Source organism: Microbacterium sp. C23T (assembly GCF_053345975.1).
Window position 1 is genome coordinate 1 of sequence record NZ_JBKFBD010000043.1, and the last position, 41,124, is coordinate 41,124.

General features: G+C 70.0%; 18 protein-coding genes. All 18 read right to left on the reverse strand.

Annotated features, from left to right (window positions below; translation table 11 throughout):
• Positions 1-202 precede the first annotated feature (202 nt).
• Positions 203-2,056 carry a hypothetical protein gene (locus tag ACLBXX_RS18965; RefSeq protein ID WP_447659308.1) on the reverse strand — a complete coding sequence of 618 codons (1,854 nt, stop codon included), beginning with the start codon at positions 2,054-2,056 and terminating at the stop codon, positions 203-205.
• Between the two features lie 646 nt (positions 2,057-2,702).
• The gene (locus tag ACLBXX_RS18970) at positions 2,703-8,690 is read right to left on the reverse strand and encodes a SpaA isopeptide-forming pilin-related protein (RefSeq protein ID WP_447659309.1); all 5,988 of its coding nucleotides are present in this window, start codon (positions 8,688-8,690) and stop codon (positions 2,703-2,705) included.
• Between the two features lie 265 nt (positions 8,691-8,955).
• Positions 8,956-19,008, reverse strand: coding sequence for a VWA domain-containing protein (locus ACLBXX_RS18975; protein WP_447659310.1), 10,053 nt, complete (start codon positions 19,006-19,008; stop codon positions 8,956-8,958).
• A 331-nt stretch (positions 19,009-19,339) separates the two neighbouring features.
• The gene (locus tag ACLBXX_RS18980) at positions 19,340-19,558 is read right to left on the reverse strand and encodes an Rv0909 family putative TA system antitoxin (RefSeq protein ID WP_310288339.1); all 219 of its coding nucleotides are present in this window, start codon (positions 19,556-19,558) and stop codon (positions 19,340-19,342) included.
• Between the two features lie 202 nt (positions 19,559-19,760).
• Positions 19,761-20,954 carry an elongation factor Tu gene (tuf, locus tag ACLBXX_RS18985; protein WP_387144693.1) on the reverse strand — a complete coding sequence of 398 codons (1,194 nt, stop codon included), beginning with the start codon at positions 20,952-20,954 and terminating at the stop codon, positions 19,761-19,763.
• 158 nt (positions 20,955-21,112) lie between these two features.
• Complete coding sequence (gene fusA / locus ACLBXX_RS18990) at positions 21,113-23,227, reverse strand: elongation factor G (RefSeq protein ID WP_310288337.1); 2,115 nt, start codon at positions 23,225-23,227, stop codon at positions 21,113-21,115.
• A 74-nt stretch (positions 23,228-23,301) separates the two neighbouring features.
• Positions 23,302-23,772: a 30S ribosomal protein S7 gene (gene rpsG, locus ACLBXX_RS18995; protein WP_056117669.1), complete on the reverse strand. Its 471-nt coding sequence runs from the start codon at positions 23,770-23,772 to the stop codon at positions 23,302-23,304.
• 5 nt (positions 23,773-23,777) lie between these two features.
• A complete protein-coding gene (rpsL, locus tag ACLBXX_RS19000) occupies positions 23,778-24,146 on the reverse strand; it encodes a 30S ribosomal protein S12 (protein WP_018171438.1) in 369 nt (122 codons plus the stop codon).
• A 349-nt stretch (positions 24,147-24,495) separates the two neighbouring features.
• Entirely contained in the window at positions 24,496-25,077 is a 582-nt protein-coding gene (locus ACLBXX_RS19005) for a hypothetical protein (RefSeq protein ID WP_447659311.1), read from the reverse strand.
• Between the two features lie 56 nt (positions 25,078-25,133).
• Positions 25,134-26,711: a DUF5684 domain-containing protein gene (locus ACLBXX_RS19010; RefSeq protein WP_447659312.1), complete on the reverse strand. Its 1,578-nt coding sequence runs from the start codon at positions 26,709-26,711 to the stop codon at positions 25,134-25,136.
• The gene (locus ACLBXX_RS19015; RefSeq protein ID WP_447659313.1) at positions 26,708-29,269 is read right to left on the reverse strand and encodes a transglutaminaseTgpA domain-containing protein; all 2,562 of its coding nucleotides are present in this window, start codon (positions 29,267-29,269) and stop codon (positions 26,708-26,710) included. The genes ACLBXX_RS19010 and ACLBXX_RS19015 overlap by 4 nt, the downstream gene beginning before the upstream one ends.
• The gene (locus ACLBXX_RS19020; RefSeq protein WP_447659314.1) at positions 29,266-30,675 is read right to left on the reverse strand and encodes a DUF58 domain-containing protein; all 1,410 of its coding nucleotides are present in this window, start codon (positions 30,673-30,675) and stop codon (positions 29,266-29,268) included. The genes ACLBXX_RS19015 and ACLBXX_RS19020 overlap by 4 nt, the downstream gene beginning before the upstream one ends.
• Positions 30,672-31,637: an AAA family ATPase gene (locus ACLBXX_RS19025; RefSeq protein ID WP_447659315.1), complete on the reverse strand. Its 966-nt coding sequence runs from the start codon at positions 31,635-31,637 to the stop codon at positions 30,672-30,674. The genes ACLBXX_RS19020 and ACLBXX_RS19025 overlap by 4 nt, the downstream gene beginning before the upstream one ends.
• Before the next feature lie 55 nt (positions 31,638-31,692).
• Positions 31,693-37,662 carry an Ig-like domain-containing protein gene (locus ACLBXX_RS19030; protein WP_447659316.1) on the reverse strand — a complete coding sequence of 1,990 codons (5,970 nt, stop codon included), beginning with the start codon at positions 37,660-37,662 and terminating at the stop codon, positions 31,693-31,695.
• Positions 37,662-38,801: a serine/threonine-protein kinase gene (locus ACLBXX_RS19035; protein ID WP_387144720.1), complete on the reverse strand. Its 1,140-nt coding sequence runs from the start codon at positions 38,799-38,801 to the stop codon at positions 37,662-37,664. Before ACLBXX_RS19035 ends, ACLBXX_RS19030 begins: the two co-directional genes overlap by 1 nt.
• Before the next feature lie 175 nt (positions 38,802-38,976).
• Positions 38,977-39,645 carry a spermidine/putrescine ABC transporter substrate-binding protein gene (locus tag ACLBXX_RS19040; protein WP_310288320.1) on the reverse strand — a complete coding sequence of 223 codons (669 nt, stop codon included), beginning with the start codon at positions 39,643-39,645 and terminating at the stop codon, positions 38,977-38,979.
• Positions 39,646-39,717: 72 nt separating this feature from the next.
• Positions 39,718-40,308 (reverse strand): hypothetical protein, encoded by a 591-nt coding sequence (locus ACLBXX_RS19045; RefSeq protein WP_447659317.1) that lies wholly within the window; start codon positions 40,306-40,308, stop codon positions 39,718-39,720.
• Positions 40,309-40,349: 41 nt separating this feature from the next.
• Positions 40,350-41,124 (reverse strand): ABC transporter (locus ACLBXX_RS19050; protein WP_447659318.1); only part of this gene is annotated, 775 nt, incomplete at its 5' end.

The following is a 41,124-nucleotide window of genomic DNA, read 5'->3' on the forward strand; positions in this document are numbered from 1 at the left end:
ACACCGTGTAGACAGGGTCGTTGGAGCCGTTGTACGGCGGCGCGACCTCGCCATCCGCAAGCTGAGCGGGGAGGCTCGGCAGCGCGAACGATCCGGTGGTGGGTCCGGTCCAGGACGCGCCCGTGTAGGAGACGCCGTCGGCCGGGGGGGGGGGCGCGGCCGCCCCCGCCCCCCCCCCCCTTTCTACCTATCTATTGCGGTGTCACTCCGCGCTCGCGTGGCGGCGGCGGTAGGCCGCGAATGCGACCGCCGCGATGCCGGCGAGGAGGACAGCACCACCCGCGACAGCGAACATCGGGCTGATGCCGCCACCCGTGACCGCGAGGGCCTCGGGGTCGGTCGACGCCGGCGTGCCGGTCGGGTCGTCCCCGCCGCCGACGGGCGGGTTGGCGCACTCGGCGGAGGCCTCCGGGTAGAAGACCTCGGTCGAGTACGACGGGTTCACCTCGAAGCGCACCGTGACGCCCTTGCGGGTCCAGTCGTAGTTGCCGTCGGTCTTCACATACTCGCCGTTCACGAGCTCCCAGCCGGGCCACATCTTCGGCGCGAGGTTCGAGGCGCCGGGCCACAGCAGCACGCCGCTGAGCGGCTGATTCTCCGCCACGAAGTCCTCGCCACCGGTGGTGTTCACGAAGGTGATCGTGACGGGGTTCTCGTCGTCGGTCTCGAAGCCCTCGGGCAGCGCGACGTCGTAACCGAGGAACGGCACATCGCCGACGCACGTCGCCTCGATCTCACCGGGGACGAGGTCGCAGACCTCGCCGATCTCGTCGGACTCGAGCTCGCGCGTCTGCGTCTCGGCGGTCTTCGTGACCGTCGGGATCACATCGCCCTGCTCGCCGTATGCGTACGTCGTCGTGGTGACCTCGCGCGTCTGCGTGACCGTGGTGTCACCGCAGTCCCAGGCGCCGTCGACCCACGGAGTCTTCTCCTCGCCGGTGGTCGGCAGCGGGCACTCCTTGAGCTCAGCTGCAGTCATCGGACGCTCCTCGCTCGAGGTCGAGACGACAGGCGTTCCGAGCACCCACGCCTGGCCGTTCCACACGTACTCCGTGGTGGTGGTGGTGGTCGTGGTGGTGACGAACTTGCTCGTGCAGTCCTTGCGGTCCTCGGGGACGCTGGTCACCTTCGGCTCCGGCTTGTCGGGGCGGCACGCGTCGCTGTCGAGCGGGAGCTTCGCCAGGTTCGGCACCTCCCAGACGGTCTTCGCACCTTCGGCGAACACGGTGCCGGGCTTGGGCGCGGCAGTCCACGTGGTCGAGCCGTCGGAGTTGCTCGCCGACGTCCAAGTGACGTTGTCGCTCTTCGTGAACGACCCCGGCGTGGTGCAGGTCGGCAGCGTGATCTGCAGCGACGGCGTCACCACGGTGGGCTCTTCCTCGTTCTCGCACTTGAGGTCGGGCCAGGTGTCAGTCTCGTTGGTCTGAACGAACTTGACGGTGTACTTGCCCGTCGGGATGAGCGCCGAGTAGGTCCAGTCGATGACGCCGGACTTCACCTCCGCCTCGGTGAGCGGCTTGGTCGAGCCGTCGGAGAAGCGCAGCCCGAGGCCGTTCCAGCCGCCGGTGACGTTGAGGTCGACGTACGCGTTGACCTGCTTGGTCTTACCGTCCTTCTTGTACTCGATGTTGATGTGGTCGCCGCTCTTGAGCGCCCGGTTGTAGTCAACGATGATCGACGTGCAATCGAGATCCTGCTTCGGCGGCTTCGGCTGCTCACCCTCGGGAGTCTTGCCCTTGCAGACGATCCAGTGCGAGACGTCGGCCTGGTTGTTCCCGTTCGACGGCGACGCATAAGCGACCCCCGCCTTGGGGTGCTCGATGACGTTGTTCCAGAGGCTGCCGCCCTTGATGACGAGCAGCTCCCAGTGATCGTACGGCGTCCAGGACGAGCTGAACGGCTTGAGAGTGACAGTCTTGCCGCTGTCGGTGACCTTGCCGTGGGCGGTGCTGTCGTCGGCGTCGTACGAGTAGCACTTCGCGCCGTGCGATGCGTACTGCTTCTCCCAGTACGAGGTCTTGTTGGTGTCCGAGCTCCACGGCTGCAGAACCCCCACCTCGCCCTTCAACTGTGGCTCAGTGGCCGATGCCCCGGCGGTCACCAGAGGTGCCACCACGAGCGCGGCGGCGACCAGCGCCCCCGCCAATGCTTTCCATGTTCGCTTGCGCAATGCAGGCACAGCGTTCCTCCCCTTACCGGCGCCGAAGCGCCGTCCCAGCGGTGCACCGAGGCACACCGTTCATCCCAGCGGCACGCCGGAGCGCGCCGTACTTCCCAGCGACGCGCAGAGCGCGCCGTACATCCCAGCGACGTGCGGGGGGCACGTCGGTACTTCTGCGGCACGGGGGCACCGCGTTCCTTCGGTGCACGGGGGCGCACCATTCACCCGTCGGGGGAACGGGTGTCAGACCTCACGCGGTTCGGGCCGAATGGGATCCGGATTCCGCGCCCTTCCCGAAGGTTGCGGAACAGGCGGAGAACCGCCGTTCGTGCAGGCTATCGCGACACGCCCGGATGAGCGAAATCGACGCGCGGGACGGATGCTGGGGGCCGAGGGGTCCATTCCTCTTATATACGTGCCGTCGCGCGAACGAGCCCCTCGCCTTTGGGGTGCGAGGGGCTCGAACGTCCGGCACAAGAGGCGGGCCGGAGTCGGGTGAGAGAGCGGGCCTTGGGGCGGTCCCGCTCTCTCACACGGTCGGTCAGATGGTGGCCTTGGCCTCTCCACGACGGCGGCGGGTGACGATCAGCATCGCCGTGCCTCCGAGCAGAGCGAGCAGGCCGAGGATCACCAGGAGCGGCGGCAGCTCGCCACCCGTCGCCGGGAGTGCCGAGAGGAGGACGACAGCGTCGTCCGAGTCACGGCCCGGGTCGTCCGGGTCACCGAACGTGTGGTAGTCCACGACCGCCACGTTGGTGATCGAACTGCTCTTGGACGCCGGGTTGACCGTCGCCGCGAGCGTGATCGTCGGAGCTGCGGACGGCGACTCGTTCGCACCCTGCGGCTGCAGGGGTCCGAAGAGCACGCAGGTCAGCGTTCCGCCGTAGCCGGAGCCGTCCTGGCCCGCCACCGCACACGACTCCCAGTTCGGGAACGTGTTCGCGTCGCCCTTGCCCGGCCAGGTCACGTCCGTGATCTTGATGTCGGCGGGGATGGTGTCAGTGACCACCACGCCCTCGGCGGCCGAGTCGTCGCTCATGTTCTCCACAGCCAGGCTGTAGGTGAACGACTTGCCGGGCTCGGTCTTCTCGACGCTCGCCGTCTTCTCGATCTGGACGTCGGAATGACGTGCCACGAAGCACTCGGGGCTCGCCGGCGGGTACTCCACCGAGAACTCCAGCGTCGGGTTGACCGAGAAGGTCACCGTCGACTGCAGACGCCACGAGTAGTCGAGCTCGCTCGGGTCGAGGATCAACCTGTTGAAGACGAAGTCCCCTGCATCCGCCGGCGCGTACTCCTGTCCGTCCTGCGGGTTGATGAACCCGCCGTTGGGACCGTAGTCGGACGCCACGAGCGGGCGCCATCCCGGGTAGTCGATCGAGACACCCGACGGCGTGAACGCGGTGCCGGGCCAGTCGATCAGGTCACTCCAGGTCGACGTTCCGCCGGGCTGGGTGATCGCGATCTCCTGCGGGTCGGTCGTCGGCTCGAGGGAGTTCGGCGCCCACACGAAGTCGATCGGGTCGTCCAGCAGCGTGCCCGACTTGGAGATCATCCAGCCCAGGAGCGGGGCGTCGCCCACGCACGTGGTGTAGACGACCGCCGTGATCTCATGCACCGGGATCTCGTTCTCGGAGCAGTCGTTCGTCGGGTCCTGGTCGAGAGGCGCCTCGACGCAGGCCTCGTTCACGAGCGAGTCGATCGGCGTCGGCGGCTCCTCCGCACCCTCCGGATAGTCCGGCGGCAGGAACTCGACGGTCACGGTGATGTCCACCGATTCGCCGGCTCCGAGCGTCGTGTCCGGCCCCATCCTGACCGAGATCATGTTGCCGGGACCCACGAGGGCGACGCCGTAGTCATTCAGCCAGCCGTCCGGAAGGTCGACTGCGCTCACCTGGAGCCGCGCGGGCACCGGGTCGGTGACCACGAGGCCCTTGGCGTCGCGGGTGCCGTTGTTGGTGACGGTGAGCACGTAGTCGAACGTGTCGCCCACCTCGGCCCAGGGCTCCTCACCCTCGGGCGGCTCGGGCAGGTTGGTCGCCGTCTTCAGGATCGAGACGTCGTCATAGTGGACCGTGCCACACGCGCTGTCATCCTCCGTGACCTCGCCGACCGTGAGGTACGCCGTGTTGACGATGCCGATACCCTCGGTCACCTCGGCGTCACAGGGGTTTGGGTCCTCCGGGATCGCACTGACCTCGACATTCACCGACACCGTGTAGACAGGGTCGTTGGAGCCGTTGTACGGCGGCGCGACCTCGCCATCCGCAAGCTGAGCGGTGAGGCTCGGCAGCGCGAACGATCCGGTGGTGGGTCCGGTCCAGGACGCGCCCGTGTAGGAGACGCCGTCGGCCGGAGCGTCGAGCGTGTCCGACAGATCGTACGTGATCGGCACGACGGCGCTGTTGTTGTGGACCCGGACGTCGTAGGTCACGGTCCAGCTCCCGTCCTCGTGCTGGGTCGACCCTGTCGCCGTCTTCTCAACCGTGAAGCCCTGATCGACGTGCGAGTTGACGATCGTGCAGACCACGTTCTCGCCCTTGTCGAGGCCACGCAGGTCTGCCTTCCCCGCCGTGCTGTCCGTCAGGGTGACCTGTCCGTCCTCGTTGAGGCAGGACCACAGCCCGGCCGCGAACTCGTCCGAGCCCGGGAAGTCGCCGATCAGGTCCTCCGAGAGGACGAAGGGCACCCCCGCCACGACGTTCGTCTTGACGACGTCGCCGCCGGCCAGGTTCGTCACCGCGGGCCCGATCTGGGGTGCGGCGATCAGCTGCCAGTTCGTGTCTTCGACCCCGGGAGCGCCCGAGACGATCTTGACCAGCGCGATCGACGGCAGTTCCGCCGTGTTCGTGAACGTGCAGGTCACCGGCGCGCCGGGCATCGTGAACGAGCCCTCGCGAGCACTGCCGGTGAAGACCACCGTCTCTCCGCTGGTGCAGACCAGCGTCGACGTGTAGTCGGAGGCGTCACCGTGCTCGACGCTCACGATCTCCTTGACGTTCACCGTCTGACCGATCGTCGCCTCGGCGCTGATCGTGTGGTCGAGGTCGGTGAATGTGCCACCGTCGGTGTTCGATGTCGCCGCACCGGTCGCGCCGCCGGTGACCGACAGGGCGGCACTGTCGCCGTCCTGGCTGTTCACCCAGCTCTTGACGACCGTGAGGTGCGCCGTCTGCGAGACGTTGATGAAGCGGCAGATCGCGGCGCCGGTCACCTTCAGGGTGAACGCGCGACCGTCGACGCCGACCGCCGTGGTCTCACCTGCGGAGCAGGAGAAGGTCGAGGCGTACGTGCCGTTCGCCGTGAGAACCTCCTTCATCGGCAGCACCGCACCGATGCGGACCTGGAGCCCGACGACGTTGATGTCGTCGAGGAAGTCCTTCGGCGAGTTCGCCAGCATCGTCGAGAGCGCCGTCGCGATCGGACCCGACTCCGGCGTCACCGAGAGCGAGGTCTTGTCACCGGTGAGGGCGTCGATCCAGTTCTTCTTGAGCAGGACGCCGACCTTCACGGCGGTGTTGGTGAACGTGCAGCTGACGTTCGCCGATGAGGCCTCGAACTCCGGGATCGTGGTGCCCTGCCCCGATGCCTCCGTACCGGTGCAGACGTAGCTCGACGTGTACGAGCCACGGTTGCCTGCGGTGTTCAGCGTCTCGGCGATGTTCACCGGGTCACCGACGCGGACCGTCTCGGTCACGACAGGGGCGTCGGTCTCGTTGACGATGAGCTGACCGGCGGTGCCGGCCGTCGAGGTCTCGGTCGTGCCGTTGACCCCGAGCTGGGCGGTGTCGCCGCCGAAGGCGTCTGCCCAGGTCTTGTTCACCGTGACCTGGATGGCCTTCGCGGTGTTGACGATCGTGCACACGACCGACTTGGTGACAGTGATCTGACCGATGGTGCCACCGGTGCCGCTCGTGCCGTCGTCGCACGACCAGGTCGAGGTGTACTCACCCTGGTTGTCGTCGTCCAGCGTCTCCCCCAGGACCGCCTTCTCGCCGATCCGCACCTGCAGGGTCGCGATCTGCGGCGAGGTCCCGTCGCCCTCGGGCGCCACCGCTTCGATGACGGAGACCGCGGGAGGGGCCGAGATGCCGAGATTCGCGGCATCGCCCTGGAATGCGTTCACCCACTGCTTCTTCAGCGTGACGGTCGCCTTCTGAGCTGTGTTGGTGAAGGTGCAGACGACGTCGGCGTTCGGCATCCGGTCCAGCGTGTACGCCTTGTCGGAGCCGGTGACGGCCACGGTCGGCGTGCACGAGAACGTGGTGCCGTATGTCGCGCCGCTCGGCGCCGTGAGCGCCTCGCCGAAGTTCACCGTCTCGCCGACGCGAACCGTGGCGGTGGCGACGTTCACGCCGTCGAGCTGGGATCCGACCGCGCCCGTCGCCGTGCTCTTCGCGCCGTCGGCGTCACCGGTCAGGGACAGCTGAGCGGAGTCGCCCTGGAAGGCGTCGACCCACTGCTTCTGCAGCCTGACGTCGCGGGTCTTCGCGGTGTTCGTGAACGTGCACTGCACGCCGTTCGCCGACGCGGGGTAGGCGGGCACCGTGATGGATCCGGTCAAACCGGTGTTGTCCGACACCGACGCACCGACGCACGAGAGAACGGAGGCGTACAGGCCCCTGTTCTGCGCGTTCAGCACCTCGGACAGATTCAGGCTCGACCCCGGCGCGACACTCACAGAGATCACGGGGCCATCGGTCGGAGCCGTCGACGTGCCCGTCGCGGTGGTGGCGCCACCGATCGCCAGGTCGGCCTTGTCACCGTCGAACGAGTTGACCCAGTCCTTGGTGAGGGTGACGGTGGCGTACGGGATGTTCACGAAAGGCGTCGAGATCGTCGCGTTCGGCGCGGCCTGCGTGACCGCGAAGGTCTTCGCCGACGGATCGAGCACGTAGCCGGCGGGCGCCGCCGTCTCGGTCACCGAGTAGGTGCCGATCGGGAGGTTCACGACCTTGATCTGGCCGGCCACCGGGTCGGCGTCGTTGGCGCCGTTGTCGACGACCGTCTTCGGGAAGGTCGCCGCCCAGGGCGCAGCGGCCGCGGGACCGCCGGTCGCGGCGAGCGAGAAGGTGGCGCCGCCCAGCAGCGCACCGTTCGCATCACCAGCCCGCTTCGTCCACGCACCAGATCCGAGCGGATCCTTGAACGTGAGGGTCTTCGACTCGGCCGTGTCACCGAAGGTCACCTGCTGCGGAGTCGAGTCAAGGAGGTAACCCGCGGGGGCCTCCGTCTCGGTCACCGTGTAGGTACCGGGCTGCACGTTCCCGTTGAACACGATCTTGCCGCCGGCATCCGTCGTCCCCGTCGTCGAGCCCGTCCCGGTCGCCGGGTTGGGCGAGATGGAGAACTTGGCGCCGGCAAGCGGCGTGCCTGCCATGTCGGTCTTGAGGATCGTCAGGGTCGAGCAGGTCGACGGGACGTTCGCGGCGACCGGCTTGATCCAGTCGGCCAGCGATGACGTGTCCTCGGGCGAGGAGCTGGAGCGGACGTTGAGCACGCCGTAGTTGCCGCTGCAGCCGGCGTTGCCGAAGAGGACCGTCAGGTCGATGCCCATCTCCGCGAACTCACCCGGCTCGAGGACCTCGCCCGCGAGGTTCTCGATCTGGCCCTGGTTGACCTGTCCGACGAAGCCGGAGAGGGTGCCCAGCGAGACCCATGCGGTTCCGTTCCACCGATCGGCGCCGACGAGGGAGATCGTGTTGTTGCCGTTCTGCTCGATCGTCAGCCGGAGGTCGTTGACCGACCGGTCCGGTGTCGGGCCCGACGTGTTCGGCTTCTGGTTCAGCTCGACGTGGTAGGACACCGAGCCGTTGTTCACCTCGCGTTCGAACCCGAGGTACGCGAAGACGTGGCCTCCGACGGTCTGCGTGTACGCGTAGACGTTGCCGATGTCGGTCTTGCCGGGCGCGACCCCGTTTCCACCGATCTGTCCGGCGCTCCACGGCCAGTTGCTCTCCTTGGAGCCTTGCGTGAACTGGGTCGCGTCGCCGTAACCGTCGTTCGCGACGGGCTGGCTGCCCACCGTCGCCCAGTCCTTGGAGCCGGCGCCGTCGAGACACAGGTTTCCGTCGATCTCGAACCCGCCCAGCGGAGACCCGGCGACGGGCCATCCGGCGCACGCCAACGCCAGGGCAGAGATCTCGGGCTCGGCCAGCGGCGCAGCGAGGGCTGCCGGCGGCGCCGTCTCATCGGGCGCGGTCGCCTCAGGCGCTGCGGGCGGCTGGTCGGCCGGCGTCTCGGCCGCCGGCGGCGTGCTCGCATCCGCAGGCGGCGGAGGCGCAGCATCCGTCGATGTCGTGTCGGTCGTCGTCGCCTCTGTGGTGGCGGCGGGGTCGGGGGTGGTCACCTCCTCCGCCGATGCCGGGGACATCCCCGAGAACACAAGAGAACTCGCCACGATCGCGGCGAGTCCTCCCACGTACCAGCGGTTCTGGAGCGCGATACGTCGCTCCTCAGTCCGCTCCTGACGCATGCGGCGGCGCGGACCCTCAGACTTCGAGGCGCGCACGAAAGTACGACTGAACATCAACTTCACCCTTGGTCGAATCGACACAGGGTGCCCCAAGTAGAGGCCCCTCCCAGCACGTGACGACTCGCTGCGAGTTGATGAACCCAAGAACCGAGGGATCCCAAGTCCCCAAGGTTCGGCTATCTCCCCAAACACGAGCCGAAACGTGTTCCCGCTGGCAAAGGTATGCCCGGCATCCACCCGCGTCAAGTAACGGGTTGAAAACGGATGCCGGGTGGCTGGAGAGGACGGGCCCTTGGGGGATGCCCGCCCTCTCCAGGGATCACAGCGTCGGCTTGACCTCTCCGCGTCGGCGGCGCGAGACCGCGACCACGGCAGCGCCCGTGAGCATCACGACCAGGCCGAGCAGGATGAGCGGCAGCATCGTGCTCCCACCGGTCGCCGGCAGTGTCGAGAGCAGCACGGTGGCGTCGTCCGAGTCACGGCCCGGGTCATCCGGGTCGCCGAACGTGTGGTAGTCAACCACCGCGACGTTCGTGATCGTGTTCGTCTTCGACGACGGGTTCACCATCGCGGAGAGCGTGATCCTCGGAGCGACGGACGAACCGCCGTTGTCGGAGTTGATCGGCTGCAGCGGTCCGAAGAGCACGCATGTGAGCGTGCCGCCGTAGCCGGAGCCGTTCTGGCCCGTCACCTCGCAGGACTGCCAGTTCGGGAACGTGTTCGCGTCGCCCTTACCGGTCCAGTTGACCGCGGTGATCTTGAGGTCCGCCGGGATCTTGTCGGTCACGACCACACCCTCGGCCGCCGCGTCGTCGCTCACGTTCGCCACGTCGAGCGTGTAGGTGAACGACTTGCCGGGCTCGGTCCTCTCGACGCTCGCCGTCTTCTCGATCTGCACCTCGGTGTGGCGTGCGACGAAGCACTCCGGCGTCGCCGGCGGGTACGAGGTCGAGAACGTCTCACTCGGGTTGACCGAGATCGTGACCTCGGTGTTGTACCGCCAGGAGTAATCGAGCTCGCTCGGGTCGAGGATCAGGCCGTTGAAGACGTACTCGGCCTGCTGCGCCGGCGTCATGACGTTGCTCGTTCCCGGCAGGTAGTACTGCGTGGGGTTCGAGCCCGGCACGATGTCGGTGACCTCGATGGCGCGCCATCCCGGATAGTCGATCGAGATGCCGGATGGCGTGAACGCCGCGCCGGGCCACGAGATCTCGTCCGACCATGTCAGGGTCCCACCCGGCTGGGTGAGGCTGACGTTCGCGGGCGTCGTGTCCGGCGTCACGAACTGGTTGACCGGCTCCCAGAAGAAGTCGATCGGCTCGGCCAGGAGCGTCTGCGACTTCGTCACCGACCACCCGAGGAACGGAGCGTCGCCCACGCACTTCGTGAAGACGACCACCGAGATGTCGCGGACGGGGATCTCGTTCGTGTCGCAGTTGTTGGACTCGACGGCATCACTGTCGGCCTCGACGCACGCGGTGTTGACGAACTCCTCGATCGCCGCCGGCGCCTCCGGCGGTGTGCCGGTGCCCACGTCGATCACGTCGCTCTCGACCTCGGTGAACTCGACGTGCACCTTGATCGTCACCGACGCGCCGACCGCGAGGGTCGGAGTGCTCACGCTGAGCTCACCGTTCTCATCCACCAAGTCGGGCGCGTTGTCGTTGACCCAGCCCGCGGGCAGCTCGATGCCGGTGACCTCGAGACGATCCGGGATCGGGTCGGTCACGACGACGTTCGTGGCGTCTCGCGTGCCCAGGTTGGTCACCGTGAGCTCGTACGTGAACTCGTCGCCCGGCTCGACGCTGCCCACCTCGGGCAGGCCGGACGCGGTCTTCTCGATCTTCACGTCGTCGTAGTGCACGACCTGGCAGCCGTCGTCGGACTTGACGTACTCGCCCGACGTGACCGTCCCCACGTTCGGGATCAGGATCCCACTGGACTCGGTGTCGCGGCAGGCCTGTGGCTCGCCGACCGGCGCCTCGGTGACCTCAACCGTCGCGAACACCCGGTAGGTGTGCGCGCCGTCCTCGGCCGTCAGCTCGCCGCCGTCCACGACCGTCCACGTCCCCGAGCCGTTCCAGGTCGGGTTCGTCGGCTCCGGCGTCACCGCGTCGTTCGACTCGGCGTTCCATTCGCCGACCAGCGTGACGCCCGTGGGCAGCGCCGGGGCATCCGTCAGGTCGTAGGTCAGCGCGTCAGCGGCGTTCGCCGGCACCTGGTCCGGGAAGTCGACCGTCACGAAGTACTCGATGTCCCACGTGCCGTCCCCGTTGTCGGTCGTCGCCCCGCCGTGCTTCTCGATCTTCGGGAAGACCGGCTCGGAGCAGGCCTCCACCGGAGTCTCGGAGCCGCCCGAGGTGAGCAGCGCCGTGTTCAGGAAGCCGCCGGCCTCCGGAACCTCGCCGCCGAGGCAGGCGGTGGTCTCGTCGTCGATCGCCTTCTTGGCCACCGACGCGACGACCGTCACCGTGTACGTGTGGGTCTGACCTGCCGCGATCTTGCGATCGTTCGCGAGAATCTCGGTCGAGTCGGGACCGGCGAAGTCGTGCGACGTGCCCGCGTACTCCCACTCGGCGCTGCCGATGTTGATGTCACCCCCGAAGTCCAGCGTGTCGGTGAGGTCGTACTCGGCCGACAGGCCGTCGGGGTTCTGCGGGCCCTTCGCGGCGAGCTTCACGTCGATGTCATAGACGATCGTCCAGTCGCCCGTGTCGGGGTTCTGCGTCGTCGAGGTCACCGTCTTGGTCGGCACCGGGTAGACCCGGTCCTTGACCGGGATGCAGGCATCGCCGGGGATCTCGATCTCACCGATCGACAGCAGCGCCGTGTTGAAGAATCCGGTGCCCTCGCCCTCGCAGGCTGCGAGGTCGGGGTCGAACGTGTCGGTGATGTCGACCAGCCACGCGATCGTGTACACGTGCGGCTCGTCGTCCGCGCCCAGCGGCACGTTCGTCACGAAGTCCGCGCCCGCCGTCACCGGGATGGGAGTACCCACCGGGTCGGTGTCGGTGCGCTGCGCCACACCCGAGATCACGTCGATCCCCGGTGCGAACGCCGGCGTGTCGGACAGCGAGTAGAACGTGTCGTAGCCGCTGCCGGTGACCCGGAGTTCGTAGGTCACGAGCCACTTCGAGGCGTCATCCTCGTCCTGCGCGGCCGAGACCCCCATCTTCTGGAACGTGGGCAGCTTCGGCTCGGAGCAGTCGTCGGCGGGGATCGCCTCGCCGTTCACCGTGACCGTCGCCACGTTGAGGAAGCCGCCGGCCGACGGGCCCTCGTCGTCCTTGCAGACGAGGGTGTCGCCATCCCACGCCGCCGCGTCGACATTCGCGTGCACCGTCACCGTGTAGGTGTCGACACCGGCCGCGTCGACCTTCGGCGCGAGCACCTGGTCGGTCGCAAGGGTGGCGCTCCAGGCCGGCCCGGCGAAGTCGCCGGGTCCGGTAGGACCGGTCCACGAGGCATCCACGATCTCGATGTCGCCACCGAACTCGAGGGTGTCGTCGAGGCTGTACACGGCCGCCAGCGTGGTCGAGGAGTTCGTGACGACCACGTCGTACGTGATCTCCCACGTCCCGTCTTCGAGCTGCTTCGTGCCGGTCACCGTCTTGGCGATGTCGACCGTCGGACGGTCGATCTGGGCGCAGTCCTCACTGGTGTTCCCGCCGACGCCGTTGGTCACGGTCGACGAGTTCCAGATGCCGCCGCCCTCGCTCTCGCAGTCGAGGGCGGAGTCGTCGACGGATGCCGCCACCGAGACCGTGCGCGTCACCGTGTAGGTGTGCGTGGCACCGGTCGGGATCAGTCCCGTCGCGAACTGCACGACTGCGCCGCCATCCCACGCCGGGTTCAGCGTGCCCGAACCGCCGCCGGTGGCCACCGGACCGGTCGCCGCCCACTCTCCGCCGCTCACGCCCGCAGGCAGGGCGTCAGGAGTGTCGGTGATCGAGTACCAGAGGTCGATACCGGTGCCGTTGGTCACCGACACCTCGTAGCTGAGCGTCCACTCACCGGTCTCGGTGTTCTGGACCGACTCGAGCGCCGTCTTCTGCACTGTCGGCTTCGCCGGGATCGCGCAGCCGCTGTCGCTGTCGCTGCCTCCCGGGTACGTGACGGTCGCCACGTTGAAGAAGCCACCGCCGTTCTCGGTGCACCGCAGGCCCGAGGCCGGAACCGGATCGACCTTCGAGGTGGCCGTCACCACGTAGGTGTACACGTGGGCGTCCGCTCCCGTCGCATTCGCTGCGATCGGCACGTCGGTGGTGTCCGGCGAGCCCTCCCAGCCCTGCGTGAGAATCTCGAAGCTCGTTGCGTCGAACTGCGGCGTGTCGGTCAGCGTGTAGACGCTCGGGAGGGGGTTCGGGTTCGACACCGTCACCTCGTACTCGATCGTCCAGATGCCGTCGGCACCCTGCGAGACGACGCCGTCCGACTTCTCGATCTGGACGGGCCGCGGGTTGACCGAGGTGCAGCCGTCGTCGTTCGTCGTGCTGACGCCGTTCGTCACCGTCGCCGTGTTGACGATCGCGACACCTGTCGCGGTGCCTTCACCGCAGGCATCCGCCACCGGGCTCAGCGTTCCCGTGATGGTGACCGTCGCCGTGATCGTGAACGTGTGCGTCGCACCGTTCGCGATCGACTGTGCCGCGATGACGTTCGGGATCGGCCAGGTGGCCGAGGCGTTCGGCCCCGTGACCTTCCAGTCCGAGATCGCCGTGCCCGCCGGCGCGGCCGGCGGAGTGTCGGTCAGCGAGTAGTACAGCGTCTTCCCGCTGGCGTTCGACACCGCGACCTCGTACGAGATCGTCCAGGTGCCGTCCGCGTTCGCGGTGGCCGGCTTGCCGGTCTTCACGATGGTCGGGGCACCCGGCGTCGCGCAGCCGGTGTCGGTCGCGGTTCCGCCCGGGAACGTCACGGTCGCCCGGTTGAAGAAGCCGCCGCCGTTCGTGAGGTCGCACGTGAGCGAGGGGTTCTCGACCTGCGCGTTGCGGTTCACGACCATGCGGTACTTGAACGTGTGCGATGCGCCCGCCGCGATCGGCGTGTTCGGCGCCGGCACGGGCGGCTGGTCGGCCGTCGGAACCCATCCGCTGGAGGGGTCGGCAGTCCAGCCTGCGCCCGGCTGCGGGGTGTCGGTCAGCGTGTAGACCGTCGCCGTCGTCTGGCTCGAGTTCTGCACGGTGACGTCGTAGAGGATCTCCCACTGGGTGAGCGAGATCTGCGTCACGACGCCCGCGTTCGACTTCACGACCGTCACCGGCGGGAGCACGATCGACACACAGCCCGTGGCATCCTTGACGATCTGACCAGACGTCACCGTCGCCTTGTTCTTGAGGCCTGCTTCAGCCGCGCAGTCGCCGATCGAGGTCGCCGAGGTCGAGGGCACGAGCTTGCCCGTCACGGTGTACGCGTAGCTCGTGTTCGCGGGCAGCGTGCCCGTCCAGATCGTCGCCGATCCGGGTGCGTAGGGCGATGCCGCGGGAGCCGGCGCACTGCCGACCGCGGTGACCGTCCAGCTGTTCGGGTCGAGCGTCCAGCCCGCGGGAGCGGCAGGGAACGCGTCGCTCAGCGTCGCCTGCACCGCCGTGGTGGCGCTGGGGTTGCCGACCGTGACCGTGTACTCCACGTTCCACGAGGAATCCGGGTTCTGGGTTGCGGGGTTCTTGCCGACCTTGATGATGGTCGGGAACACCGGCTGCGCGCAGTCCTGCACGGTCGTCGGCTTGCCGTCGACCGTGAGAGTCGCCGTGTTGAGGAAGGCACGCTTCGGCTCGGTCGAGGTGCAGACCGAGGAGGTCGCGCCCGCCGCGCTGGGCGCCACGTCAGCGACGACCGTCACTGTGTACACGTGGGTCGCCAGCGGCTGGTTCACGTTCGTCTGCGGTGCGAGCGAGCCGCTGGGCGCCAGTGTCGCGGTGCCGGCCGGGAGCGTGAAGGCGCCGCTGGTGCCGTTCGGACCGGTCCAGCTCGCGGCCGAGGCCGTGATGCCGGCGCCGAGCTGCAGCGCATCGGTGAGCGAGTAGAAGAGCGTCGACGTGCGCGACTGGTTGGTCACGGTGATGTCGTAGACGATCTGCCACTTGCCCGCGTCCGGACCGGCAGCGATCTGCTGCGGCGAGCCTGCGCGCACCTTCTTGACGATGCCGCCCTCGGCCGGGATCGCCGTGTTCGTGATCTCACACGTCACGTTCTTGCCGACGACAGGGACCACGACGTCGTCATCGACCGGGAACGCCACGCGCGGGTCGCTGCCCGTGATGTAGCAGCTCCAGTCGCCGGCGGTGTAGCCGGAGACATTCTGGCTCTCGGAGAGGGTATATTCCGCTCCGGGCATGACCGCTCCGGATGCCGTTCCCTGGCCCGTCACCGAAGGCTGGCCGTCGGCCGCCGCGGTGAGCGTCCACATGTCGGGCGTCGCGGAGCCTGCGCCGTTCTTGTTGTCGACGATCTTGACGAGGTTCAGCGTCGGCTTGATCGCGCGGTTGGTGAAGGTACAGGTCACGTTCGCGCCGTTGGCGACCGTCACCGTCTTGTCCTGCAGCGAGGTGCCGCCGGTCGAGCAGACGAGGTTCGTCCACTCGTAGCCGGTGATCTGGTTGATCTCGTTGAGCGTGTAGACCCCCGCCGGGACATCCTTCGTCTCGTTGTGGTCGAACGTCAGGGTCGCGTCCTGGCCACGCTTGGCCGTGAGCTTCTGGTTCCAGTCGCTCGGGACCGCGGAGCCGCCGTTGCTGTCATCGACGACCTTGACGAGCGTGAGCTTGCCCGGCTTGTCGTCGTTGGTGAACGTGCACGTGACGTCGTCACCCGGCTTGAGTGTCAGCGTCGGAGCTGCCTTCGTGGTGTTCGGGTAACCGGTGCACGAGAGAGTCGTCCAGTCGTAGCCGCTCGGTCCGCCCGACTCGTTGAGCGTGTAGACCTCGTTGGCCGCGACGTCGCCACTGACGCCGGTCGTCCCGCTCAGGTCGGGCCCGTCCGCCGAGGTCGCCGTCAGCGTCCACGCAGTGTTCTGCGCGGTACCGCCGTTGTTGTTCACGACGGACTTCACGAGGGTCAGCTTGGGGGCGTTGTCGTCGTTCACGAACCGGTAGATGTCGTTGCCGAGAGCGCCGACGGTGATCTGCCAGTTGCCCGCCCCGTTCTTCTGCGGGTACTTCGTCGGATCCGGGTTCGCCACCACGTCGACCCACGAGACCCCGTCGAACTTCTGCAGCTTCTGGAAGGAGTACCCCGGGACCGTCGACTCCGTCAGCGTGTAGACGTGGTCAGGGCGCACCCAGAATCGGCTCGCTTCGACGAAGACGCCGGAGCCGGTGACACTCACGGGCGACAGACCCGCGAGAGTGGCGGGAGTCGCGGTGAGCTGCCAGTCCGACGCCGTCTTGTCGCCGCCGTTGTCGTTGATGACGCTCTTCAGGAGCGTCAGCTGGGCGCTCTGGTTCGTCAGCGTGCACGCGACGCGGAAGCCGAGCGGAACGTTGACACCGCCGTTGATCCCATCGGAGTAGCCGCTGCCCGGCCACGGGTCGCCGTCCGCCTCGACCCGGATGCAGGTCGCCGAACCCGTCGAGGCGGGGTTCGACTGCAGCGATGTGCGGTTGTCGGTCTGCAGGTAGCGTGCGTCGCCGTCCTCTTCGAACAGCTGGTAGCGGGCGTCAGGCGTGACCGGCTGGTTCGTCACCGCCGCGGTGCCTGTCGAGCCCGAGAATCCGGGCAGGGCAGGAGCGGGCACGGGCGCACCGGCCAGGAACTGGGCGTGGAGATCCCAGGATGAGGCGTCGCCCGGTCCGTTCGCCACGTTCTTGACGAGCGTGAGCCGGCTCTGGCAGGTGACCGTGTTGGTGATGGTCGCGGTGTTGTGCTCCTGGGTGAGCTGCATCTGGTAACCCGAACCCAGCGCGATGTCCGCCGGCGACCCGTTGAGCGTCGTGATCTTCGCGACGTTCGTGCACATGGTCGGGTCGATCAGCGTCACGGACTCGTTGATCGTCGCGCTGCCGTTCTGGGTGTAACCGGTCCGGGTGACGCCCCAGCCCTGGTTCGTCGCACCCGCTGCGCCGGGGCCCGTAAGCGTCAGCTGTGCCGAGAGTCCCGCCGGCTGAGCGCCGTTGGCGTACTCGACACCGTTGACCTTCCACACCTTGTTGACGGTGATGTCGGCCTCGGGGTTGGGTGCGCGGTTGTAGACGATGCAGTTGACGGCCTGGGTGCTGGGCACCGTGACGGTGAATCCGTTGGTGGGATTGCCGGTCGGCACGACGTTCTGCTGCGTGTTCAGGTTCGTACAGACGGCGTTCTGTCCGCTCACGGGTTGGAGCGTGAAGCCCTGGTGCTGAGTCTCCGTGACGGTCACCGATGCGTTCGACGTTCCGCCCGGGAAAGCGAGCGGGAACGTGACGGTGCCGGTGCCGTCGTCGGTCGTGGTGCGCGACGGGTTCGGCGTGGTGACGCCGGCCGTGTTGATCTGGCTGTTGAAGGTCCAGTCCGCACCCGAGGGGGTCGCGCCCTGGATCGAGCCCTGCGGCGCGTTGCTGGGAACGATCATCTTCGTCACCGTGAGCGAGCCGGCGCAGTTGCCGAGTGCGAGGTTGCGCAGCGCCGTGCCGACGGCGCTGTAATCCGCGGTCTGGTAGAAGTCGGCGACCTGCCCGTTGCTGCCGTTGTAGGCGGTCGGGCCCGAGATCGCGCGAAGGTTCAGCGAGTTGGTCGCACCGGTGGCGCCCGCGCCGACACCGAATGCGAGGACTCGGGTTCCGGCCGCCTTGAGGGCGTTGGCCGAGTAGATGCCGTTCTCGGTCTCACGGAAGCGGTTGTCGCTGCCACTGCCCTGGTAGGGCTGGTTGTACGTGGTCGGGTTGCCGTCGGTGATGACCACGGCGACGTCGAACTTGTTGTCTCCCGTGTTCGACGATGCCGCGACGCCGAGACCGCGGTCCCAGTTGGTGCCGCCGGACGACGTCCAGCCCGAGTACCGGTTCTTGAACGTCGTCCCCTGCCCGGCTGTCGAGACCGACACGAGGTCGGGGTAGTTCTGTGACGCACCTGCCCCGGGCGTCTGCCACGAGAACGAGAAGAGCGACATGCGCGACGGGGTCCCCTGCAGTGCGTCGACGAACGTGTTGGCCGCCTGCTTCAGGTTCGGCAGCGCGTCGCCGACCGAACCCGAGATGTCGAGGATGAGTGCGACGTCGAGGCCACAGGCCGGGGCGAGCGTCGGGTTGTTGCGCGACTGCTGCCAGATTCCCTGCGAGGCGTTGTCCGCCGAGCCGGAGTCCAGCATCAGCTGCGACGCGTTCAGCGACGAGTAGGCGGTGTTGCCCTGCAGGCCCACCTTCATGCGGAACTGGTAGGCCAGCGCCGAGCCGCTTCCGGAGGCGCCGCCGACGCGCAGCGTCGGGTTGGCGTAGTACCCCGAGGGGACGCTGTACTGCACAACCCACGGGCGGGTGCCGTTGTTCGCACCGCCGGTCTGCGTCGCCGGCACCGTGAACACGCAGTCGCCGTTCGCGTCCGAGACGCAACGGGCCCAGCCGGCGCCGTCGCCCGCAACCCCGTCGGCACGCGTGCCGCTCGGGGCGCCGTTGCTGTCGCTCTGAAGGTGCAGGACGACGCCCATCAGGTTGGTGACGCCCGTGACGCCGGTGCGGTCCGAGCCGACCTTCACCGTGATGGTCGCCTGCTGCGGGGCACTGTACGTGTGGGTGAACGTACACGCCGCGACGAGGTTCTGGTCCGCCGTGCCCTCGAACGCGAGCGTGTTCGGGGCAGTGAAGCGCAGGCGGGTGTTCCCGCTGGTGTCATTCAGGGTGCAGCTGACGCTGCTGAGGTAGTTGGCGGTGTCGCCGTTGCCGGTCGCGGTGAGCGCGTAGGTACCCGGCTTCGAGACGCGACGCTGCTGGCCGCTGGTGAAGGCGTAGTCGTTGTCGGGTGAGCTGCCGTCGGCGAGAAGCGCCCAGTCGTCGGTCGACGCGGGGCCGCCGCCGACGATGACGTTCGTCATCGTGAGGGTGCCGCAGACCGCGTTGCCGCCGACGCAGTCCGCCGCGACGAGCGCCAGGGGCGCGACGAGGCTCTGCTCGGGTGCGGCGCTGCGGGCTTGCGGCTCGACAGGCTGCTGCGTCGACTCCTCCGACGGAGCCGGTGCGGGCTCCGACGGAGCAGGCTCCGCCGGGGCGGGCGCCGGGTCGGACGGTGCCGGCTCGGCCGGCGTCTCCTCGGCGGGAGGTGTGGTGTCCTCCGGAGGAGTCGTCGCTTCGGTCGACGGCGTGGGCGTCGGAACGACCTCCGCGATCGCCGGAGTGACCCCCGTGAAGATCAGCGCTCCCGACAGCAGCGTCGCGATGCCACCGGCGTACCACCGGTGCCTCATCGTCAGCTTGCGGTCGCGCTCACGCGCCTCCCGAAGCCTGCGCCGCACTCCCGAGCGTGCCGAACCGTCAATTCCCCAGTGCCCAGACATCAAGGTTTCCCCTTCTCGCTGATGTCAGCTCAAGGGGACCCCGAATTCCCGGTCAGGCTCCCCAAGTGTGCGTTCCCATCCGGTGTTAACTCCCCAGTCGCACCGGACGCACGTAGCCCACGGTCAAGTTATCGGCGCTTCGGGCGGGACGTCAAGTCTCAATAATCACGTGCCGGTCACGATCGCCTCAGGAAACGCGAAAGCGGCCCGGGTCTCCCCGGGCCGCTTCTCGATGATTCCGCTACTGGTTGCCGACTGCTCCGTCGACGTTCCCGCGGATGTCGTCGACCGTGTCGTGGTGCTCCTCCGGCACGACCTTCTTGGCGAGACCCGACGCGCCGTCGAGCACTTTGTCGCTGATGTCCTCGGCCTGCTCGGATTTCAGGAACTCGCCGATCTTGTCCTTGTTCTGCTCGTACAGGTCCTTGCCCTGGTTCACCAGGTCGTCGAAACCGCCCATGCTCACTCCTTCGCGCACCCCCCGGCGAGGCGCCCAGACCCATCCTGTCGGGACGGATGCCGCGGCGGAACCCCTACGCCGGGCGCAGGTTCTACCGGCTGATGCGGACGGGCCGTCCGGACACCCCTCACGCGCCCGCAGACGCGGAGAAGCCCCCGGGATCTCTCCCGGGGGCTTCTCGCAGCAGTTGCGCCGAAGAACCTTACTTGAGGATCTTCGTGACCGTGCCGGCGCCGACGGTGCGGCCACCCTCACGGATGGCGTAGCCGAGGCCCTCCTCCATGGCGATCGGCTGGATCAGCTCGACCGTCATGTCGGTGGTGTCGCCGGGCATGACCATCTCGGTGCCCTCGGGCAGCGTGATGACGCCGGTGACGTCGGTGGTGCGGAAGTAGAACTGCGGGCGGTAGTTCGTGAAGAACGGGTTGTGACGGCCGCCCTCCTCCTTGGACAGGATGTACGCCGTGCCCTCGAAGTTGGTGTGCGGGGTGACCGAACCGGGCTTCACGACGACCTGGCCGCGCTCGACATCGTCACGCTTGGTGCCGCGCAGGAGCAGACCGCAGTTCTCGCCGGCCCAGGCCTCGTCGAGCTGCTTGTGGAACATCTCGATACCGGTGACGATCGTCTTCTGCGTCGGGCGCAGACCCACGATCTCGACCTCGGAGTTGATGGCCAGCGTGCCACGCTCGGCGCGGCCCGTGACGACCGTGCCACGGCCGGTGATGGTGAAGACGTCCTCGATGGGCATGAGGAACGGCTTGTCCTTGTCGCGCACCGGGTCGGGGATCGACGCGTCGACCGCCTCCATGAGCTCGAGGATCTTCGCGGTCCACTCGGCGTCGCCCTCGAGAGCCTTGAGGCCCGAGACGCGGACGACCGGAGCGTTGTCACCGTCGAAGTCCTGCGACGAGAGGAGCTCGCGAACCTCGAGCTCGACGAGCTCCAGGATCTCCTCGTCGTCGACCATGTCCGACTTGTTCAGCGCGACGAGCAGGTAGGGCACGCCGACCTGCTTGGCGAGCAGCACGTGCTCACGCGTCTGAGCCATCGGGCCGTCGGTGGCGGCGACCACGAGGATCGCGCCGTCCATCTGAGCGGCACCGGTGATCATGTTCTTGATGTAGTCGGCGTGACCCGGGGCGTCGACGTGGGCGTAGTGACGCTTCGGGGTCTCGTACTCGACGTGCGAGATGTTGATCGTGATACCGCGCTGACGCTCCTCGGGAGCCGAGTCGATCGACGCGAAGTCGCGCTGCACGTTGGTGGCCGACGGGTACGTGTCGGCGAGCACCTTCGAGATTGCGGCGGTGAGCGTGGTCTTGCCGTGGTCGACGTGACCGATCGTTCCGATGTTCACGTGCGGCTTGGTGCGCTCGAACTTGGCCTTAGCCACTGGGTCCTCCTCAGGACGTTCGTGTAGAGGTTCCGGGCGCTGGTGTGCGCCGGTCGTCTACGGGGATATCTCCACCTTAGTAGAGACGGTTCTGTTGATTCTGTGTGAAGTTGTGCCGTCGGGATGCCGCGTCACCGAGGCATCCCGACGGAAAAGGGTTACTCGCCCTTGACCTTCTGGACGATCTCGTCGGCCACGTTGCGAGGAACCTCGGCGTAGCTGTCGAACTCCATCGAGTACACGGCGCGGCCCGAGGTCTTCGAGCGCAGGTCGCCGATGTAGCCGAACATCTCGGACAGCGGGACCAGCGCGCGGACGACCTTGACGCCCTGGGCGTCCTCCATCGACTGGATCTGGCCACGACGCGAGTTGAGGTCGCCGATGACGTCACCCATGTACTCCTCGGGAGTACGCACCTCGACCGCCATGAGCGGCTCGAGGATGACGGGGTTCGCCTTGCGGACGGCCTCCTTGAAGCCCATGGAGCCGGCGATCTTGAACGCCATCTCGGACGAGTCGACGTCGTGCGACGCACCGTCCATGAGGATGGCCTTCACGCCCACCATGGGGTAGCCGGCGAGCACGCCGACGTTCATGGCGTCCTGGAAGCCCTGGTTGGTCGGCTCGATGTACTCGCGCGGGATGCGGCCACCAGTGACCTTGTTCTCGAACTCGTACGTCTTGTCGGCCGTGACCTCGAGGGGCTCGAGCGCGAACTGGATCTTCGCGAACTGACCCGAACCACCGGTCTGCTTCTTGTGCGTGTAGTCGTGACGCTCGACGGTCTTCTTGATCGTCTCGCGGTACGCCACCTGGGGCTTTCCGACGTTGGCCTCGACCTTGAACTCGCGCTTCATGCGGTCCACGAGGATGTCGAGGTGCAGCTCGCCCATGCCCTTGATGACCGTCTGGCCGGTCTCGGCGTTCTGCTCGACGCGGAACGTCGGGTCCTCTTCGGCGAGCTTCTGGATCGCGAGACCCAGCTTCTCCTGGTCGGCCTTGGTCTTCGGCTCGATCGCGACCTCGATGACCGGCTCCGGGAACGTCATCGACTCGAGGACGACCTGGTTCTGGCTGTCTGCCAGGGTGTCACCGGTGGTGGTGTCCTTGAGGCCGATGACCGCGTAGATGTGACCGGCGGTGACCGAGTCGACCGGCATCTCCTTGTTGGCGTGCATCTGGAAGATCTTCCCGATGCGCTCCTTCTTGCCCTTGGTCGCGTTGACGACCTGGGCACCCGAGTCGAGGTGACCCGAGTAGACGCGGATGTAGGTGAGGCGACCGAAGAAGGGGTGCGTGACGATCTTGAACGCGAGCGCCGCGAACGGCTCGTCGCGGTCGGCGTGACGCTCGATGATGACCTCTTCGTCCTTCGGGTCCTTCGCCTCGATGGCGGGGACGTCGAGGGGCGACGGGAGGTAGTCCACGACGGCGTCGAGCATCGGCTGAACGCCGCGGTTCTTGAACGCCGAGCCGCAGAGCACGGGGTAGAGCTCCGACGCGATGGTGAGCTTGCGGATCGCAGCCTTGATCTCGGCGACCGTGAGCTCCTCGCCGCCGAAGTGCTTCTCGAGAAGCTCCTCGTCGGACTCGGCGACCGTCTCGAGCAGGATCTCGCGGTACTCCGCTGCCTTGTCGGCGAGGTCGGCCGGGATCTCCTGGATCTCGTACTTGGCGCCCATGGTCACGTCGCCCTTGGCGTCGCCGGGCCACACCAGTGCGCGCATCTCGACGAGGTCGATGACGCCCACGAAGTCGCTCTCCGAGCCGATGGGCAGCTGGAGGACGAGCGGCTTGGCCTTCAGGCGGTTGACGATGGTGTCGACCGTGAAGTAGAAGTCGGCGCCCAGCTTGTCCATCTTGTTGACGAAGCAGATGCGGGGCACGTCGTACTTGTCGGCCTGACGCCAGACGGTCTCGGACTGGGGCTCGACGCCCTCCTTGCCGTCGAAGACGGCGACCGCGCCGTCGAGGACGCGCAGCGACCGCTCGACCTCGACCGTGAAGTCGACGTGGCCGGGCGTGTCGATGATGTTGATCTGGTTCTTGTTCCAGAAGCAGGTGACGGCGGCCGACGTGATCGTGATGCCGCGCTCCTGCTCCTGCTCCATCCAGTCGGTGGTGGCAGCGCCGTCGTGCGTCTCGCCGATCTTGTGGTTGACGCCCGTGTAGAACAGGATGCGCTCGGTCGTCGTCGTCTTGCCGGCATCGATGTGCGCCATGATGCCGATGTTGCGGACCTTGTTGAGGTCGGTGAGCACTTCTTGTGCCACGGGGTGTCCTTAGCTGTTGAAGGTGGTAGCGGGCCCACCGCTCCCGCGGTTCGCGGGAGCGGTGGGGATGCTGGTTACCAGCGGTAGTGCGCGAAGGCGCGGTTCGACTCGGCCATCTTGTGGGTGTCTTCGCGGCGCTTGACCGCGGCACCGAGGCCGTTCGAGGCGTCCAGGATCTCGTTCTGGAGGCGCTCGGTCATCGTCTTCTCACGACGACCCTTCGCGTAGCTCACGAGCCAGCGGAGGGCGAGCGTGTTGGCGCGGTGAGGCTTGACCTCGACCGGCACCTGGTAGGTCGAGCCGCCGACGCGGCGCGACTTGACCTCGAGGGTCGGGCGCACGTTGTCGAGCGCCTTCTTGAGCGTGGCGACGGCGTCCTGGCCGTTCTTCGCCTCGACACCCTTGAGGGCGGTGTACACGATCGACTCGGCGAGCGACTTCTTGCCGTCGACGAGGATCTTGTTCACGAGCTGGCTGACGATCGGAGCGCCGTAGACCGGGTCGTTGACGACGGGGCGCTTCGGGGCGGGTCCCTTACGAGGCATCTTTCTCAGCCCTTCTTCGCGCCGTAGCGGCTGCGAGCCTGCTTACGGTTCTTGACTGCCTGGGTGTCGAGCGCACCACGGACGATCTTGTAGCGGACACCGGGGAGGTCCTTCACACGGCCGCCGCGGACCAGCACGAGCGAGTGCTCCTGCAGGTTGTGGCCCTCGCCGGGGATGTACGCGGTGACCTCGGTGCCGTTGCGGAGCTTGACACGGGCGACCTTGCGCATCGCCGAGTTCGGCTTCTTCGGGGTGGTCGTGTACACGCGGGTGCAGACACCCGCCTGCTGCGGGTTCGCCTTGAGCGCCGGCGCCTTGGTCTTCGAGACCTTGGGCGAGCGACCCTTGCGAACCAACTGCTGAATGGTTGGCACGTTCTCTCCTTGTTGTGCTGCACGGTGACAGCGTCGTGGTCTCCCCCGCGGCATCCGGATCTTTCGATTCGTGACGCTGCGGGCTCACGCTGACCCACCGACGCGCCAGAATGACTGTCGCGCTTTCGTTGGTGGGTATGCCGTGGGGGTGGCCTGTTCGCAGGCTGTTCCCTGAGATGCGGCGCTCGCACCGGTTCCCGCGCCGAGGCACGGTCGACGGCGCGCGTGAGCGCACACCCGATCCATGATACGTGGGATTCGAGGGTCGGGCAAACGCGGAAGCACGTTGCAGCCCCAACCGGACGACGACACGCCGCGACACGGCCGAGATCGCCTTCCGGCGTCTGCGTCAGTCGGTCGTCAGGAGCACGACGAGCGCCAGCGCGACGACGATGACGAGGACGGATGCCGCGGCCACGACCGCGATCATCCGTCGGCGTCGGCGACGCCTGCGGGTCGTCTCGGCGGCAGCCGTGTCGACGTGATCCTGCGGCGTGCGGCGAATCGGCTCTGCACGCACCGCGGTGACCGCAGGGACGGCGCGGGCGCGGTAGGCGTCCGCCGCCGATGCGGGCGAAGAGGCGACCCGGCCGGGCGCCGCCGACGTCTCTCCGGCGGGCTCCGGGGCCACCGGCGACGGGGATGGAGCACGCCGTGCGCCTGCGGAAGCGTCGCGGGATTCGGGTGCCGGCGGATGGGCGGTCCGTCGCGGGCCGGCCGGCGCCGATTCGGTCGCGGCCTGCGTGGGGATCTCGGAGTCGGAGGCGACCGCCGACCTCCCGGCGATCACGGTGTCGTCGACGGCGTCGATCTCCGTCGAGGAGCGCCGCGACGGCAGCGTCCGCTCGTCGAATGCGTCGTGGTCCTCCGGCGGGGTCGCCGCGGTCCTCCGTCGGGAGAACGCGGTGCGCTCGTCGTCGGGTGGGCCCACGCAGCCAGAGGCTCCGCTCGACGCGCCAGCGTCGAGTGGAGGGGGCGCGGGGACTATCACCCGTCGCTCCGGCGCAGCCGGACCTCGGCGTCGCCCAGCAGGAACCGGTCGCCGGCCTCGACCTCCTCACCCGGAGGGGCCTCGACCTCGGTGCCCATCACGGTCGCGAACAGCACGCCGTTGGTGGAATCGAGGTCCGTCACGTACCACTTGTCGTCGCGCAGCTGGAGGCGCGCGTGCGTCTTCGACACGGTGCCGTCCTGGATCGAGACGAGCTGCGCGCTCGGGTGGTCCGGGTCTGCGGCGGGCCGGCGGCCCAGGATGACGACCTCCGACGAGAGCGCGACAGGCTCGCCGGTCGGCGGCACGAGCGCCCAGTCGGTGCGCTTGCGCCGGGCGATGATCGTCTCTTCGAGGAGGTCCTGCTCGTCCGGGATCTCGGGCTTGCTGTGGAATGCCGACACCGACGACCGCGCCGATCGCGGTGATCCTGCGTCGGGCGCGCCGTAGATCGCGGACACCGGTCCGGAGGTCTCGGGGAAGGCGTCGGCCTCGCTCATCGGCGAGCGCGCGGGAGCCCACGGCTCGCGGTCGTCGCCCGTCGAGGGGGCCGCCGGCACGCGGGTGACGGGGGGCCGCGTGATGCCCTCCTCGCCGGTGGTCGCGGCGTCGGGTGCCGTGAACGGCTCGGCGGCGGTGCGCGTGGGTCCGGAGGGCGCGGGCGACGCGGCGGCGGTCGGGAGGGATGCGAGCGGCGTGGCGGGCACGGCGGAGATGGGCGCCGGAGCACCGGGCACAGCCCCCGTGACCTCGGCGCTCAGATCGATCCCGTCGAGCGCGAAGCCCTGCCACGGGTCCGCGTCGCCGGTGCCGTTGCCGCCCGCCTCGGCAGGCGACGCGGAGACGGGGCGGCCTGGCAGCGGCGGGGGCGTCCACCCCGCGGCCGGCGGCGCGACGTCGGCCGCGGCGGACTCCTGAGGAGCCACGGGCGCAGTGGCGGCAGGGGCGGAAGCGGGCGCAGGCGCAGCTGCCGCTGGAGCCGGAACCGCCGGCGCCTGCGGAAGGTCGGCGGGGGGCGGCGCGAACCCTGCGCCGGCGCTCGTCGGCACCGGCGGGACGGCCGTCGGCGCCGGCGGATAGGCGGCCCCGTCGGTCCGTGCACCGGGAGTCGGGAACGGCGGCAGGGGAGGAAGCGTCGCCGTCGAGCCCGATGTGCGCCGCACGCCGGCGCCGAAGGGGGCACGGGCCGCAGCGTCCGTTTCGCGTCCGACCCAGCGCGCGCTCCCCCAGCCGACGATCGACGCCCAGACCGGGAACAGCAGGAAGCCGAGGACGGTCATGCCGGCGCCGAAGCCGAAGGCGATGTTGACGCGGTACAGCGCGATCGCCCAGACCACCAGGAACGCGATGTTGACGAACGGGATGAACGCGAGCACGACCAGCCACGGCGAGAGTCCGGCGAGCTGCAGGAGCACGATGGTGTTGAGGACCGGCACCCACGCCTTCCAGGCCTCGACGCCGGATTTGCGGAACACCGCCGACAGTGCGAGCGCGGTCCAGACGTAGAGACCCGCGAACAGCAGCAGGCTGATCAGCGTGCCGAAGACGGCTGCAGTGGCATCTGTGGCGTTCATGGCGTGGGACGCACGGGCTCGGCCCGTCGTCTCCCCCTCTCGGCGAATCGCGTGCGGCCGCCCGGTTCGGGCGCCATCGGACGGAACAACGATCTCAACGATACGGTCGCCAGCGCTCCGCGCCAGAACCCGCGTTCGCGGCGCAGGGCGCGTCGCTCCGCGTCGACGGCTTCCCAGTAGCGCCGCGCGGCGTCGGCGGAGTGGTCCGCGTGCGAGAACACGGCACGGTCGGCGTCTCGCGCGAGCGCGGCCCCCGCGGGCGTCGCGAATGCCGCGGCGAGCTCGCTGCGGGTGGCGGTCCCGGATGCCGCGCGCCCGCTGTCGAGCGCCGCGTCGACGTACTCGTCCCAGCCCCCGGCGATCCGGGTCGCCGGTGTGCCGGTGTGCCGGCGGGAGCGGCGGCGGGCGGCCTTCGTGCCGATCACGATGAGGAGGGGCCCGAGTGCGAGCACGAGCACCAGGAGCGCGATGCCGCCGATCCGCAGCATCGGCCAGAGCCACGCCAGGTCGGCGCCGGTGTCCTCGTCGGCCGGGCGGTCGGCGGCGGAGTCCTCCTGCGTGGGGTCGGGCGGCACGACCTCCTCGACCGAGTCGGGGCGCACCTCGGTGACGTTCTCGGGGTCGCGCTGCTCGGTCGTGTCGAGGCTCGGCGACTGCGCATGCTGCGGAGTCACGTCGACCGCGACCCACTCGCCCGCCGCCGACTGCACCTCGGTCCACGCGGTGAGGTCCTGCGCGCGGCAGGCGCCCTCGTCGCACGTCGCGAGATCGGGCTCGGTCGCGGACAGTCTCGCCCCCAGCACGACCCGCGACGGGAATCCGAGCTCCCGCGCCATCAGCGCCACCGCGACGGCGAACTGCTCGTCGTCGCCGATCGCCGCGACGTAGTTCCCGGACGCCACGGCCCTCTGGTCCGTCTCACGTTCGAGCAGGCGCGCGAACATCGTGTCGACGCGGGCGAGCGAGTGGCCCGAGGCACTGGGCTGGAACGCGTAGTCAGGCAGGGCCGCCGCCCAGGCCGGCTCCTGCGCCCCGTCGTCGAGGCCGTGGCTGAGGTAGCCGCGCTCGCGCAGCAGCGCGACCAGGCCCGCGAGGGCCGAGCCGGCCGACCCGACGGCGTGCTCGTCCATCCACGACCGGAGGCTGTCGGGGGCGCCCACGCCACCCGGGTTCCCCGGCGCGTCCAGCTCGGTGAGCTCGAGAGCCGAGGGCTCGACGCCGCGCACGACGAACGCGTCGCCGGACTCGAAGCCTCCCCCGGCGGTCTGCACGCCGGCGGAGGCCGAGGCGTTGTAGTAGAACCGGTCCGCCAGGGAGGCGGCGCGGTCGCCGTCGAACGCCACCGCCTCGAGTCGGCCGGCCGTCGGCATCCAGATCCCGTCCCACGCGTCGATGTCGATCCGCGCCGCGACCGCCGTGCCCTCGCCGGCGTCGAGCGCCGACGGCACGCGGACGAACCGGCCGGCGTCGACCGCGCCCTCGCCCCCCGACCGGAAGATCTCGCCGTCGTAGGCGTCGAGGGTGGCCAGGCGCACGCGTTCGGGGAGCGTGGCGACGACGCCGTCCGTCACCACCGGCTCGACCGTGAACAGAACGTCGTCGGCACGGGCGTCGGCGAACAGCGCGCGGTACTGCGAAAGCGGACTCACCTCGGCCGACAGGTCGATGTCGGGGCCGACGGCCGAGCGCAGCACCTCGCGCTCCACGCCGCGCGCGGCGAACGGCACGACCGCCACCGCGACCACGAGGGCGACCGCGACCATGCCCGCGCCGAGCGCGGTGCGACGACGGTCGGCCGCGGAGGGGCGCCGCGAGATGCGGACGCCGCTGGATGCCGCTGCCCGCTGCAGTGCGCGGACGCGCTCGTCATGGGTGCGCCAGGCCAGCCACAGCAGGCACGCCACGAGGGCCGTGACGCCGACCGCGGTCTCGACGGGCGCGTAGAGGAACACCGGACCGACCTCGAGCGGGGCGCTCACGGTCGTGCGGCCGAAGAAGAGCCCGAAGGTCACCATCCCGAGCGCCACCGGAACCGCGGCATAGGCCGCGCGATCCTCGCGCCAGGCGAGCAGCAGCACCGTGCACGTTCCGATGAGGAAGACGACCAGCGCGGGGACGAGCAGGTTGCGGTACGAGCCCACCGGCAGCTCGACGGTGACGAGGTCCTTCCAGCCGAGCACCAGGCCGCTCGCCAGCTCGCCGAGACCCCGCACGAGATCGTCGGGCGTGCCGAGGCGCGAGGGCACCGCGAGCGGCACGCCGAGGATCAGCACCGCGAGCGCCAGCGCCCCGGCAGCGGTCCAGCCGCTCCAGCGGCGCCACCACGCGACGGCGGCGATCCCGCCGCCGACCAGGGTGCCGACCAGCACGAGGAGCGCGAAGGTGCCCGAGCGGTAGATCGGCCACGCGGCGACGGCCGCGACGACGGCGATCACCGCGGCGAACCCGGCGCCGACCCACACGCGGGCCACGAACCGCGGTGCACGCACGCCGAGGGTGTCGGCCGCACCGCGGGGCGCAGCATCCATCCGCTCCATCACGGGGATCGGCCCGCTCACGATGTCGCTCCCCGCAGCAGGAGGCCCGACAGGTCTTCGAGTGTTCCGACGGTGAGGACCGTCATGCCCGACAGCGGCTGCATGCGCGGGTGCGCGCGCTCGTCGCAGATGAGGCCGACGACCGCGGTGTCGGCCGGGAACGCGAGGGCCGCCTGCTGGAGCCTCGTCAGCGGCACGCGCGAGCCGACCACGACGAACGCGATCGAGAGCCGCTCGCCCGACTCGGCGGCCAGGCGGCACACCTCGCCGACGGGCATCGTGCTCTCGAGCAGCTCGACACCGCTGAAGCCGTCCAGCATGGGGCGCGGCGCCGCGGCGGGGATGTGCCGGATCGCGCGCAGGCGTCCGCGCACCACCCGCGGGATCTCTGATCCGGTCACGATCTGCACGTCGCGGGCGTCGTGGACGGCGCGCAGGCCCAGCGACGCCGCGCACGACACGGCCAGCTCGAATTCGTCGGCGTCCGCGTACTCGCCTTCGGCGACCGCGAGGACCACCGCCATGCGCGAGCGCCGCGACTCCTCGTACTGACGCACCATCAGCCGCCCGGTCTTGGCCGTCGACCGCCAGTGGATCTGGCGGCGCGAATCGCCGGGCGCGTACTCGCGGATGGCGTGGAACGACATGTCGGCGTCGACCAGACGGCGCGTCGGCGCGCCTTCGAGGTCGCGGATGAGCCCCGCGCTCGTGGACGGGAGCGCGGCCGTGCGGGGGTGGACGTAGAGGTCGTGCACGTCGTGGAACGAGTGCTCGCGGCGCAGCATCCCGATCGGGTCGCTCCGAACCGTCGTCGCCGGGCCGACCCTCACGATGCCGCGCGGGAGACCCGGGATGTCGAGCGGCTGCTCGACGGCGTTCCCCGGTCGCAGCAGCGGCACGCCGAATTCGACGAGGCCTGCTCCGACCGGGATGTCGATGCGGCCCGGCAGCGCCGTGCGGTGGCCGTCGTTGCGCACGTCGATGCGGCCGGTGACGCCCTCGCCGGCCACGATCCGCTCGTGCGTCAGCGACAGGTCGACGTCGTACGCGCGGGCGCCGAACAGGAACGGCACGGCGGCGACGATGAGGACGACGGATGCCGCGCCCGCGACCATGAACTCGACCCAGCCGAAGACGACCCCGAGCACGAGTCCCACGGTCGCCGCGAGTGCCACCAGGGCGCCTGCAGGCCGGATGGTCTGAGCGGCCCACTCGGCCGCGGTCGTGATGCCCGAGCCCGCCGCCCGCCACACGCCGGTCCCCCACACCGCGGCGCGCACGAAGGCGCGCCCGCGGCGCGACTCGCCGACGCTCGTGGCCGTGGCGGTCACGTGCGTGCGGCCGGTCGTGCCGGTGGACTGGACGGTGCGCGTGATGCGCGGCTCCACCGTTCCGGTGGCGCCGCCGCGGCGCTCGGGGCTCGTCATACCGCTTCGCGCCTGGAGGGCGGTGCCACGTCGAGCAGCACCTGCCCGATCACGGTCTCGGGGGTGACGCCGTCGAACTCGGCTTCGGGGTGGAGGATCAGGCGGTGAGACAGCACGGGCACGGCGAGCGTCTTGACGTCGTCGGGGGTCGAGTAGGTGCGGCCCTGCGACGCGGCCCGCGTGCGGGCGGCCCGCGTCAGGGCGAGCGCGCCACGGATGCTGACGCCCAGGCGCACCTCGTCGGCCGTGCGCGTGCTGTCGACCAGGCGGGCGATGTAGTCGAGTACGAGCGCGTCGACGTACACAGCGGCGGCGAGGTCGGCCATGCCGACGAGCGCCTGCGGCGTGATGATCGGCGTGAGCTCGGCGGTGGCGACGGCCGCCCCGTCGAGGATGCGGACTGTCGCCGCATGGTCGGGGTAGCCGAGCGACGTGCGCATCATGAAGCGGTCGAGCTGAGCCTCGGGCAGGCGGTAGGTGCCCGCCTGTTCGACGGGGTTCTGCGTCGCGAGCACGAGGAACGGCACGCCCGCCTCGCGCGAGACGCCGTCGATCGTGACGCGCCCCTCCTCCATCACCTCGAGGAGGGCGGACTGCGTCTTCGGGCTCGCCCGGTTGATCTCGTCGGCGAGCACGATGTTCGCGAAGATCGGGCCGGCGTGGAACTCGAACACGCCCTCCTTCTGGTCGTAGACGCTGAGCCCTGTGATGTCGCTCGGCAGCAGGTCGGGCGTGAACTGGATGCGCGTGTTCGTGCCCTGCACCGACTGCGCCATCGCCCGCGCCAGCGACGTCTTGCCGGTGCCCGGCACGTCCTCGAGGAGCACGTGGCCGTCGCTGAGCATCGCGGTGAGCACGAGCTCGACGACATGGCGCTTGCCGAGGACGGCGCGCTCGACGTTGTCGGCGATCTGCCCGAACGTCTGCGCGAACCAGTCGGCCTGCTCCTGCGTGATCGTCATGTGGTCTCGTCCTTCGTCGTGTGGGGAAGATCGTGGGGAGAGCGGATGCTGCCGCTCAGGGTGTGGGTGGCGGTTCCGGGTTGCCGTTGCCCGGCTGGCAGATCGCCGAAAACTCGGTGCTCACGGGGGCCAGACCCCAGCCCTGGGCATCCCAGTTCACGGACACCGAGATGCCGTCGACGCGGACCGCACCCTGAGGCACGTCCCACGTGCCGGCGGCGTGGGTGAGGAGCCGGTCCTGCTTGTCGTAGTAGCGCAGGCCGGCGTTGCCGAAGGCGAACACCGCCGACGAGCCGTTCGGGGCGTTCGACGACTGGCCGCGATAGGCGAGCGGGGTGCCGCCGACGCAGGAGGTGACCGTCCAGTTCGCCTGCACCTGGTACGGGGCGCTGCCGGCGCGCGGCGTCACGGTCGACCACGGGGTGGCGGTGCCCCAGAAGTCGTGCACGTAGCGCACCTGGATGGCGGGATCCTGGCCGAAGACCGAGGTGCTCCCACCCCAGCCCTGGAACTCGGCGTGATTGCGGTTGGGGAGCCGCTCGGTCGAGGTCGGGTTCTGGCGGATCACCCAGTCGGCGCGCTGCGACTGGACGTTGGGCGTGCCGTCGACGACGAACGTCCAGCCCTGCGGCGCCTTGCCGGACTGGAAGGCGCGCACGCTCTGGGTGACCTCCGCGCGGCCGAACGACGTGCCGTCGTCCCACGACTCGACGCACGCGCGGAACGTGTACTCCTCGCCGTCCGTGAGGCCGGGGAAGGTGGCCGTCGCGCCGTCCTCGGTCACGGTGCAGCGCTGACCGTCCTGCACGATCCCGTAGCGCAGCTCCGAGCCGTCGCCGTTGCGCTGTGCGGAGGCGCGGGCGGTCACCGTCGCGGTGCCGTCGCCGTTGGACACCGAGCTGAGCGTCAGCTGCGGCGACAGCGGGCTGCCGATGCCGTTGGTCTGCACCGTCGCGGTCCCGCCCGACGCGCTGCCGCCGAGCCCGGGCGGCAGGTCGAAGCGCGAATAGGGGGTGATCGTCACGAGCGTGCCGGTGTTGCTGCCCACGCGGAACCAGGGCACCTCGACGCGGGTCTGGTTGCGGTTCACCGGCACCCGCACCGTCTCGCCGGCGGGACTCGCGATCTCGAGGCTGCCGGTCTCGCCGGCCTCGATCCCGTCGATGACCAGAGACACGATGCCGCCCGCACCGTCACCGGTGGGGACCGGGGCGGCGGTCACGCTCGTGGGCGCGAGCGGCGCGTCGTACGCCCACGCGACGGTGCGCACGCCCGCCTTCGACTCGCCCACGGCGTTGACGGCCCAGGCATCGTAGGTGCGCTGCTCGCCGTTGGGCGCGGCGACAGCGGGGCACACGCCGTCCGCGGTGCACCGCGCGACCTCCTGCCCGCCGGAGCGGATGACGAAGCCGGTGAGCGCCGGGTACGCCAGTCGGGCCTCGCCCGGATCGATCCTCAGTGTCACTGTTCCGTCGGCATATGCCGTCTGGGTAATACTCGCGGGCGTCTTGGGGAATCCGAGCAGATCGAGCAGCACGCGGCCGTCGCGTTCGGCGTTCGTCACGCGACCCTGGGCGTCGCGCACCGAGAACGTGGCGGTGCACGTCGCGCCCGGGGCATCCGTCGTCCACGTCGCCGTGATCGACGTCGCCGACGCCACCTGGAAGCCCACCCCGGCGCACGCGCCGGTCGGGCGCACGTCGACGACTTCGAGCGGAGTGCGGGGCAGCGGATTGACCTCGCCGCCGGCGCCGATCACGGGGATCGTGCACGACGACCCCGCGGCCTGCGAGCACTGCTGCACGACCGAGCCGCCCTGCGGAAGCGTCGACGGCGCGGCGCCGACGCGGAGGATGAGCCGCGCGGGGGTCACCGAGGTGTGGCTCGTGACGGAGACGAGCACGGCCTCCTCGGAGCCGGGGACGGCGCGGTCCGCGCCGGTCACGGTCACGATGGAGCCCTCCTGCGTGACCTCGAACGCGGTGCCCGCGTGCTCGGTCGCATAGACGATCCCGTCCCAGTCCGGGCGCAGCTGCCACGTGGTCATGTTCCGGAGATCGAAGGACGCGGTCTCGCCGGGACCCACCGTGATGGATCCGGGACGCAGCTCCGGCTGCGGGTCGCGCGGGTGCACCACGATCGGCACCGACAGGTAGGTCCAGTCCTCCTGGCCGGTCAGGCGCACGGGCACCTGGCAGGCGTCGACCCACGGTGCGCCCGAACCCGCGTCGTAGCGCACGACGGTGCCCGACTCGACGGTGCAGGACGCCTCGGGACGGGCGCCCGACGCCCGCACGTCCTCGCCGAGCTCGACCACCGCGCCCCGGGGGCGGGCGACGAGGTCCGCCATGTCGAAGGTCGTGGACTCGAGCTCGGTGACCTCGGGCGAGGCGGCGTTCGCGCGCAGCGTCAGCGCGAGGTCGTTCTCGCCCGGCACGCGGAGGAAGCCGTAAGACGTCACCTCGCCGGCGGTGCCCTCACCGGTGACCGCGAACGGGATCAGCCGGGTGGTGTCGGTGAGCTCGCCCCGCAGCTGCGAGCCCCGCACCGAGACGCCGTCGGGATCGTCCCACAGCGACAGCTCGAGGTCGTCGACGTCGCCGCCCGACCAGGTGACCTTGCCGCCCAGCACGTCGACTCCCCGGGGGAAGTCCTCACGGGTCTCGACGGTGAGGTTGGTGTCGGCGACGACCGGGAAGTCGGGGACGTTCTCGCGCACCACGCGCACCACGATGAGACCGCGTCCCGTGTTGCCGGAGGAGGACTCGACGTCGTAGAGGAACGACATCGTCGCGGGCTCGTCCCCTGCCGCGATCCGCACCGTGGTGTCGTCCGCGCCCACGATCCGTTCGTTCAGCCGTGCGAACTCGGGGTTGGCGCTGCCGTCCACGAGCGTCGCCGGCACGTCGGGACGAATGTCGGTGACCCGCAGCTCGCCCAACGTCGGGTCGACGTCGTTGGAGAGCGGACTGACGCGGATCGTGTTGCCCTCGCCGGCCTGCACCTGCACGTAGTCGGTGAACGTGACCGGGCTCGGGTTGGCCTGGCTGTCGAGCACGCCGATGCGCACCGTCCCGTCGGCGGTCGCGCCGAACGCGTCCACGACGCGGTAGCGGAACGACACCTGGCCGCTGTCGCCGGGCACGCTCGTGTACATGAGGGATCCGCCGTCGGCGGTGATGGTGGCCGCGCCCCGGGCGGGCTGCTCGACGATGCGGTCGAGGGTCACGACGTCGCCGTCGGGGTCGGTGCCGAAGTCGTCGAACTCGATGAGGGTCGACTGGCCGCTGAGGACGCGGCCCTCGAGCGTGTCGGCGGTGGGGGCGCGGTTGGCCTCCGCGTCGATCACCGTCACCCGCACCGTCGCCGTGTCGGCGAGCGCCGGAGCCCCCGTCGTGAACACGGAGTATTCGATCGCGTACTGCCCGGGTTCGTCGGGAGCGAGGTAGCGGAGCAGGTCACCGGACGCGAAGGCAAGCGCGCCCTCCGACGACGAGGTCACCGAGGCCGGGTTCAGGGTCGGCCTGCCGCCGGCAGGCGAGATGTCGTTGTCGAGCACCGGGATGTCGATCTGGGCGCCGGCGCGCACCATCACGGCATCGTCGACGGCGATCGGCGCGAGCTCCGGCGCGGGTGGCAGCAGGTAGACCGTCGCCTCTCCCTCGACGCTCGCGCCCGCGTCCTCGGTGCCGTCGCTCACCACGTACGAGACGGTGCCGAGTCGTCCGGCGGCGCCGTCGGCCGTGGTCCCCGACACGCGGAGGTGATTCTGGCCGACGCCGTCGACCGACAGCGTGGCGCCGTCATCCGCCCGCGCGACGACGTCGCTCAGCAGCAGCACGCGGCGCGTCGGGTTCGAGACGGCGTCGAAGATCTCGAGGGTCGCGTCCTGCTGGGGGTGCACGAACGCGACCACCGGCGACGTGGCCAGCTGGGCCGGCGCGTCGGCGGGCAGCAGGGTGATGCGGGCCGTGGCACTCGCCTCGCTCACGCCGTCGGTCACCGTGAAGTCGACGCGGAACGTGCCCGGACTCTTCGCCGCGAAGTCGAACGAGGTCGAGCCGCTGACAGCCGTCGCGGTGGCCGCGGCATCGTCGAGCACCCGCACCGACTCCAGAGACAGCGTGCCCGCGGTGCCCGTGACGTGGTCGGCGACGTCGACGGTGATCCCGGATGCGACGGTGTCGGTGACGGCGAACGACTGCGCCGCGAGCTGAGGCTGCGGCGAGACCTTGATCATGAGAGGCTTCACGGTCGTCCCGCCCTGGGTGTCGGCGACCGTCACCTCGAGCTCCACGAGCTGCTCCCCGCCGTCGCCGGCGTCGTCGTGCTGGTAGACGACGTCGCCGCCGGGCGTCGCCGCGACACTGCCGACGCCGCTCTTGTTCTCGACCGACAGGAGCAGCAGGGGGTCGCCCTCCGGGTCGACCCAGCCCGGCAGCACCGGCACGGTCACCGTGCCGCCCCGGGCGACCTCGGGTTCGGGCCATTCGACGAGGCATCGCTCGACGCCGCACCATTCCGGCGCCGAGTCGGCGGCGGCGTCCGCCACCGTCACCGTGACCGACGTCGGGTCGGACATGAGGCCGTTCTCGGTGGTGCCGTCGGTGACCGCGTACGAGAAGGTCGCCGATCCCGTCGCACCGGGCTGCACCCGGAGGGCGAGGCGCTGGTCGTCGTCGGTCACCGACACGGTCCCGAACGCGGGATCGAGCCCGGCGATCGACGCCGGGTCGATCGTGAGGACGTCCTCGTTCGGATCGTGGTCGTTCATGAGCACCGGCAGCGAGGCGAGGGCGCCCGCACGCACGCCGAACGCGTCGGGCTCGGCGATCGGCGGCTTGGGATCGAGCACGACCTGCAGCTGCTCTTCGCTGGGAACGGCGTCGGGGTCGGTGCGGTCGTCGAGGCTCCAGTCCTGGCTCGACGGGATCAGCGCGCCGTCGGGCACCGACCAGGCCCACCCCGAGCGGGTGTCGTTGAGGATGACCGCGGAGTCGCTCGAGACGAACACGGGGCGCTGCTGATCGCCCATCGTCTCGTCACCGTAGTCGAGCGGCGCGGTGGCGCCGCTCGAGCGCCACAGCAGACCGCCCGCGTCGCCCTGGCCGAGCCACGCGGCGTAGGTCTCGCCGCCGTGCGCGACCGGCTGCGCGGGGGTCCCGAGCACCGTTCCTGCGCCGTCTCCGACCGGGGTCTCCATGGCCGACCCGTCGGCCGGCACCCGCACCAGCCCGGTCTCGTCGGCGAGATAGACCGCGGTGCCCTGCGCGTCCGGTGCGCCGACGACCACCGCACCCGTCGTGGGCGCCTGGGCCGCGGCATCCTGCCCGCGAAGCCACACGTCGCCGTCCTCGGTGTCGACCAGCGCCCACGTGTCGCCCGCCGCCGTGATGGCCGGCGTGTCGAGGCCGTCGGGGTCGAACGCGTCGCGCGCGCGCACCTGGCTCTCGCCGATGTCGTAGCGCAGCACCGAGCCGTCGGCGCCCGAGTACGCGAACAGCATGCCGCGCTCGTCGACGGCGATCGCTTCGGCGGTGTACTGCGGGGCGTCCTCGTCGTCCGCGCCGAACGGGTCGAGCTGCGACGACGTGCCGCTCGAAAGACGTCCAGCGAAGACGGCGCCCGAGTCGGTGAGATAGGCGACCCAGTCTCCGGAGGTGACGACCTCGGTGGTGCCGGACGGGGTCTTCTGCGAGGACTGCAGCGCCTCCTCGTCGAGGTCGGTGGGCATCGCGGCGTCGATGCGCGTGAGCGTCGAGTAGCTGTCGCTGAAGAGGTACGCGGCATCCCCCGTCTGCACCACCTGGTCGGGGTTGCTGATGCTGCGCACGGTGTCGAGCTCGCCGACCGAGGTGTTCACGCGGGCGTAGCGGCGGCCGTCGCCGGTCTGCAGCGCCCAGACCGCGGTGTCGACGTCGGGTGTCTCCTGCGCGTCGAGCCCCGGCCACACGATGCTGATGCCGATGACGGTGGCCACCACGGCGCCGGCGGCGACGATGCCGGCGACGGTGCCGCGTCGCATCAGAGCACCCCCGCGGCCATCAGCGCCACGACGACCGCGCCGGCGCCGGCGATGACCCCCGCTCCGATGCCGATGGCCCAGGGCAGCACCGCGCGCCCGCGCCGACGGGCGGGCGCCGAGATCTCGGTGTCCTCGTCGCGGGCGAGCTGCGCGACACCGGTGCCGGCGCGCGTCTTGCGGGTGAGGTCGCGCTCCACGTGCGAGCGCGCCGGTCCTCGCAGCGCCGAATCCCCGAAATCGACGGGCGCGGATGCCGGGGACCACTCCGCGTCGGGGATCTCGAGCGGTGTCGGCGAGAGGCCGAGCCCTGACTGCACCTCTCGCAGCGCCTCGCCGAAGGCCCGCGCCGAGTCGTACCGGCGGCCGGGATCGCGGCTCATCGCGGTCGCGAGGACGGCCTGCAGCGACGCCGGGACGTCGGCCCGCGGGATCTCGACGTAGGTGGCGCGCGCGATGCGCTTGCGCAGCAGCTCCTTCGTGTTCTGCCCGCGCTCACGGCGCTCGAAGGGGCTGTGGCCTGCGAGGAGCGAGTAGACCGTGGCGCCCAGGCTCCACACCTCGCTCGTCACCGTTCCGCTCGTCTGCTCGGCGACGACCTCCGGAGCACTCCACGGGATCGACATCGCGAGCACCTCGCCGCCGCTCTTGCGCTGCAGCGATGCCGAGATGCCGAAGTCGGCGAGCACAGGCGTGCCGAAGGTGGTGATGAGGATGTTGCTCGGCTTGACGTCCCGGTGGATGAGGCCGGCGCGGTGCGCGGACTCGAGCGCGCTGGCCATGCGCACGCCGGTCGCGAGCACCTCCTCGACGGGGACGCGCTCGACGCGGTACCGCTGCGCGAGCGAGCCCGGGCAATACTCCATCACGATGTACGGGCGGCCGTCGGCCGAGATGCTCGCCTGGTAGACCGTCACGATCGAGGGATGGGCCGACAGGTGCGCGAGCACGTCGGCCTCGGCGTTGAACATGCGCCGCAGCTCCGGGTCGCGCACGTCGCTCGGCATGACCTTCACCGCGACGTTGCGGCGGGGCATGTCCTGCTCGTAGAGGAAGACGTCGGCGAAGCCGCCGGAGCCGAGCGGGCGGATGTAGGCGAGCCCCGGAAGGATCGGAGGCGCCGAAGGAAGCCGTGCAGCCACCAGCACACCTCCCCCGCAGTCCGCTACCGTCACACCCATGTCGCCAGGGCGACAACAAACCCGGTCATGCTAACAAAACCCACCTCCCGAGAACCCGCATGGCGAGCAGGGATGTGGAGAGTCGAGCGCGTGCGGCGGTCCGGCGCCGGAGCGTGCCGCAGTGACGGGGCCGGCGTCAGTCTAGCCGCGGAGTGTCGCCGGGGTCGTGGGGGTCGAACGGTGCGTCGAGCGACTTCGTGAGATCGGCGAGCATCGCCTCGATCTGGGGCTCGACGTACTCGGTCACCGCGGCCTGGATGCGCAGGCGATGGTGCAGCAGGATCGTGCACACCTCGCGGCCGACCATGTTCGCGTAGTCGTCGGCGAGCCCGACCTCCTGGCGCAGTGCCGCCTTCGCCTCCTCGCTCAGCGGGGGCAGCGCGGGCACGTGCGCGTCGGCCTCCTCGGCGAGTCCCGCGATCGTGAACAGGAAGGGGGCGCCGGGCACCGGATCGGGGTCCATGGGAAGACCCTCGAACTCGGGATCGAGCCCTTCGCCGGGGCGGTAGGTGCGGGCGCGGTTGCGGGCGGCCTGCTGATCGAGCTCGGCCTGCAGCATCGGCAGGTTCAGCGCGGTGTACTCGGCGACCGAGCGGTCGACGATCGTCTTGATGCGGGTCGACAGGCCGTGCTGCACGCCGTGCGGCACGTCGGCGCCGAGGCCCGCCGCCGAGAGCACGGGCGACCCGAAGCAACGACGGCAGGGGGCGGTCCGGCCGTGGTGCGTCGCGGGCTCCCAGCGGGGCACCCACGCGAGCCAGGCGTCCACCGCCTGGCTGACCTGGGTCTCGAGCGACCGCTCCACGCGTTCCACGCTAGTGCCCGGCCTCCGCACTCGCGCGGATTTCCGCGGTCCCGAGCGCCGTCGGCCGCCGGATCACTCGTCGAACTCGTCCTCCCACGGCCATCTCGGGCGGCGGGCGCGGGTGCGCACGAGCGCGATGCCCGCCCACGACGAGACGAACGCCGCCGCCGCGACCACGAGCCCGAACCACGTGGTCGCGAGGCGTCCCACCACCGCGGTCGCGACGCCGAGATCGGCGCCGGTGAACACGGCGCCGAACCACACTCCCCCGAGGTACGCGAGGAAGGTCGCGGCGGTCGTCCACGCGGCACCCCAGTACGACGGATGCCTCGCCCCGGCGCCGGCGCCGGCGCCGGCGGCCGCCCCCGCGCCCCCCGCAGCCGGTGCCGTGCCGCGCGCCGGGGCCGCAGCATCCGTCCGGCTCGAGGCGCGTGCGATCGCGGCCCACAGGCCGCCGGCGAACGCGAGTGTCGCGCACACGACGCCGGTGATCCCGGGAGCCTGCCCGAGCCCGGGGCTCGCGATGACGTCCTCCCCCGTCGCCAGACTGGTCATGCCGAGCCCGAAGATGAGGAGCGCGATGAAGCCCATCGTCGCGAAGGCCAGGGCGACGGGCGGTCGCACGGGTCCCTGCGACGGCCCGTCCGAACCGTCAGCGGCCATGCCGCCAGCCTACGTCGGCGGGCACGGCTGCGAACGGGGGCTTACTGCTGGACGAGCTGCGGGCCTGCCTCGAGCGTGCGCTCGTACTCGCGCTGCGCCTCGATGTTGAGCTCGGTGACGCGCTTCGCACGCGCGGCCGCCCATGCGCCGAACCAGATCGTGAGCTCGCGGCCGATGATGAACGCGGCGATCGCGAGCGGCGCCAGCAGCTCGCCCTCGACGAGCTTGGCGCCCTCGCTGGCGGTGAGGTTCCAGAACGGGGCCTGGAAAAGTGCGCCCAGGATGTGCCCGCCGTAGGCGGCGACGCCCACGAGGATGCCGAAGACCACCCAGTGGCCCCAGCGGCCGCGGTTGATGATCGCGCCGAGCAGCCAGAAGCCTATGAAGAACACCACGACCGGCACCCAGAGCGACCAGGTCGCGAGTGCCTCGAGGGCGGTCGTGCCGACGTTCGCGCCGGTGACGTCGCCCTTGATCGCGTCGACGCCGAGCCACACCGCGAGGTAGAGCACGGCGAACGCGACGGCGGCGAGCAGGCCGATGGCTCCGGCGGCGGCGCGGTTGCCCCGCGGACGCGGAGCCTCGGGCGCCTGGACGAAGATCGGCTGCGGGGCGGCGGCCGCGGCGACGACCGCGGGCTCGGCGACGACGGGCTCGCTCGGGGTCACGACCGGCGGGACCACGACCGTGGGCGAGTCGTCGGCGGCGGGAGCCGGCGTCGCGGACGAGGTGTAGTCCAGCGAAGCCGCCTCCGGCGAGTCCCACGGGTCGGCCTCGGCGGCGGGCGGGGCGCCGGCCGCGGGGGGGGGGGGGGGG

Excerpts from the sequence above, each read along its gene's own strand:
- ACLBXX_RS18970 (WP_447659309.1), bottom strand. The coding sequence starts at position 8,690 with ATGTTCAGTCGTACTTTCGTGCGCGCCTCGAAGTCTGAGGGTCCGCGC.
- ACLBXX_RS18975 (WP_447659310.1), bottom strand. The coding sequence starts at position 19,008 with ATGAGGCACCGGTGGTACGCCGGTGGCATCGCGACGCTGCTGTCGGGA.
- ACLBXX_RS18980 (WP_310288339.1), bottom strand. The coding sequence starts at position 19,558 with ATGGGCGGTTTCGACGACCTGGTGAACCAGGGCAAGGACCTGTACGAG.
- rpsG (WP_056117669.1), bottom strand. The coding sequence starts at position 23,772 with ATGCCTCGTAAGGGACCCGCCCCGAAGCGCCCCGTCGTCAACGACCCG.
- ACLBXX_RS19010 (WP_447659312.1), bottom strand. The coding sequence starts at position 26,711 with ATGAACGCCACAGATGCCACTGCAGCCGTCTTCGGCACGCTGATCAGC.
- ACLBXX_RS19020 (WP_447659314.1), bottom strand. The coding sequence starts at position 30,675 with ATGACGAGCCCCGAGCGCCGCGGCGGCGCCACCGGAACGGTGGAGCCG.
- ACLBXX_RS19025 (WP_447659315.1), bottom strand. The coding sequence starts at position 31,637 with ATGACGATCACGCAGGAGCAGGCCGACTGGTTCGCGCAGACGTTCGGG.
- ACLBXX_RS19030 (WP_447659316.1), bottom strand. The coding sequence starts at position 37,662 with ATGCGACGCGGCACCGTCGCCGGCATCGTCGCCGCCGGCGCCGTGGTG.
- ACLBXX_RS19045 (WP_447659317.1), bottom strand. The coding sequence starts at position 40,308 with ATGGCCGCTGACGGTTCGGACGGGCCGTCGCAGGGACCCGTGCGACCG.